Genomic DNA, 52,939 nt, shown 5'->3' with positions numbered 1-52,939 from the left:
GCAAGCGGTTCTTCCTGGACGAGTTCGGCATCGAGAACGACGAAGCCTGGCTGCCCGACACCTTCGGCTTCGCCGCCGGCCTGCCGCAGATCATCAAGGCGGCCGGCTCCAAGCGGCTGCTCACCCAGAAGATCTCGTGGAGCCGGACCAACAAGTTCCCGCACCACACCTTCCAGTGGGAGGGCATCGACGGCACCCGGATCTTCACCCACTTCCCGCCCGTCGACTCCTACAACTGCGAGATGTCCGGCCGTCAGCTGGCGCACGCGGCCCGTAACTTCAAGGAGAAGGGCGTCGCCACCCGGTCCCTCGCCCCGACCGGTTACGGCGACGGCGGCGGCGGCACCACCCGCGAGATGGTCGCCAAGGCCGCCCGGATGCGCAGTCTGGAAGGCGCTCCGGCCGTCGAGTGGGAATCCCCCGCCGCCTTCTTCGCGAAGGCAGAGGCCGAATACCCCGACCCGCCCGTGTGGGTCGGCGAGCTGTACCTCGAACTCCACCGCGCCACGCTCACCAGCCAGGCGCAGACCAAACGCGGCAACCGGTACAGCGAGTCCCTGCTGACGGAGGCCGAGCTGTGGTCCGCGACGGCCGCCGTGCGCGCCGGCACGCCCTACCCCTACGAAGAACTCGACCGGATCTGGAAGACGGTGCTGCTGCACCAGTTCCACGACATCCTGCCCGGCTCCTCCATCGCCTGGGTGCACCGCGAGGCCCGCGCGACCTATGCGCGTCTCGCCGGGGAGCTGGAAGGCATCATCGAGCGTGCGCAGCGCGCGCTCGCCGGTGACGCCTCGGGCGCCGGCCAACTGGTGTTCAACCCGGCCCCGCACGCCCGCGGCGGCGTCCCGGCCGGCGGCGCCGCCGCGCCGACCGCCCCGGGCGCCGTGGTCCCCGTACCGCGTGAAGGAGGCGGTTACGTCCTCGACAACGGCCTGCTGCGGGTCGAGATCGACGGACGCGGGCTGGTGGTCTCCGCCTACGACGTCGCCGCGGACCGGGAGGCCGTCGCTCCGGGGCAGGCGGCCAACCTGCTCCAGCTCCACCCCGACTTCCCCAACCAGTGGGACGCGTGGGACGTCGACCGCTTCTACCGGAACGTCGGCACCGACCTCACGGACGTGAGCGAACTGAGCGCCGACGGCGCCGCGGTGCGGATCGAGCGGGCCTTCGGCGACTCGCGCGTCACCCAGCTCCTGTCGGTACCGGCGGACGCCAAGCGGCTCGACATCGCCACCGAAGTGGACTGGCACGAGCGGGAGAAGTTCCTGAAGCTGGCCTTCCCGCTGGACGTGAAGGCCGACCGGTACGCCTCCGAGACCCAGTTCGGCCATGTGCACCGGCCCACGCACCAGAACACGAGCTGGGAGTGGGCCAAGTTCGAGGCGTGCAACCACCGCTTCGTCCACGTCGACGAACCCGGCTGGGGCGTCGCGGTCGTCAACGACGCGACCTACGGCCACGACGTGACCCGGGAGGTACGCACCGGAACCGACGCGGTCACCACGACCACCGTACGGGCGTCGCTGCTGCGCGCACCCCGCTACCCGGACCCGGAGACGGACCAGGGCGTGCACCGGTTCCGGCACGCCCTGGTGCCGGGCGCGACGATCGGTGACGCGGTCCGCGAGGGCTACCGAGCCAACCTGCCCGAGCGCCGGGTCACCGGAACCGCCGAAGCGGTCGCCCCGCTGGTGACCGTGGACGACGACGCCGTCGTGGTGAGCGCGGTGAAGCTGGCCGACGACCGCAGCGGTGACCTGGTGGTGCGGCTCTACGAGGCGAACGGCGGCCGGGCCCGGGCCACCGTCTCCGTCGACGGTTTCGCCGCCGGCGGAGCCGTCCTCACCGACCTGCTGGAACGCCCGCTCCCGGACACCGGGCGGCCCGGCACGGCGGACGGCACGGTCGTCCTGGCTCTGCGGCCGTTCCAGATGGTGACCCTGCGCCTGCCGCGCGCCTGACGAACCGTCGTACCGGCACGACCGGTACCTACCGAAAGGAAGCCCGCCATGACAGTCCGAGCGACCCGGTCCGCCCCTCCCCGGGCGGTCTGCGTGATGGACCCGGCCGTCGCCGATCACGTGCTCCCGCCGGAGTTGCGTGCGCGGCTCGCGACGCTGGTCCGGCTCGCCCCGGACCCGGTGGGCTCCGGTGCCGGTGCCGCGTTCCCGGACGCGCTCGCCGACGCGGAGGTCCTGATCAGCGGCTGGGGGTGTCCGCGCCTGACCCCCGAGGTACTCGCCCGGGCCCCCCGCCTGCGGGCCGTCGTGCACGCGGCGGGCACGGTCAAGTCACTGGTGAGCGACGCGGTGTGGGAACGCGGCATCGCCGTCTCCTCGGCGGCCGACGCCAACGCGGGCCCCGTCGTCTCCTACACCCTCGCCCTCGTCACGCTCGCCGCCCGGCGCACGCTGACCATGGCGGCCGGCTACTCCGCCGAGTGGCCGGCCTTCGGCAGCCGAACGGGCGCCGACGGTCTCACCGTGGGCATCGTCGGCGCCTCGCGCATCGGCCGCCGGGTCATCGCCGGACTCGTCCGGTCCGACGCGGGTCACCAGATCCTGCTGAGCGACCCGTACGTGACCGACGAGGAGGCCCGCCGGCTCGGCGCACAGCGCGTGGAGCTGGCCGAGCTGTGCCGCCGGTCCCGGGTGGTGAGCGTCCACGCGCCGCTCCTGCCCGAGACGACCGGCCTGCTGGACGCCGAGATACTCGCACTCGTCCCCGACGGCGGTGTTCTGATCAACACCGCCCGGGGCGCCGTCGTCGACACTCAGGCCCTGACCAGGGAGTGTTCCTCCGGCCGTCTCGAAGCGTATCTCGATGTGACGGATCCCGAACCGCTGCCGCCCGGCCACCCCTTGCTGTCCCTGCCCAATGTGCTGGTCACCCCGCACATCGCCGGCGCTCAGGGCAGCGAGGTGGCACGGCTCGGACAGTACGCGGTCGCGGAGGTCGCACGGTGGGTGGCGGGGGAGCCGTTGCTGGGTGAGGTCACCCGCGACGCACTCCCACGCCTGGCCTGACACCCACAACCGTCTGGCCCGACACCCACAACCGGGAAAGCCGTATCAACCCGATGGACGCTGGATCATCGATCGCATGTAGATAAACAGTGCCAACCCGAGGACGGCCGAAGCCGTCCGTCCCCGGTGAAAGGGCGTCACGTCATGACAACGCTTGAACAACCGGCCGCCGCCTCGGCCCACGAGGACAGGCGGCCGGGCAAGGGCCGTTTCCGGTTCCCGCGGCCACGCCGCCGCCGCGACACGGCGCTGTTCTGGTTCCTGATACCCGGCGTAGTGGTCCTGCTGCTGTTCCACTACATCCCGCTGCTCGGCAACGTCATCGCCTTTCAGGACTACCGACCCTACATCGGCATCATGCACAGCCGGTGGACAGGATTCGACAACTTCTCCGTCATCTTCAACGGTGACCAGCAGTTCGTCCACGCGCTGATCAACACTCTGGAACTGACCCTGATCCAGGTCGTGTTCGTCTTCCCCGCGCCCATCCTGCTGGCGCTCGCACTGAACAGCCTGGTGAGCGAACGGGTCAAGAAGTGGGTGCAGAACGTCCTGTACCTGCCGCACTTCCTGTCCTGGGTGGTCGTCGTCTCCCTCTTCCAGCAGATGCTGGGCAACGACGGCATGCTCAACCTGTTCTTCCAGGCCCACGACATGGGGACCTGGAACATCATCGGCAACCCAGAGCTGTTCAAGTCCCTGCTCACCTCCCAGGTCATCTGGAAGGACACCGGCTGGGGCACGATCCTCTTCCTCGCCGCGCTCTCCCGCGTGGACCAGAACCTGTACGAGGCCTCCGCCATGGACGGCGCGAGCCGTCTGCGCCAGACCTGGCACGTCACCCTGCCCGCCCTGCGCGGCCTGGTGATCCTGCTGCTGATCCTCCGCCTCGGCGACGCCCTGTCCGTCGGCTTCGAGCAGATCCTGCTCCAGCAGCAGGGCATCGGCCTCGACAACAGCGAGGTCATGGACACCTATGTCTACAACCATGGCCTGATCGGCGGGGACTGGGGCGTGAGCGCCGCCGTCGGTCTCGTCAAGGGAGTCGTCGGAGTCGTCCTCGTCCTGGGCGCCAACAAGATCGCCCACTTCTTCGGCGAGGAAGGCGTGTACCGCTCATGACCACGTTGTCACCCGTACACCCGGTACGTCGCAAGCCGCGCAAGTCCTACAGCGCGATTCCCGGGGAGACCTCCGGCGCCCTGCCGTGGCGTACTTTCAAGTCGCTGATCCTGCTGATCTGCGTCGTCCTGGTCCTGCTGCCCTTCCTGGCGATCATCTCGACGTCGCTCGCCGACCCCGTCCAGGTCACCCAGGCCGACGGCTACGTCCTGTGGCCCGAACACGTCACGTTCGACTCCTACAGCGCGCTGCTCTCGGGCGGCCTGGTGTCCAAGGCGATACTCGTCAGCGTCGGCGTGACCGTCGTCGGCACCGCCCTCAGCCTCGTCTGCTCCATCACGCTGGCGTACGGGCTCAGCCGCCCCGGCTCCTTCGGGCACAAGCCCGTGCTCATGCTGCTGCTGATGTCGATGCTCTTCGCGCCGGGCGTCATCCCCAGCTATCTGATGGTCAAGCAGCTCCATCTGATCAACAGCTACTGGTCGTTGATCCTGCCGACCGTGATCAACGCGTTCAACGTGATCGTGCTGCGCTCCTTCTTCATGAATCTGCCCCAGGAGCTCATCGACGCGGCCCGTATGGACGGCGCTCCCGAACGGAAGATCCTTACGAGGATCATCCTGCCGCTGTCCAAGGCGTCCGTCGCCGTCATCGGACTCTTCTACGCGGTGGCGTACTGGAACGCGTTCTTCAACGCCCTGCTGTACATCAACGACGCGTCGAAGTGGCCCATGCAGATGGTCCTGCGTACCTACGTCGTCAACAACGCGCAGCTCAGTGGCGGCCAGCTGAACGTCGCGGCCGGTGCGGTTGCGCCTTTGGCCCAGTCGCTCCAGGCCGCGATCCTGGTGTTGTCGATCGTGCCCATCGTGATCGTCTACCCCTTCCTGCAGCGGCACATGAACAAGGGCGTGATGGTCGGGGCGGTGAAGGGATGAACACCAGCATGAACCCACCTCTGAGTCGCCGGGGTTTTCTCGCCTCTGCCGTCGGCATCGCGGCCGGTCTGACGCTCGCGGGCTGCGGAGACTACCGTGCGCCCTCGGCCGGCAAGGCCAACGCGACGGCTCAACTGCCCACGTACATCCCGTACAAGAGTGTTCAGACCTCGATGCCGGCGACTGCCGACGGTGTCGCGCCCGGCTATATGAAATACCCGGCGAACCCGGTCGAGGCATTCCCTGATGGCCCCCCTGCCAAGGGGCCCGCCATCGACATCATGACCCTGATCTTCAACCCGGTGCCGCCGTCGGTGAACCGCAACGTCATGTGGCAGGCCCTCAACAAGAGCATCGGCTGCGACCTCAACTTCCAGATCACGCCCGTCGGCGACTACCCGGCCAAGTTCGCCGTGACCATCGCGGGCGGCGATCTGCCCGACGCGATGCTGATGCTGCCGCCGAAGAGCAACACCGCGGCCACACCGGACATGCTGGACACCCTGTGCGAAGACCTCACTGAACATCTGACGGGCGACAACATCCGGGACTACCCGTACCTCGCCAACATTCCCAGCGCTTCGTGGGCTCCCTGTGTGCGCAACGGGGGGATCTACGCGATCCCGATGCCCCGGCCGCTCGCCGGCGGCCCCAACTACACCCGCCTCGACCTGATCGGCGAGCGGGGACTCGACCCGAATCCGAAGTCCTGGGACGAGTTCGCCAAGCTGTGCAAGGACGTGACGGACCCCAAGAAACAGCAGTACGCCCTCGGCGACAGCGTCACCGCCTGGAACTTCGTGATGCAGATGCTCAGGGGGCCCAACAACTGGGCTGCGGAGAACGGCAAGTTCACCTGGTACTTCGAGACCGAAGAGGCCAAGCAGGCCCTCGACGCCGTCCGCCGGCTCACCAAGGCCGGCGTCATGCATCCCGACACGTACAACGTCCTCGGCAAGGCCAAGGACTGGTTCGGCACCGGACGGACCGTCATGAATCCTGATGCGCCCGCGGCGTGGAACGACTACTACACCACGTACGCCCCGGCCACGAAGGGGTTCGACGTGGGCTACATGCTGGCGCCGGGCTACGACGGCGGCAGGGGCGGCCAGTGGGCCGGCTCGGCCAACTACGCCACACTCATCCTCAAGAAGGCACCCAAGGCGCGCATCAAGCAGATCCTGCGCGCGCTGAACGCCCTGGCAGCTCCCTTCGGCACGGATGCGTACCTGCTGCGCAAATACGGCGTCGAGGGCCCGGACCACACGGTCAAGGGAACCGACCCGATCCTCACCCCGAAGGGCGTGGCCGAGGTCGCACTGCCCACCATCTTCGCCACGGACGCGCCGTTCACCCTCTATTACCCGCAGAAGCCGGAGATCGTGCCCACGCAGTACGCCTTCCAGACGAAAGCCGTCAAGGAGCTGATCCCCAACCCGGCCGAGGCCCTGTACTCGCCGACGGACTCCCAGAAGTCCCTCCTTCTGCAGACGACGCTGGACGACACCCGCAAGGGCATCATGCAGGGCCGCCTGCCGCTCAGTGAGTGGGACGACGCCATGAAGAACTGGCGCAAGGAGGCCGGCGACCAGATCCGCGCGGAGTACGAACAGGCTTGGGAGGCCCGCCACTCATGAACCGAACCCCTGCCGAGGACCGTGCCCATTGGGAACGGACCGCGGACCGCCTGCTGCTCGCCGTCCGGCCGCACGCCACGGACCGGCACGCCCTGATCCGGCTGCCGGGTGTGCCGAGCAGCAGCGGTGAGCACAGTGACGGACTGGAGGGTTTCGCCCGCACGTTTCTGCTGGCCGGTTTCCGGCTGGCCGGTGCGGGCGGCAGCGATCCGTACGACCTGGCCGGCTGGTACGCGGCCGGCCTGGCCGCCGGCACCGACCCGGACGGCCCGGAGCGCTGGCCGACCTTCGCCGAGCGCAACCAGGCCAAGGTCGAGGCCGCGTCCATCGCGCTCGCGCTGCACGAGACACGGCCCTGGATCTGGGACCGCCTCGACGACCGGGTGCGGCAGCGGGTCCTGGACTGGCTCGCCCCGATGGTCGGCGACCCCATGCCCGGGAACAACTGGATCTGGTTCCAGGGCGTCACCGAGGCATTCGCCCGCACCGTCGGCGGCGCCTTCCGCCAGCAGGACCTGGACCGGGTCATCGGGCTGACCGACGGCTGGTACGCGGGCGACGGCTGGTACTCCGACGGGCTCACCGGCGGCGAGCGGCGCAACTTTGACCACTACAACGGCTGGGCCATGCACCTGTACCCGCTGTGGTTCTGCCGGATCCTCGGCGACGCCGCGCCCAGCGGGCTCCTCGACCGCTACCGGGACCGGCTGCGCCGCTTCCTTGCGGACCAGCGGATCCTGATCGGCGCCAACGGCTCGCCGCTGATCCAGGGCCGCTCGCTCACCTACCGGCACGCCGCGCTCGCCCCGCTGTGGACCGGCGCCCTGTTCGACGCCACCCCGCTCGCACCGGGCGAGACCCGGGCCATCGCCAGCCGGATGCTCGACCACTTCACCCACCACGGCGCCACCGACGCCGACGGACTGCTCACCCTCGGCTGGCACCGGCCCTTCCGCGGCGTCCTCCAGGTGTACTCGGGGCCGGCCTCGCCGTACTGGGCGAGCAAGGGCTTCATCGGCCTGGCCCTGCCGCCCGACCACCCGGTGTGGACCGAGGAGCGGACCCCGCTCCCCGTCGAGCGGGGCGACTTCCACCGCACCCTGACCGCACCCGGCTGGCTCGTCTCCGGCACCGCCGCGGACGGCGTCGTACGCGTCGTGAACCACGGCGGGGACCACGCCGACCCGGCCCGGCCGCACGCGGACGACCCCTGCTACGCGCGGTTCGCCTACTCCACGCACACCGCGCCCGAGACCCCCGGCGACCCCACCGCGAGCCCCGGACCGTGCGCCGGCACCGACCCGCTCGACAACGCGGTGGTCCTGCTGGACGCGGCGGGCCGTGCCTCCCACCGGCGTCCGGCGACCCGGATCTCGGTGGACGGCGCCACGGCCGTCTCGCGCTCCCGCGCCCACTGGCCCGAGGACGCCACCTGGGACCCGTTCGGCGGACCCGCCACCCGGTACGCGCTCGGCCCCTGGATCACCGTCGGATCCGCGTTGCGCGGCTCGGTCGAGGTGCGGGCCGTACGCGTCGATCCCGCGCCCGGCGACGGTGCGGCCGGAGCCGGACATGTGCTGCGCGTCGGCGGCTGGGCCCTGGCGGTCGAACCGGGGTCCGCTCACCCGACCGGAAGGGCTGAGGGCGCCACCGCCCGGGTCGCGGGCGCCGACGGGCTGGTCTCCGTCGTCGTCGGCGCACAGGGGCTGCCCGGCGCCGCCGTGGTGGCCGGCGCCGGCAGCAACGCCCTCGGTGCCGCGTCCGCCACCCCGGTCGTGGCGACCGACGGCCCCGTGACCCACGGCGCCGCCCACGTCGCCCTCGTCCACCTGGGCGGCACCGGCCCCGCCGCCCTGCCCGAGGTCACCAGCCGTGCTCAGGGCAGCACCCTGTTCGTGGACGTGGCCTGGCCGGACGGCGCACGGGACACCGTCCGGCTGCCGGCCCCCGATCCCTCGTACGACCCCTGGAAGGACCAGCCCCGTGCATGACGACCGCCGCATCATCGAGGCCCGGATCCGCAAGCTGCTGGACCGGATCGTCCGCCCCGCCCTCTACAGCGCCGCGCGTCCCTTCGAGCTGAGCGCCTGGTTCGTCGACGGCGAGCCGGTTCCCGTGGCCGACGCGCTGGGAGCCCGCTACGAGCCCTTCACCCTGGGCGCGACCTGGGGCGGCCCCTGGGCGACGACCTGGCTGCGGGCGAGCGCGGAGGTTCCCGAGGAGTGGGCGGGACGGCGCGTCGAGGCCGTCTTCGACCTGGACTTCGACCTCACCAAGGGACCGGGCGGTCAGGCGGAGGGCCTGGTCCACGACGCCCAGGGCGTGCCGCTCCAGGGACTGCACCCCTACAACCGGAGTGTGCTGCTGGCCGGCTCCGCCACCGGCGGCGACCGGGTCGACCTGCTGATCGAGCTGGCCGCCAACCCGCCCATCGTCGGCAGCGCCGGGCTGCACCTGCACCACGGCTCGCTGGAGACCGCGGGCACCGAGCACATCTACCGGCTGGAGCAGGCCGAGATCGCGGTGCGCGAGGACGACGTGTGGCACCTCGTCCACGACATCGAGGTGCTCGACGAGCTGATGCACGAGCTGCCCGTCGGCTCCTCCCGGCGCCACGAGATCCTTCACGCCCTGCGCCGTGCCGCCGACGCCGTCGATGCGACCGACGTGGCGGGCACCGCCGCGGCGGCCCGGCAGCGGCTGGCCGATGTGCTGTCCCGGCCCGCGCACGCCTCCGCGCACACCGTCTCCGCAGTCGGTCACGCCCACATCGACTCGGCGTGGCTGTGGCCGGTCCGGGAGACCGTGCGCAAGTGCGCGCGTACCTTCACCAACATGACCACGCTGGCCCAGGAGTACCCCGAGCTGGTCTTCGCCTGCTCCTCGGCCCAGCAGTACGCCTGGATGAAGGAACAGCGGCCGGAGATCTTCGCCCGCATGAAGAAGGCGGCGGCCGAGGGGAACTGGGCGCCGGTCGGCGGCATGTGGGTGGAGGCCGACGGCAACCTGCCCGGCGGTGAGGCACTGGCCCGCCAGCTGGTCCACGGGCGGCGCTTCTTCGCCGAGGAGTTCGGCGTGGAACAGCACGGTGTGTGGCTGCCCGACTCGTTCGGGTACACCGCCGCCTACCCGCAGCTCGCCAAGCTGGCCGGTGCCCGCTGGTTCCTCACCCAGAAGCTCTCCTGGAACGAGACGAACAAGCTGCCGCACCACACCTTCGCCTGGGAAGGCATCGACGGAACGCGGATCTTCACCCACTTCCCGCCCGTCGACACCTACAACGCGTCCCTCACCGCGGGCGAACTCGCCCACGCCGAGAGCAACTTCGCAGACAAGGGAGTGGCCACCCGCTCGCTGGCGCCGTTCGGCTACGGCGACGGCGGCGGCGGCCCCACCCGGACCATGCTGGAGAAGGCCCGCCGCCTGCGCGATCTCGAAGGATCGCCCAAGGTCGTCGTCGAGGCACCCGACGCCTTCTTCGCGGCGGCCCGTGCGGAACGCGACGAACTCCCCGTGTGGCGAGGTGAGCTGTACCTGGAGAACCACCGCGGCACCTACACCAGCCAGGCCCGCACCAAGCGCGGCAACCGGCGCAGCGAGGCGCTGCTGCGCGAGGCCGAACTGTGGGCCGCCACCGCCGCCGTCCAGGCCGGCGCACCGTACCCGTACGAGCACCTGGAAGCGATCTGGCGGCGCGTCCTGCTCAACCAGTTCCACGACATCCTGCCGGGCTCGTCCATCGCCTGGGTGCACCAGCAGGCCGAACGCGAGTACACGGAGATCCACACCGAACTCGGCACGGTGATCGCCGACGCGGTCGGCCGGCTGCCCTCGGGGCCCGCGCTCCTCAACGCCGGGCCGTACGCCCGCCGTGAGGTCGCCGTGCTGCCCGCGGACGGAGGATCCCCGGGGTTCCCAGACGCCCAGTCCTTGTCGGACGGGCGCACCGCCGTCCTCGCCGAGGTCGGTGCGCTCGCCTCGGGCGGCACGGTGGACACGCCCCGGGCAGCCGTCACCGCCACGGCCCGGGACGGCGGCTTCGTCCTGGAGAACGGCGTGCTGAGTGTCGTCGTGGACCGGCGCGGCCTGATCACCTCGGTGTACGACCACACCGCACGCCGGGAGGCGATCGCCCCCGGCGCCGTGGGCAACCTCCTCCAGCTCCACCCCGACGACCCCAACCTGTGGTCGGCGTGGAACATCGACTCGTACTACCGCGACACCGTGCGCGATCTCGACGAGGCCGAGTCGGTGACACTCGTGGACGCGGGGCCGCTGCTGGCGGCCGTGCGGGTCGAGCGCACAAGCGGATCCTCCCGGTTCGTACAGACCGTCGAGGTCACCGCGGAGAGCCGCCAGGTCACCGTCCGCAACGACATCGACTGGCAGGAACGCGACACCGTCCTGAAGGCGGCCTGGCCGCTCGATGTGCACGCGGACCGGGAGAGCGCCGAGATCCAGTTCGGCCATGTGCAGCGGCCCACGCACGAGAACACCAGCTGGGAGGCGGCACGCTTCGAGCTGTGGGCGCACCGCTGGGTGCACGTGGGGGAGCGGCACTGGGGCGCCGCCCTGCTGAACGACTCCACCTACGGACATGACGTGCGCCGCGACACACGGGAGGACGGCGGCACCACCACCACCGTCCGGCTCTCCCTGCTGAGGGCCCCGCACAGCCCCGACCCGCAGGCCGACCGCGGACGGCACAGCTTCAGCTACGCGCTGCTCGCCGGCGCCGGGATCGAGGAGGCCATCGCCGGGGGCTACGCGCTGAACCTGCCCCTGCGACCCGCCCCGGCCGCGGCCCGGGCGCTGGTGGCCCTGGACACCACCGATGTCGTGGTGGAGTCGGTGAAACTCGCGGACGACCGCAGCGGCGACGTCGTGATCCGCCTGTACGAGGCGTGCGGCGGCGCGGTCCCGGCCCGGCTGACCACGACCTTCCCGCTCGCCGCCGCCCTCGACTGCGACCTGCTGGAGCAACCGGACCGGGAACTGGAACGCGCGGCGGACGGCGCGTCGGTCGATCTCGCGTTCCGGCCCTTCCAGATCCGCACCCTGCGACTGCGTCCTGCTATGGCAGAGGCGAAGTCACCGGCCCCGGCGGGCAGTTGAGCCGGGCGGGCACGATCCGCCCGGCACACCCCTGACCCGTCGTACCATTCCATCGATCTGTTGCCGCCGGAGCGGGCGACGCCGCACCACTGCCGCCGCCCGCCCGAGGCTGGGAGAGGCACGTTGACGAGCAAGACGGTGAGAACCGGAAAGAGCGCGATCCGGCGCGGCACCAACCTGCCACGCATGGGGGACTTCAACGAGTCCGTGATCCTGGACGCCATTCGCAGGCACCCGGCGGGCCTGAGCAGGGTGGAGCTGGCTCAGGCCACCGGCCTGTCCGCGCAGACCGTCTCGAACATCACGCGTCGGCTCCTCGACCAGGGTGTGGCCCGTGAGTCCGGGAAGCAGAACACCGGCAGCGGAAAGCCCCGGACCCTCCTTGAGATCGTCCCCACCTCCCGCTACGCCGTCGGGGTCCACCTCGACCCCGCCGTGATCACCTGTGTCCTGGTCGACCTCCTCGGCACGGTCGTCGCCCAGCACAGTCACCGGACCCCGAGCGGCGGCGACACCGACGGGATCGCCGCGGACATGGCCGCCTCGGTGTCCGCGCTCGTGACCGAGTCGGGAGTCGACGACGACCGGGTGCTGGGCCTGGGCATCGCCGCCCCGGGCCCCATCGACGCCGCCGCCGGCTGGGTCGTGGACCCTCCGGAGCTGCAGGGCTGGGGCCGCTATCCGCTCCGGGACCGGCTCAGCGAGGCGACCGGGTTCCCCGCCCTGCTGGACAAGGACGTCACCGCCGCCGTCGTCGCCGAACGCTGGGCCGGCGCCGCCACCGACAGCCGCAACCTGCTGTTCTTCTATCTCGGCACCGGTTCGGGCATGGGGCTGGTGGTCGAGGACACCGTGCTGCGCGGTGTCTCCGGCAACGCGGGCGAGGTCGGCGGCCTCGGCGCGGCCTGCTCCACGCGGACCCTCGTCGACGAGGCCATCGCCCTGGGTGTGCTCGACCCCGAGTACACGGCGCTGGACCCGGCCGATGCGCAGCGCGGTCTGGAGCGGCTCGCGGAACTCGCCGCGGAGGGGCAGGACCAGGCGGACGGCATCATCGAGCGCCTCGCCATCCGCATCGGCAGGGGAGTCTGCGCGGCGGCGACGCTGCTGGACGTCGACACCATCGTCTTCGGCGGCCCGACCTGGCAGGTCCTCGCCGACCGGCTGCTCACCACCATCGAGCCGATGGTCGCCCGGTCCCCGTTCGTCAGGGCGACCCATCCGACGACGGTCGTCTCCACCACGCTGGGCGAGAACGTGGCCGCGGTGGGGGCGGCGTCCCTGGTCCTGGACCGGGCGCTGTCCGCTCAGCCCAGGTCCCTGCTGCTGGGATGAACCCGCCGTCCCGTCCCGGTGGCGCCGGGGCGGGACGGTCAGGGACGGGGCGCCCGACCGTGGCCGGCCGCCGCGCGTCCCATGGCGGCCAGTGCCTGGCGCAGGACGGCCGGCGAGGTCGCGAAGTTGAGCCGTACGCATCCTGCGCCGCCGCTGCCGAACACATGCCCGGAGCTGAGGGCGACACGGGCTTCGTCGAGAAACATCTTCGCCGGTCCGGCGAGGTCGCTCACGGTGCCGGGGCCGTCCGGCGTGCGGTCGTGGTGCAGTCCCAGCCGGGTGCAGTCCAGCCAGGCGAGACACGTGCCCTCGGGCGGGAGGTACCGCACGGCCGGAAGGTGCTCCGCCACCAGGTGTCCCAGCAGGCTGCGGTTCGCGTCGAGGCCGGCCAGCAGCCCGTCCAGCCACTGCGTGGCGTCACGGAAGGCCGCCGTGTGCGCGATGACGCCCAGGTGGCTGGGGCCGTGGCCGACCTCCTCGGGCATCCGCCGCAGGTCGTCCGCGGCCTCGGCACCGGCGACGGCGAGGGCGGCCTTGGCGCCGGCGAGGTTCCATGCCTTGGACGCGGAGGTCACCGCGAAACCGTCCGCCGAGCCGGGCACACCGAGGAAAGGTGTGAAGACGGCCCCGGGCAGCACCAGCGGGGCGTGTATCTCGTCGGAGACCACCCGCACACCGTGCCTGCGGGCGAGCGCCGCGACGGCTTCCAGTTCGGCTCGGGTGTGGACGACGCCGGTCGGATTGTGCGGGTTGCTCAGCAGGAACGCCGCGTGGCGGCCGTGGCGGCGTGCGCGGACGAACGCCTCCTCAAGGGCGCCGAGGTCGATCCGCAGGCCGGTGCCGAGGGGCGCCTCGACGACCTGCCGGCCGGCGTGGGAGACGAACGCGTAGAACGGCGGGTAGACCGGGCAGCAGACGACGACGGCGTCGCCCGGGCCCGTGATCAGGCGGAGGACTTCGACGATGCCCGTCATCACGTCGGGCACGATCGCGGTGTTCTCGATGCGCACGCCGTCCCACCGCCACCGTTCCGCGGCGAACGCGGCGAAGGCCTCGGCGTACGCGGTGCCATGGGGGTATCCGGTGTCGCCGAGGTCGACGGCGCGGTGCAGGGCCTCGGCGACGGCGGGCGCCAGCGGGACGTCCATCTCGGCCACCCACAGGGGCAGGACGTCCTCGGGATGCACGCGCCACTTCATGCTGGTGCGCCGGCGCAGCTGCTCGACGGACAGCTGGACGAGAGGATCTGTCCGGTTGCGGTCCGCGGACTCGGAGTGCGGGTGGTCGCCGGATACGTTCACGCGGTGCTCCCCCCTGGCCCGGTGGGACGGACCGGGCCTGCGGTGGCGGTGTGGCGGGTGGACCGGCTGCTGCGGACACTGCCGGGAGGTGTCACGGACAGGAGTGCGCCGGGACGGTCCCGCCCTCGGCATGATTCCGGGGAGACGGCGCGGAAGGAAGGCGCGGGCGCCCGTAGATGCTTCCTGTCCGCGTCGCCCCTGGACGCCGGGACCGCACCCACCGATGTGTGTTTATACCTATATTTCCCTTTATGAGGGTGCATGGCGGGCGTAGCGCACGGTGGTCGGCCAGAGTGCGTCGGGATCCGATGCTGCTCTCGCCGGCGCTCCTGACGGCGCTGCTCGCCCTGCTCGCGGTGCTGACCCCGCCCGAAGTGCCCATGACCCGGTTGCTGCCCGCGGCGCCCGCGCTCGCGGCGGCGCTGTGGCCGGTCGGCCCCACCCTGGTCCTCGGCCTTGCATGCACGCTCGGCGTCTCGGTCTACGCCGTGCTGTCGTCGGACCACTCCATCCTGTTCACCGCGGCAGCCATCGGGCTGGTCACCGTGGCCGCGGCGTACGCCAGCCATCTGCGTCTGCAGCGGGAGGACACGATCACCGAGGTCCGTACCGTGGCGGACGCCACGCAGAAGGTGCTGCTGCGGCCCATCCCGCGCCGTGTCGGACCCCTGGAGATCGGCAGCCTCTACCTGACCGCCACCCCGCACGCACGGGTCGGCGGCGACTTCTACGCCCTGGCCGACACCCCCGACGTGATCCGCCTGATCATCGGCGACGTCCGCGGCAAGGGACTGCCCGCTCTCGCCATGGCCTCGGCGGTGCTCGGCTCGTTCCGGGAGGCGGCCTACGCGGCCACCGGCCTCGCGCAGATCGCCGACTGCCTGGAGACGACCCTGTGCCGTGACGCCGCCGCCGCGCTCGCCCAGGGCGACGCCGCCGAACTCTTCGCCACCGCCGTCCTCGCCGAGATTCCCCGCGACGCCGCCCACGCCACCATCCTCAGCTGCGGCCACCCCCCACCTCTGCTCGGCCGCCGCGGCAGCGTCCACGTCCTCGACACCGACGACCCGGGCCCGCCCCTCAACCTGGGCGGCCTGCTCACCCCCGCCTTCCACCCCCACCGCTTCGCCTTCGGCGCCGGCGACCAACTCCTGCTCTACACCGACGGCGTCACCGAGACCCGCGACGCCGACGGAACCTTCTTCCCCCTCGCCACCTGGGCCCGCGACCAACTGGACAAACCACCTCGGCAAGTCCTGAAAGGACTGCACCACGCCCTGCTGGAACACAGCGGGGACAATCTGAACGACGACATCGCCGCCATCGCGATCCGGAAGACCGCCTGAGCCCGACCGCCTGGCCGCCTGCCGGGCTCCGGTTCACGCCGTACGGCGTGAACCGGGAGGGACACAGGCGCACGGGCGGGGCGCTCGCCGGTACGCGCCGCTCACGCCTTCCGGGCGAGTCCGCCGTGCTCGGCGACGGTCCCCGGGGCGGCCGCACCGGGCTCCGGCCGCCACTGCGTCACCGGGACGACACCGGGATCGATGAGTTCCAGACCGTCGAAGAACGTGGTGATCTCATCGACGGTGCGCAGCGTGTACGGGACGGCTCCACTGTCGTTGTAGGCGTTCTGGGCCCGCTCGAAGACCGGGTCGATGCCGCGCGACCCGTCGTTCACGGAGAGGTGGCTGCCCGCAGGCAGGGCGTCCATCAGCCGGGTGACGACCGAGCGGGCCTGCTCGCGGTCGGGGATGTGCCCCAGGATGTTGCTGAGGATGAGCGCGGTGGGCCGGCCGAGGTCCAGCGTCTTGGCGGCGGCCGCGAGGATACGGTCCGGGTCCGTCACATCGGCGTCGACATAGGCGGTGGCGCCCTCGCGGGAGGAGTAGAGCAGGGCGCGGGCGTGGCCGAGGACCATCGGGTCGTTGTCGACGTAGACGATCCGCGACTCGGGGGCGAGTCGCTGGGCGACCTCATGGGTGTTCTGGGCGGTCGGCAGGCCGGTGCCGACGTCCAGGAACTGCCGGATACCCGCCTCATCGACCAGATACGTGATGGTGCGGTGAAGAAAAGCGCGGCTGCTGCGGGCGATGGTGACGATGCCGGGGAAGACGGCGGTGTACGCGTCACCGGCTTCCTCGTCGACGGGGTAGTTGTCCTTGCCGCCGAGCCAGTAGTTCCAGATGCGGGCCGAGTGCGGCACCGACGTGTCGATCTTCTGGAGCGCGGTCGGGTCGGGCGTCGTCGTGGGATCGGTCATGAGTCGTGTCCGTCTTTCAGCCGGGGCGGGCATCGTCCGGGCCAAACCTATGTCCCAACACCCTTGTCCCACCAGCAAGTTCGGGAATGCACGGCCGGTGGAGGCGGTGGGGGCCGTTTCGGCCGCAGCGAGACCCCTGTCCGGGCGCGGGCCGTGCCGGTGGGCGGTCCGGGGCGCGTGGCGGGTACGGCCTGGTGGCCGGATACGGCAAGAGTTGTGAAGGCTGTGGACTTCTACTTCTACTTCGCCCTCCTCGCGGTCGTGGCCGCCCTGCCCTACCCGACGCGGTTGATCAGCGAGTACGGCGAGACCACCACGGCGACCGCCGTCCATGCGGGGGCGATTACCCTGGCCATCTCCCTCAACTGCGCGATGTACCTGCGTCTGCTGGTCGCCCCCGCGCTGGCCGCACCGCACGTGACGACCACGGAGCTGAAGGGACTGTTCCGCCACGGCGTCGCGCTCGTCCTGGTCTTCGCCACGTCGATCCCGGTGTTTCGACTCTCCGAGCCTCGCCAAGTACTGGTGGCTGCTGGCATTCGCGGCCCGGTTGCTGTTCCGCCTGCCGGCCGGCGAGGACGAACCGTAGTACCAGTTCTGGTCGCGCAGGCCGGCGTCCGCACAGCGGCCTGCCGAGGGGGCGCCGTCCCTGGAGGAACCGGCCTGATCTCGGCCGTACACCGTCAGCAGACGGCTGACCGGTCGCAGCGCTGTGCCCCGGGGCCGGGCCGAGCGGACACTGTTGCCGGCTGAGTGTCCGAGCGGCCCGGCCCCGGGGCACAGTCATCGTGCGGGCGTCCGGGGCCGGTCCGTCACCCCCGCGGACGCGGGCCGCTGATGCGGAGCCGGATCGTGCGGGATTCCGGGCGCAGCGCGAACTCGGGCCACACATCCGGTCCGCAGGCCCGTGATCCGAGCCCGTGCTGGGCGGCGTCGATGAAGAGGTGACTCTTCCCGGACTCCGGCAGGTCGAACGGGTGCCGGGCCTGTGCGATCTGTTGGGGAGTGTGACGGCTGAGCGTGAATCCGGGGCGACGCCCGTGCATGTCCGGGAGGGTCGCGACGCGGAGCACTTCGCTGCTGCCGCTCGTCAGCACGAGCTGTCGCACCTGGGAGCGGTGCCCGGTCTCCTGGGGCCGCGCGTAGTCCACCGAGAGATCGTGGACGGTGGCGGAGAAACGCCCGACGCGAGCCGCGCGCAGACTGTCCGGGTAGGACTCGAACGGGCCCAGCCCGAACCACTCGGCGCCGTCCACCGCAGCCGTGCCGTCCGGCAGGTCGAAACGTATCCCGAGCCGCGGCCACACCGTCCGCCAGCCGCTCGACGGCTCGATCTCCACCCGCAGTTCCAGTTCGTCGCCTTCGACCGACCAGACGGACTCGACCAGCACCGACAAGGCGGAGTTCGCCGCGGAGACCTTGTCGACGGTCCGCAGCGCCTGCGCCGTGCACTCCACCGACAGACGCCGTGTGGTCAGCCGGTCGAGACCGTCGCGGCGCCACAGGTCGGCGTTGGAGACACCGGCGATGCTGGCGTCGCTCCCCTCGACCTCCTCCGAGGCGCCCTCGTCGTTGTCGGTCGGCGCACGGAACAGTTCCAGCCGCGGTCCCTCGACCGTCCGGCCGCCGAGGCGGGTGAGGGACCCGCCGACGAACTCGGCGATGCCGAGCGTCAGGGTCCCGTCGCTTCGCCGCCACGGGTGCCGGGACCGGACACCCGGTACCGGACGGTGCGCCGAACGGTCCGACTGCGCGGTCGCGATCACGTGTCCGGCGTCCGCCCACACAGTGCCGGCCGCCAGCACCGCGTCGACGGTGAGCCACGTCTCCGCATCCGCCGACACCGGGACCGCGGGCAGGGGCACCCGCAGCGACCCGCCCGCCGCGACGGCCGGGACGTCCAGTTCCCCGTCGGCCACCTGCGCGCCGTCGTGTTCGACGCGCCAGTGGAAACGCAGATCGGACGTGTCGGCCGAGTGCCGCAGGTTCGTCACCGTGACGTGGCCGGCCTCGAAGGCGAGGCGGACGGGCTGCACCACGGCCTTGAACTCGTGGAGGCTGGGAGTCGGGATGTCATTGCTCAGCAGCATTCCGTCCATCACGAAGTTGCTGTCGTGGACGACCTCCCCGAAGTCACCGCCGTACGCGTAGTACGGCCTGCCGTCGGGGGTCTTCGTCAGGATGCCGTGGTCGCGCCACTCCCAGACGAACCCGCCGTGCAGCCGCGGATAGCGGTGCACCAGCTCCTCGTACTGGTCGAACGCCCCCGGTCCGTTGCCCATCGCGTGGGCGTACTCGCACAGCAGGAACGGCTTGGCGCGCTGCCGGGCGCTCTGGGCCGGGGTGCAGTTCAGCAGCGTCGACCCCGAGCCGTCCGTGCCGATCTCCTCGGTCTCCCGCACCGACGCGTACATGCGGGAGTAGACGTCGGTGTACTCGCCGGTGTGGTCGCCCTCGTAGTGCACCGGGCGCTCGGCGTCGCGGGCATGGACCCAGGCGGACATCGCGGCGAGGTTGCTGCCCGTGCCGGCCTCGTTGCCGATCGACCACATCACGATGCTGGGATGGTTCTTGTCGCGTTCGACGGTGCGCTCGATCCGGTCGAGGTACGCCGCACGCCACGCCGGGTCGTCGCTCGGGTTGCCGGCCCAGTCGACCGCGTCGAAGCCGTGCGTCTCCAGATCGCATTCGAGGACGACCCAGAAGCCGAGTTCGTCGGCGAGGTCGAGCAGCCGCGGATGCGGGGGGTAGTGACTGGTGCGGATCGCGTTCACGTTGAACCGCTTCATGCGGGCCAGGTCCGCCCGGGCGTGCTCCTCGTCGAAGACCCGGCCGCGCTCGGGATGCGCCTCGTGGCGGTTGACCCCGTGGAAGACGACACGGCGGCCGTTGACCAGGAACTGGTCACCGCGGATCTCGACCGTACGGAAACCGATGCGCAGGGCGATGGTCTCGGCGGCCGTCGACACGGTGGCGTCGTAGAGCCGCGGCAGTTCCGCGGACCAGGGATGTACACCGGTGACGTCGAGCGGTGCCACGTCGGCCGGGGTGGCCCACATCTGTTCGACGCCTAGTTCGGGGATGCGCAGGGTGACCGGGAACGCCGCCTCGTCGGCGACGACCTCGGGGTCCACCCGCCCGCGCCCGTCCTCGAAACCGGTCCGCAGCCAGACGTCCTCGATGCCCCCGGCCGGGCGGGCGGTCAGGGTGACGTCCCGGAAGATGCCCGGCAGCCACCACTGGTCCTGGTCCTCGACGTAGCTGGCCGCCGACCACTGGTGCACCCGCACACTGACGACGTTGTCCCCGGGGCGTACCGCCGACGTCACATCGAACTCATGGGTGAGGCGGCTGCCACTGGCACTGCCGATCTCGACGCCGTTCACCCACACCTTGAAGAGGGACTCGACACCGTCGAACCGCAGCAGGACGCGCTCGGCATCCGACCAGTCGGCGGGGATGTCGACGTGCCGGCGGTAGTCGCCGGTGGGGTTCTCGTCCGGGACGTGCGGCGGGTCGATCGGGAACGGGAACTGCCTGTTCGTGTAGATCGGCCGGCCGTAGGCCCCGTCGCCGTGCAGCACCCAGTGTGCGGGCACCGGAATGCTGTCCCAGCCGTCGTCGTCGAAGTCGTCGGCCGCGAAATCCTCCGCCACCGACGCCGTGGGCGACAGACGAAAGCGCCAGGGGCCGTTGAGCGAGCACGAGGGTGCGTCCGAGCGCAGCCACGAGCGGGCCGGGCGCAGTGCGCCGCGTCCCGGCGCGGTGTCCGAAACATACGCGGAGAATTCGGAGGACAAGGAGTCACAACGCTTTCTTGGTAGCGGGTGGGGGTCCGAGCGTCGAACGCGGCCGGTCAGCGGACCACCACGGTGCGGATCTCCCAGGGGCCGAGGACGAGTTCCAGCCCATCGTCGGCCGGCGTCTCGGAAAGGGGCCGGCCGAGCAGGTCGACCGTGGTGGCCGTGGTGAACGCGCCCGTCACACGGACGGTCGAGCCGGTGTCGCTCATCGCGGTCAGCCGCACCTCGGTACCGGCCCCGCGCTCGGCGTCGGTGACGCGGCGGACGCTGGACACGTAGACGTCTTCGCCGTCGACCTGCACGCCCGTGGCGTCCGGCGGCAGAGTGCCGCCGGCGGGGGCGGTTCCGCGGGCGACGAGCACGTCGTTGCGGAACTCCTCGGAGAGCGCGACCGCGTGCGCACCCTGCCAGCCGGTGGCCGAGGGAACGACGGCGAACCGGTTCTCGATGCGCATCCCGAGATCCTGCGCGCCGGGCGTGGGGATCTCGCTGGCGGCGGGCTCGTCGCGGAGGGGATGGATGTTGACGCTGATCGAGCCGATCGCGCGCAGCAGCGTGATGGCGAGTTCCGAGCCGTCGTCGACGAGCTCGTACTCGGCGGAGTGGTCGAGCAGGACGTTGGCGGCTCCGGCCGACACGAACGAACTCGCCGGGAAGGTCGGGATCGGGTACTCGCCCCAGCCGCCCTCGGCGGTGAGTCCGCGCTCGGTGACGGCGAACTGGCCGGCGGAGGCGGAGGCGGCCGCCGGCTCGGGCAGCGGCACATGGAAGCGCAGCCGGTGGTCGGCGGACTGGTTCAGGAACGAGGTGGAGACGCGGACGAAGGGCTCACCCGCGCGCACCTCCACGAGCGTCTCCACCGGTGTCGGCACGGTCCGGCCGCTGCGCACGTCGCGGTCCTGGGAGAGCTCGGCGGGCCACGCGTAGACGCGGGTGACGCGCAGCCGCCCGCGCAGCGGGCCGCTGTCCAGGAGCTCGACGGAGACGTCCGTCGGCTCCGACACGAGCACGTCCTGCGCCGGAGGAGCGTAGTTGTAGCTGTCGCCGCGGTCACCGCCGTCGACGAGGCGGCCGACGCCGGACAGCACGGTGCCGTCGGCCCCGGTCACGGTCAGCGTGCCGTCGTCGGCGACCGCGACCTCGACCAGGCCGTTGGCGAGCGTGCGTGCCGTCGCCGTCGCGGGTGCGGCCGTCGTCGCGGCGGCCGACGCCTCGCCGGGGCCGACCCGGAAACTCGCGAGCCCGGAGGCCGGCACCTGCACCGGCACCAGCGCGGTGGCTCGCGCCTCCTCCAGCGTCAGCACCCGCCACTCACCCGGGTGCGCGGCGGCCGCGGCGGCCACCTCGCGGCGCAGGATCAGCAGGTCGAACGGGCCGCTGGTGGGCACCTCGGCGAGGTGGAAGACGAGCGAGCCCGCGGTGAGCTCGTAGTGGTCGATCAGCCGGCCGAAGAGTTCACGGCGGTGGATGCGGCGCAGGACGCGTTCCAGCTGCGACGCGTCCATGCGCTCGTCGCTGAGCACCGTCGGGGCCTCGGAGATCAGCTGCACCGGCTGCACCGAGCCGTCGGCGCCGGTCGCGACCAGCGCCGAACCCTCGGGCGGAGCCACGACGTCCACCTCGACCAGGGCCGTACGGGAGAACGGCAGCGGGTTGGCCACCAGGTGACCGTCGCTCGGCACCCGGGCGGCGGGCTCGGCGAGCGCCGCGTCCCGGACGGCACGCGCGGCCTGCGCGGCTTCGGCGAGCCGGGCCTCGACCTGGTCAGAGGTCTCGTCGGTCCCGGAGCCCACCACCGAGTCGTGCGCGGTCGATTCGATGATCTTGTGCCAGGCGAGCGAGAGGAACGGCGTGTCGTCCCGCTCGGACCACAGGGCGTTCACCCGCTCGGCGTGGTCGATGGTGCGCTCGGCGACGGCCATCCGCTGCTTGAGCCCGAGCCGTACGGAGAGCACGCCCGGGAGGATGTTGCCGCGCACATGGCTGCGGAGTTCACCGGTGACGACCGCGGACACCTCGTCGCGCACATGCTCACGGATGTACTCGTCGAGCGTCGCGATGGTGATGGCGCGCTCCTCGCTGGACGCCCGCCGCAGCCAGGCCGCCAGTTGCGGGTCGGGCGCGTTGTGGTCGGTGCCGGCCATCGCCAGCACCGGGTCGTTGCCCCAGCGGTCGGCCGTCATCTGCGCGTACTCGCCGAGCGCGCGGCCGATCTGGTCCGGCACCAGCAGGACGTCGAGGCCGTTGTCGTAGCCGTCGAAGAGGAACTCGGTGCGCACCTGCGAACCGTCGGGAGCCCGCCAGTGGAAGGCATGACCGTCGACGGTGCCGGGCACCCCGCGCCACAGTGCCGCGTGCTCGATGCCGGCCCGGGCCAGGATCTGCGGCATCTGCGCGATGTGGCCGAACATGTCCGGCAGGTAGCCGGTGGACATCGAGCCGCCGAGTTCCGCCGCTGCCGCCCAGCCCATCTGGAGGTTGCGCACGATGGTCTCGCCGGAGCAGAGGAACTCGTCGAGCAGGATGAGCCACGGGCCGATGGCGAGTCGGCCCTCCTCGACCAGGGCCACCACACGGTCGCGGTTTTCCGGCCGCATCTCCAGGTAGTCCTCGACCGCGGCCATCTGCCCGTCGACGGTGAACCGGAAATCAGGATTCGCCTCGGCCGTCTCCAGCACGGTGTCGAGGGCGGTGACCAGCCGATGCCGGAACACCTGGAACGGCTCGTACCACTCGCGGTCCCAGTGGAAATGGGGCACGAAGACGGCGGAATTGGGCATGGCGAGAGGAACCTTCTGGGCTGAGCGGGCAGGAGAGCGGGTGGGGCGGGTGGTGACGTCGGCGGTGCCGCAGCGTCACTTGAGGGAGCCGGCGGCTATTCCGGTGCGCCAGAATCGCTGCAGCAGGATGAAGACGAGGATCACGGGCACGATCGACACGAGCGAGCCGGTGATCACGGTCTCCTGGAGCAGCGGGACACGGGCGGTCTGACCGTTCCACTCGTACAGGCCGAGGGTGATCGGGAACAGGGACTCCTTCTGCAGCATCACCATCGGCAGGAAGAAGTTGTTCCAGATCGTGACGAACTGGAACAGGAAGATCGTCACCAGCGCCGGCGACATCATTTTGAGCGCCACCGAGAAGAAGGTGCGGAACTCACCGGCGCCGTCCAGCCGCGCCGCCTCCATGAGCTCCTGCGGGACGGAGGCGTTGGCGAAGATGCGCGCCAGGTAGACACCGAACGGGTTGACGATGCTCGGCAGGAACACCGCCAGGTAGGTGTTGACGATCCCGGTGGCCGAGAACAGCAGGAACAGGGGGAGTGCGAGGGCCGTGGTGGGCACGAGCACGCCGCCGAGGATGACGGAGAACAGGAACTCGCGGCCCCGGAAGCTGAACTTGGCCAGGGCGTATCCGCACAGCGCGGACACCAGCGTGCCGACGGCCGCGCCCAGCACCGCGTAGATCACGGTGTTGAGGGCCCAGCGCCCGAAGATGCCGTCGCTGCGCGCGAACAAGGTGTGCAGGTTGTGGAACAGGTTGAAGTGCGAGAACGCCAGCCCGTTGGTGGAGGCGAGTTCGCCCTGCGGTTTCGTCGCCGCGACGATCAGGAAGTAGATCGGCAGCAGGAAGTAGATCACCAGCAGGAGCATCAGGGCCATCGCGGCGGTACGGCTGATGCGGCTTTCCCGTATCGGGGATTGGTTCTTCACAGTCCGGCCTTCTTCGAGGTCAGTCGCATGAACCCGAAGCTCAAGACGAAGGTGATGACGGCGATGACCACGGAGATCGCCGCGGCCTGCTGGTAGTTGTTCCCGGAGGCCACCGCGTAGGCCAGCATGTTGGGCGTGAACGTGCTGGAGATGTTCGACGAGATCTGGCGCAGCACGGCCGGCTCGGCGTAGAGCTGCAAGGTGCCGATGATCGAGAAGACGGTGGTGAGCACGATCGACGGGGCGATGATCGGGACCTTGATCCGCCACGCGATCTTCCAGTTGCTCGCCCCGTCGAGCTTCGCGGCCTCGTAGATCTCCTGCGGGATCCCCTGCAGCGCCGAGAACATGATCAGCATGTTGTAGCCGGTCCAGAGCCAGGTGGAGACGTTCGCCGCCGACCACAGCACCGCGCCCGGGCCCAGGAAGTCGGGATGCAGGCCGACGCCCTGAAGGATGTCCACGACCGGGCTGAGCTGCGGCGAGTAGAGGAACGACCACATGATCGCGGCGATGACACCGGGCACCGCGTACGGCATGAACGCCGTGACGCGGAAGAACGCCTTGATCTTCAGCAGGGGGCTGTCGAGCAGCAGCGCCATGATCAGCGCGATGAACAGCATGACCGGCACCTGCACGATGCCGAACAGTCCGATACGGCCGATGCTGGACCAGAACTGCGAGTTCTGGAACACCTGCGCGTACTGCTCAAAACCGCCGAAGGTCGTGTACGACGTGCCGTACTGTCCGCCGGTGCGGCGCACCACGCGGAAGCTCTGCCAGAGGGCGTAGCCGATCGGCACGAGGTAGAACAGCACGAACGGGAGGAAGAACGGGGTCAGGAACGCGGCGATGGTGCCCGCCCGGGGGCCGCCGCCGTTGAGACGACGGCGGCCCCTCGGCGACGCCACGCGGGTTGTGCGATGGGTGATGTCAGTCATGCTGCGGTCACTTGCCCGCCGCAGCCGGGATCGCCTGGTCCTTCATCGACTTCAGCGCGGCGTTCTGCGCGGCGGTGAGCGCGTCGCTCACCGTGCCGTCGCCGGCCGCCGCCTTGGCCAGCGAGTCCTGCAGCGCGAGGTTCACCGTCTTCTGCGTGGGACCCCAGGCGAAGTTGGTGTCGATCTTCTTGGACGACTCGGCGAAGACGTCGAAGATCTTCTGGTTGTTGTAGTAGGGAACGCCCTTCGACAGCGCGGGAAGCTCCAGGCCGTCGGTGGCCGCCGGGTAGAGGCCGCCCAGCTTGTTCTCCAGCGCGAGGGCTTCCGGGTCGGAGTTCAGCCAGGTGTTGAACTTGACCGACTCGTACAGGTGCTTGTTGCCCTTCATGAACGCGACGGTGGACCCGCCCCAGTTACCGGACGCACCGTTCGTGCCCCACGTCGGCATCGGGACGATGGACCACTTGCCGGCCTGGCTGGGCAGGTTGTCGCGCAGCATGCTGTAGCCCCAGGCGGCGCCGACGTACGTGGCGATCTGGTTCTTCTGGTAGGCCGCGTACATCTGGGTCGACGTGTTCGCCAGGTCCGTGCGGACCAGCTTGTCCGAGATCATCTTCTGCCAGTAGTCGGCGACCTGCTTGCTCCGGTCCGACACGACCGAGACCTGCCACTTGTCACCGGCGTACTTGTACATCTCGGCGTTGTTCTGCCAGAGGAGCCCGTTGAACCACTCGGCGTTGTTCGGGTCGAAGAACGTGATGGTCAGGTTCGGGTCGGCCTTGTGCAGCGTCCGCGCCGCCGCCTGGTACTCGTCCCACGTCTTGGGGACCGCCACGCCGTACTTCTTGAAGATGTCGGAGCGCACGAACAGGGCCATCGGGCCGGTGTCCTGCGGCATGGCGAACACGCCGGTGTCGCCGAAGCTGGTCTGCGACCAGGTCCAGGGGACGAACTTCGACTTGGCGGCGGTCGCGTCCTTGCACGCCGAGGCGTCGACGAAGGCACCCTGGGTGCGCAGGCTGGGCAGCTCGTCATAGCCGACCTGGGCCAGTTCCGGCGCCTTGTCCGCCTTGAGGGCGTTGCTGATGGTGCCGTACTGGTCGTTCGAGATGTTCTTCATCTCGACCTGGATGTTCGGGTTCTTCTTGTTCCACAGGTCGACGACCTTGTCCATGCCCGGAACGGTGTTCCAGTACTGCAGGGTGACCTTGCCCTTCGAGGGCTCGCAGGAGGCCGCGGAATCCTTACCCGATCCCGACGAATCGGTGGACGACGAGCATCCGGCGAGGACGGCAATACTGGCTGCCGCGGCGACGGCGAAGCGGACACGCGTGACTGTGCTGCTCATATCTTCCGTTCCAGAGAACGACTAGCGATGGCGCTAGACGGGTCGACGTTGACACCTCGGGCGATATGCCTTCTGGTTGGAATGGACGGGACGCAACGAGCACCGGCCCGGCGGTCGGTCGCCGTGGCGCTTCGTTGGTCATGTCATGTATTTTACGGTCCGTGAACGTTCACGGGAACGCTCACGGGAGCGCTCACGAACTGTGTTGAAGTGTTCGGAAGTGTGCGCTCCGGTGCGCCCGAGTGTCAAGACTTTCGGGTCAAACAGGATTCCGGCAGGTTACGCGGACCCGCCGGGCCGCAGTTCGGTCCGGACCCCGGGACTGCTGCCGGTGAGCGGCCCCGCAGCGGTTCAGCGGGTGCGTGACCGGCCCGGTGGGGAGCTCGCCGGGCCGGTCGCGCACCCGGGGGAGACATGCCTCACTCCAGGGCTGAGGCATACTCGGACCGCCGCGACGCAGCTGTGTCGTCCGATGTGTGGAGGTGAGCGATAGTGCCGTCCGGGACCGAGTCCCGCAGGGTGACGATCCATGACGTCGCCCGTGCTGCCGGTGTGTCCCGGCAGACCGTGTCACGTGCGCTGAACGACAAGGGGGAGATCGAACGTTCCACCAAGCAGCGCGTGCTCGACGCGGCCCTGGCCCTCGGATACCGGCCGAGCCGGTTCGCCCGGGGCCTGGTGCGCCAGGACACGATCACCGTCGGTCTGGTGATCCCCGATCTGCTCAACCCGTTCTTCACCGAGGTCGCCCACGCGGCCCTGGAAGCAGCGCGGTCCCGCGGCTGGCACGTCGTCGTCTACGACACCGCGGACAGCGCGCAGGAGGAGTTCGGCACACTCCAGGTGATCGCCTCGCAGGTGGACGCCGTGGTCGGCTACTTCAGCCGGTCCGAGGGCGAGATCGAACAGCTCGCCCGGGGACTTCCCGTCGTACTCATCGACCGTGAGGGCGACACCGAACGGTTCAGCTCCATCCGGATCGACGGGCGCGACGGCGTCAAGGCGGCGATCTCGTACCTCGTCGAGGCGGGCCATCGGCATATCGGCATGCTCGACCACGCCGCCCGGGCCCAGCCGAGCGGCCGCCACGCCTGGTTCGCCGACGCGATGGCCGCCTGCGGTCTCGGTGACGGCCCGGTGTGCCGCGCCGACCAGAGTGTGGAGGGCGGCGACGCCGCGCTGGAACGCCTGCTCGCCGAGCACCCCGAGGTCACCGCCGTCTTCACCTTCAACGACGTCATTGCCATCGGTGCGCTGCGAGGCGCGCGCCGGATCGGACGCAGCGTTCCCCGGGACCTGGCCGTGATCGGCTTCGACGGGGTGGGCCTCGGCGCGCTCGTCGAGCCGCAGCTGTCCAGTGTGGCGCTCGACACCCGCAGGCTCGGGGTGCTCGCCGTCGAACAGGCCGCCCGCCTGCTCACCGGCAGTGACCCGCTCAGTCCCGAGGACCTGGTGACACGGGCGGAACTGCGACTGCGCGAGTCCGCGTAGCGTCACGCGGCGGGTTCGGCCGGCCCGCCGCGGTCCCCGGCGGTGCTGTGCCCTTCCCTCCCGTACGAGCGGTACGGGAGGGCAAGCCGCAGCAGCCGCCGTCCGTCACGGTCGTAGAGCACGACGTATTCCGCGATCACACCGGAGTCCACGACCGCGGACGGATCGTCCGGTATTCGGGGAACTGCATGTCCTCGTCAATGGTCGTCGTCCCTCGCTCGCTCTCGATCACCTGTCGGCACCGCGCCCGGCCGGCCGGTGCGCGGCTCACCGTAGGAGCGGGCGCCCGGGAGGGGTCCCGGCCGGCGTCGCCGGCACTGGCGTGGAGCAGTCGGCGTGCGAGACGGAGAATCACCCCGCGAGGGATGCCGAGTTCACCAACCGCAATTTCATCATTTCATCGCTTTGTCGCGTTTCCGATTGTCATGGCGCCGCGTCCCGGCCGGTGAACTGCCGCTGTCGAACGGCGAATGCAGGACCGTGTCATGCACCGGATGGTCGTGCCCTGCCGTCATGACGTCGAGGGGTCCGTGCATTGCGAAGGGGGCTGCTGACATCCCCTTAGGTTCTTCACTCTTGAGCGTGAAATTCTTCCCTATTTCGAGGGATGGATATCGGCATTCTGCGGCTTCTTGGGGATTACCTGGATGCGAAGGTCTGGGGGTCCCCATGAGGCAGTGGGCTGCTGCCGTCCGCAAGACGGCGATCAACGGTACGTGCGCCATCGCGTGCCTGGTGATGCTCGTTCTCGTCCATGGCGCCCTCAGTGCCGGACCCGCTCGCCTGGACGTCACCTCCGTCGGCCGGACGGTCCTCGCAACACCGACGGCCGTGCCCGCGGCGGAACACGTCGAACTGCGCTCCAGCGGCTCGGAGCGGGGCGCTCAGACACCGTCGCATCCGCAGCACTGGGTCGTCCGTACGTCGGGGCACAGCCCGAGCGCCCCGGTCGTCACCGACACCCCGGCCACCCTCGCCACTCTCCTGCCGCCTGAGAACGCCCCGCCGGGGCTTGCCTCGGCGGATGTTCCCGAACCGTTCCAGCGGAGTGCCCTCCTGCGCTGCTGACCGGGCCCGGCCCGCGCCCCTGAATCCCCCGACGCTCCCGGGGCATGCGGCCTGCCGCTCACAGCGACTCCCCACCCAGGAAGGGCACTCCATGCCGTACGACAGCTATGCCGTCATCCGTGCGCTGGTGCGCGCCGAAGCCGCCCGCACCGCGCGCGTCTCCGCCAAGAAACCGCCCGAGCCCACGCCGGCTCCTAAGAAGGAGCCGTCCGTTTCCTGCGCGTCCCCCGACGCCGACGACACACCGGTGACCTTTCTCGGCAGGGCGGCGTCCTGACGGACCGGGTGTGATCCGCTGTGCCGACACCGGCGAGCGGAGAAGCGGTCGGGCGCGGCGTCGATCGCGCAGGTGAACTGTCGAAGGCCGTTTGGGCCGCGCTGTGTGTACGGCACACTCCCGCCCCGGCCTTCGGCGGTTCACGCCGTGGAACCGGCTGCAATGATCGCTGAATTCCCTGTGTCGCGGACATTCCGTGATCTCGCGGTTTTCCTCACCGGTCCGGCCACCGGATTTGTATGACTGGCCTTTGCGGCGGGTGGTGGTGGGCGACACCGTGGGCTGCGGGCGCGGGCGCGGGCGCGGGCGAGCCGCGGCGGACGGCGCCACCGCCGGTACGGCACGACGGGCTTTCGGGGCCGCCGTATGTGACCATGGCGCGCGACCGCGCACTGAAGGGCAACTCAAGATCATGCGTATGACGACGTTGGGCAGGAGCGGACTGCAGGTGTCGAGGATCGCCTTCGGCACCTGGCAGTTGGGCGGCGACTGGGGCTCCTTCGACGAGGAGACGGCGACCCGCGCCATCCGGCAGGCCCGGGAACTGGGCGTGAACCTCTTCGACACCGCTCAGGCGTACGGCTTCGGCCGCTCCGAGGCGCTGCTCGGACGAGCGCTGCGGGAAGAACTCAAACGAGACCGGGAATCGGTGCTGATCGCCACCAAGGGCGGGGTCACCCCCGGCGGCGACCGGCCGCGCGACACCGGCCGGGTCTTTCTGCGGCAAGGTGTGGAGGACAGCCTGCGCCATCTGGGCGTGGAGTACATCGACCTCTACCAGGTGCACTGGCCGGACGCCGACACGCCGGCCGAAGAGACCGCGAGCGCGCTCCAGGAGCTGGTGGACGAGGGCAAGATCCGACATGCGGGCGTCTCCAACTACGACACCGGGCAGTTGACGGCCTTCGACGCCGTCCGGCCGGCGGAGACCCTGCAGCCGCCGTACCACCTTTTCCGGCGGCGCATCGAGGCCGACCCGATGCCGTACTGCCAGGCGCACGACATCGGCGTACTGGTCTACAGCCCCATGGGCAGCGGCCTGCTCACCGGTGCCCTCACCCCGGACTCCGTCTTCGCCCCGGACGACTGGCGGTCGCGGTCGGCCGCCTTCACCGGTGAGAACCTGCGGCACAACCTGCGGATCGTCGACCGGCTGAAGACGTTCGCCGCGGAACGGGGCGTAACGGTCGGTCAACTGGCCATCGCCTGGACCCTGGCCAAGCCCGGTGTGCACGTGGCCATCGTCGGTGCCCGCAGCCCGCAGCACATCGAGGACAGCCTGGCGGCCGCCGACGTGGAGCTGACCGAGGGCGACGTCGCCGAGATCGAGCGGATCACCGCGGACGCCGTCCAGGTCGCCGGTGCCGCTCCCGAGGGCGTGGAGTAGCGGAACGACACCGGCACGGTGAGCGCCGTCGTCGTACCCGCCCGTGAGGGGAGGCGGACGACGGCGGCGGACTCACGGTGTGGCGCTCAGTGCGCGTGTCCGGACTGCGTCTCCTGCGGTGCGGTGGCATCCGTTGCGGAGGCGTCCGGCTGCTTCGCCGCCGCATCCGTCCGCACGGTGAACGCGGCGGTGCGGACTTTGCCGTCGTGCTTGAAGTCCAGGAACAGCCGGTAGGTGCCGGCGCTGGGTGCCGTGGCGGTGAAGGAGACGCCGGGGCCCGGCTGGGTCTTTCCGTCGCCGGGCTCGCCGTTCGGGTGTACGTGCAGGTAGGCGAGGTCACCGGAGCGCAGTGCCACCAGGTGGCCGTAGGCGCCGAGGTAGGGCTGCAGGTCGCGGACCGGCTTGCCCTGCCTCGTCACGGTCAGGGTCAACTCGCTCGCCCGAGCCGGTGTCAGCTCGCCCTGGAAGCGCACCTCGTACCCGTCGACGGTGGCCGTCGTGCTCGGCGCGGGGAGCGGAGCGGGGGTGTAAGCGCCCGTCGCGACGAGGTCCGCACCGAGGGTCAGTCCGTCGCCACCGCGGGGGGCGAAGTCGGCGAAGACCCGGTACGCGCCGGCCGCGGGCAGGGCCACGGGCGTGGACCAGGTCCCGTCGGCGGCGCGGGAGGGGTGCAGGTGCCGGAAGGACGTCAGGTCCCGCGAGGCGATGATCAGGTGCAGTTCCTTGGTGTGCTCCAGCTGGTAGTCGGTCAGCGCCTGTCCGCTCGCGTCCTTCCGGACCGCGAACCGCAGCTGGGTCGTCCTCCCTGCCTCGACGACCGGCGTCCCCAGGTCCAGGGTGTAGCCCGCGTCGGATATCTGCAGTCCTCCGGGAGGCGCCGCCGGTTCCTGGGCCGCGCCGCCGTGTTCACCGTGCGAGGTGTCCGCGTGCTGGTCGTGTGCCGCGCTGTCGGTCTTGGGAGAGATCTCGCCGACGCTGCTGCCCACGCCGTAGGCGGTGCCGAACGTGGCGGCGAGTGCGGCGGCGAAGACGGTGATCCGCAGCCCGGTGTTCATGGTCACTCCTGGTCTCCTGACGTGCCGCAGTGGGCGGTTCGACGCTCCTCAACATACCCCCGGGGGGTAGAAAGTCAAGTCGGTGAGCCGTCGCTGAAGGTCGCCTGGGCTTTCCCGTCGCAGCCGTCCGCCGCGCTGCTCGATGCCGGCGCCGACCGGCCCGCCAGGTGGGCGGCGCGTGCCGGGTGCCGAGGGCCGCGCCGCTCCCGGCCCGGTGCTCCCGTGTCCCATTCCGTGGCAGGGAGTGATCCTCCGTGGGCTATGGACCGGAGCGACCTGTTCATTTACTGTCTAGACATGCCTGGACAGGTACACAAGCATCACCGCATCGCCCGCGTCCTCGCCGACGAGATCCGAGCCGGGGTTCACACCGACGGCAGCAGACTCCCGGGGGAGTACGCGCTGACCCAGCGGTTCGGTGTCAGCCGCACCACTCTGCGGCAGGCACTTCAGGTCCTCGGCGAGGAAGGGCTCATCTCCACCCACGCCGGGATCGGCTCCTTCGTCACCTTCGAGGGAACGCCGCTCGACAACCGCCTCGGCTGGACCCGGGCCCTGGCCGAACAGGGCACCGAACTGACGACCGAGATCCTCCGTTTCGAGGAGGTGACCGACCCCGGGCTCGCCGCCGAGCTGGGACTCGCGTCGAGTGGGTTCATCGCCCTGGACCGGGTCAGGCGGCTGGCCGACGGGCCGGGCGTATCGCTCGAACACAGCAGGGTCCCGGCCACCGGGGGCCTGTCCGGACTGCCTGAACGCGGCCTCGACGGCGGTTCGCTCAGCCGGGCGCTCATCGCCGCGGGCCGGATCGCCGACTCGGGCGAGGGCGTGGTGTCGGTGCGCGGGCTCGACGCGGCCGAGGCCGCCGTACTGCACCGCTCGCCCGGGGAGTCCTTCCTGCGGCTCGTCCAGGTGTACCGGGCCGCCGACGGGTCCGTTGTCGAACACGTCACCAGTCTGCTCGACCCCACCAGATTTGAACTGCACGTACGCTCGGGCCGAGGAGGCCGACTGTGACCGACCGACTCGACCGCGCCCTGGGCGCCTACTACGGACTCGCCCTCGGCGACGCCCTGGGCATGCCCACCCAGGTGATGTCCCGGGAGGAGGTGGTCCGGGTCTACGGCACCCTCACCGGCTTCGAACCCGCCCGCCCCGACAACCCGGTCAGCGCGGGCATGCCGGCCGGATCCGTCACCGACGACACCGAGCAGGCGCTCATCGTCGGCCGGCTGATCGACGAGGGCCGCGGCCGGATCGACCCGCTGCGCCTCGCCCACGAGCTGCTCGACTGGGAGAAGGAGATGAAGGCGAAAGGTTCCTTCGATCTCCTCGGCCCGTCCACCAAGGCCGCCCTGGAGGCGGTGGCCCGCGGTGTCCCGATCCAGGAGGCGGGCAGGCAGGGCACGACGAACGGTGCCGCCATGCGCGTCACCCCGGTCGGGATCGCCTTCGCCGCCGAGCCGCTGGACGCCTTCCTCGACCATGTCGTGGAGTCCTGCCAGGTCACCCATGACACCGGCATCGGGATCGCGGGCGCGGCCGCCGTCGCCGCCGCGGTCAGCACGGGCGTCGCGGGCGGCTCGCTGGACGAGGCCGTGACCGCCGCGGTGGCCGCGGCCCGGGCCGGTGCGCGGCGCGGGCACTGGATCGCCGGCGCCGATATCGCGTCCCGACTCGAATGGGCCCGTGGCCTGGTGCGGGATCTCCCGGAGGCGGCCGCCCTGGACCGGATCGTCGCGCTCGTCGGTACCAGCGTCGCGAGCCAGGAGTCGGTGCCTGCCGCGTTCGCCGTGCTCGCCGTGGCCGACGGCGACCCCTGGCGGGCCGCCCTGCTCGCCGCCAACCTCGGCGGTGACAGCGACACCATCGGGGCGATCGCCGGTGCGGTCGCCGGGTCGGTCACCGGGCTCTCGGGACTGCCCGCCGAAGCCGTCCGGACCCTGCGCGCCGTCAACTCCCTCGACCTGGAACCACTGACCGCCCGGCTGCTCGCACTCCGCTGAGCCGCCCGAACCCGAAGCCGGGCGGGGCCGAGCGGGACCCCGAGTCCCCGCCGCTTCGCCGAACACCTCTCCCCACGCCCACCACCCGCACGTCCGCATCCTGCAAGGAGGTTCCGCCATGGCCGTTTCGAAGACGAACGATCGCGTCGGTGCCATTGAGACACGAGGGATCGAACCGGTCCCCGACCACGAGCGACACGGTCATGCCGGTCAGATGTTCTGGACCTGGTTCGCCGCCAACATCAGCATCCTCGGGCTCCCGCTCGGTGCCACCCTCGTCGCCTTCCGCGGCCTCAACATCTGGCAGGCGGTACTCGTCGCCGCCCTCGGTTCCTTCGGTTCGTTCGCCTTGGTGGGAGTCCTGAGCCTGGCCGGCAAGAAGGGCGGTGCGCCCGCGCTCACCCTCTCCCGCGCGGTCTTCGGCCAGCGGGGCAACGCCGGTCCGACACTGATCGCCTGGATGAGCCGGGTGGGCTGGGAGACCATCTCCACCACCACCGCCGCGTACGCACTGCTCGCGCTGCTGCACACCGCGTTCGGGGTCGGCCAGAACACCCCGCTCACCCTTGTCTGCCTGCTGGTCTTCATCGGCTGCACCCTGCTGATCAGCGGACTCGGCCATGCCACCATCATGTGGATCAACAAGTGGGCCACGGTCGTCTTCGGCATCCTGAACCTGGTCGTGATGGGCTTCCTCGTCGCCACCGTCGACTGGTCCAAGGTCCTCCATGTTCCGGCGGGCCCGACCAGCGGCGTGATCGCGGGGATCGGCTTCATCGCCGCGGGCACCGGCATCGGCTGGGCCAACGCGGGTGCTGACTACGCCCGCTACCTGCCCCGTGCGATCCCGGGCCGCCGGCTGATCGGCGCGTCCGCGTTCGGCGCGGGCATTCCCCTGCTCCTGCTGATCTCGCTCGGCTCCCTGCTCGCCGCGGGCGACCGTTCGCTCGCCACCGCCTCCGATCCGGTCGCCGCCATCAACGCGATGCTGCCCTCCTGGATGGCGATCCCCTACCTCATCGCGGCCTTCGGCGGGCTGCTGATGTCGAACCACCTCTCCACCTACTCCGCCGGGCTGACGATGATCACCCTGGGGCTGCGAGTACCGCGCGCCGCCGCCGTCGCCCTGGACGTGGTGGTGATGTTCGCCGGCGGCATCTACTTCATGCTGATCGCCGACGACTTCTACGGCCCCTTCTCCACCTTCCTGTCCCTGCTGGCCGTACCCATCTCCGCCTGGACCGGAGTGATCATCGTGGACTCGCTGCGCGGGCGTACGTACGACCCGGAGGCGCTGATGGACACCACCCGCTCCAGCCGGTACTGGTTCTCCGGCGGATTCCGGCTGCCCTCCGTGCTCGGCTGGGTCGTCGCCATCGTCGCCGGTCTCCTCTTCACCAAGGCGTCGACGAGCGCGACCGACGTATGGTTCGCGGGCCCGCTCGCCGGCACCTGGTTCGGGGTGAACGGACTCGGCTGGGCGATCTCCATGGTCGTCGCCGGCGCGGTGTACGCGCTGTTCGGCCGCCGTCCCGCCGCCGCGGGCAGCGCCGACGAACCGGCCCCTGCCGCACGTGAGGAGGCCGGACGGTGAACGGGCGTCTGGTCCTCGCCGGGAACGTCATCGCCGATCTCGTGATCGAGGTCCCCGCGCTGCCCGAACGCGGCGGTGACGTCATCGGCACCCGTACCGAGACGACCGCGGGCGGCGGTTTCAACACCCTGGTCGCTGCCCGACGCCTCGGCACGGAGGCGGTCTTCGCCGGGCTGCACGGCACCGGACCGTACGGCGACCTGGTCCGCGCGGCGCTCGCCGCCGAGCGCATCGGGACGCTGCTGCCCGTCCGGGCGGAGGGCGACACCGGGTTCACGGTCGCCCTGATCGACGGCGGCGGCGAACGTACCTTCGTCACCAGCTTCGGGGTCGAGGCCACGCTGACGCAGTCGGACGTCGAGGCGGTCGCCTCCCGGCTGCGCCCCGGTGATCTGGTGCAGCTTTCCGGCTACGGACTGGTGATGCCGGCCAACGGCCCGCTGCTGTCCCGCTTCACGGCCGCGCTCCCGGCGGACGTCACCGTCTGCTTCGACCCGGCGCCCCTGGTGGCCGACATCCCCGAGGCCGCTCTCGCGCCGGTCCTCGCCCGTGCGGACTGGCTCAGCGCCAACGCCCGCGAGGCCTGCCTGCTGTCCGGGCACGAGGACCCGCGGGCCGCGGCCACCGCACTGCGGGACCGGCTGGGTCCGGGCGCGGGCGTGATCGTACGGGCCGACAAGGACGGCTGCTGGCTGGCGGCGCCCGGCCGGGAACCGGCACACGTGCCCGGCTTCCCGGTCGACGCGGTAGACAGCAACGGAGCGGGAGATGCGCACGTCGGCTCGTTCCTGGCCCTGCTCAGCCAGGGGCACGATCCTCTGACGGCCGCCCGCGGCGCCAATGCGGCGGCGGCCTACGCGGTCGGGCGCCGTGGCCCCGCCACCGCGCCGGACCGGGCCGCACTGGCGGCGTTCCTGGGCGAGGACCCGCTCGCGCAGCGGTTGTCCGACGTCCCCGGCAGCCGCTGAGGGCGACCAGGGCGGCATACGTCGCCTGCGCCGGCGACGCGCGGACCATGCTGCTGCTCGCAGGCCGCCACGCCACACGCCGGCTGCTCGCCGACCGAACCGCATTGCCTGAACCACACCGCCGCGAGCCACACAGTCCCGAACCACATGGCCCCACACGGGCCCTCGCCCACGGGACGGGGACCGGCCAGGGGGCAACAGTCATGCCGGGCCCGGAGGCCGGCGGCCCTCTTGCAGGACCGCGAAAAACATGACGGGCCCGGCCGAGGCCCCGTTCGCAACCCACGCGACGCCTGCCGGGCTAGCCGCGGCCCTACCGGCGGTGCGGTCGTACGGAGCCGCCGTCCTGGAGGCGGACCGGCCCGGGGCCCTGTGGGCCGAGGGCGTCGTCGGGGTTGAGGAGCAGGCACGCCTTCATCGACAGACAGCCGCACCCGATACAGCCGGTCAGTTCGTGCTCCGGGTTCTCGATGGCCCGGCGGCGCTCCTCCAACTGGCGTTTCCAGGCGAGGGAGACGCGCTGCCAGTCCTGCTGGGCCGGGGCGCGGTCGCCGGGGAGCGTGATGAACACCGCCGCGACGTCGGACAGCGGGATCCCGAGACGTCTGGCCACGACGATCAGTGAGATGCGCCGGAGCATATGGCGCGGATACAGGCGCTGGTTGCTGCCGTTGCGCATCGACATGGCCACCAGCACCACTCCGGCCAGGACCACCGGAAGTGTCAGCCCCCGGGGGTGACTGCCGTTGCCCGTCACGGATCAGGCCATGGACGGGCTTCCTCGATCCGCCTGCGCTCACCGGCTGCCTGATCGCCGGGACCGCGCACCGCACCGAACCGCGGATCGCCTTCCGGATCGGGGCCACGCCCTCCGGTGTGTCCATACCTGATCCTGGGCCCGTTCTACTTCAGTCCGCTGAGCATGACGCCGCGGATGTAGTGCTTCTGCAGCAGAAGGAAGAAGACCAGGACCGGAAGGACGCTCAGGACCAGTCCGGCCATGACGATGGGCAGCGTGCGGGTCGGGTCGACGTAGTCCTGCAAGAGCTGGATGCCGACCGGCAGGGTCATCACATCCGGGTCGGCGGTCGAGACGAGCAGCGCCCAGATGTACTCGTTCCAGGCGTCGACGAAGGTCAGCAGCCCGAGCGTCACCACCACCGGCCGGGTCTGCGGCACCACGATCCGCCACCACACGGCGAACTCGCCGGCCCCGTCGAGCCGCGCGGCCTCGATGACCTCGTCCGGGATCGACACCATGAACTGGCGCATCAGGAAAATCCCGAAGCCGTTGACGAGGAACGGCATGGCGAGTGCCGCGATGCTGACGGTCAGGCCCGCCCCGCCGCGCCCGAACAGGTCGTTGCCGCCCGCCAGCGGCCAGTGCACCAGGATCAGGAAGTGCGGGACGAAGAACAGGAACGGCGGGAACATCATCGTCGACAGCACCAGACGGAAGATCAGGTCCCGGCCGGGGAAGCGGAGTTTGGCGAGCGCGTAGCCGGCGAGCGACGACGTGAGCAGCACCGATCCGGTGACCACGGCAGTGGCGACGACGCTGTTGCGAAAGAGCACCGGCAGGTCGAGCTGGTCGATCGCCGCCCGGTAGTTGGACAGGTCGAACGCCTCGGGCAGGAACCGGTAGGGCAGCGTGCCGGCTTCCCCGGGCCCCTTGAAGGACGTCATCAGCATGTCGAGGAACGGCACCACCGTGAGGACGGCACCGGCCGCGACGACCAGGTACGACAGCCACGGGAAACGGCGGCGGTTCACGCGTCCTCCCCCTTGCGCCGGAAGAACCACAACTGCGCCAGGGTGACCACGAGGACCACCAGGAACAGCACGAAGGCGGCGGCGCTAGCGGTGCCCCAGTCGCCGTACGAGAAGGCCTGCCGGTACATCTCCAGCGCCGCCACGTTCGTCGCGTCACCCGGTCCGCCCTTGGTCATCACGATGATCAGCGCGAAGGACTGCAGACCGGTGAGGAACTGGGTGACGCACACGAACAGCAGGGACGGCCGCAGCAGCGGCAGCGTGATCTTCCAGAAGACGGTGACGGGCCCGGCGCCGTCGAGCGCGGCGGCCTCGTAGTACGACTCGGGAATGGACTTCAGCCCGGCGGTCAGGACGAGGATCGCCGAGCCGACCGAGGCCCAGGCCTGGACGACCACCACTGAGGGCAGTGCGGTGTCCGGGTCCTGAAGGAACGCCACCGAGCCGAGTCCGAGGGCGTTGAGCACGCCGTTGACCAGGCCGCCGGGCTCGTACATGTACTTCCACACGTTGCCGACGGCGACGACGGTCGTCACGATCGGCAGGAAGTAGAGGGTGCGCCATAGCCCCTGGAACCGCAGTCTGTCGATGCAGACGGCGACGAGCACGGAGCCGGCGAGGGTGAGGGCCACGGTGCCCAGGGCGAACAGCAGCGTGTTGGTGAGGATGGGCGTCAGGAACGTCGATCCGTCCGCGAAGAGACCCGCGAAGTTGTCCAGACCGGCCGGATCGATGTCGCCGAGGTCGAAACCCGTCCAGTGGGACAGGGACAGCAGCAGCGCGAAGCCGAGCGGCAGGAACAGGAAGACCGCGAAGAACAGCAGGGTCGGCGCCAGGAAAAGATAGGCGACGACGGCCTGGCGGCGGCGCCGGGCCGGGCCGCGGTCGTCGTCGGCGGCGGCACCGGTGGAGTGCGGGCCGTGCTCCCGCTCGGTCGTCACCGACGTCAGCGTGTTCACCATGCGCGGGACATCTCCTGATCGACCTGGCGGCGGGTGGTGCGCAGGGCCTCGTCTACCGACTGCTGACCGGTCCACAACGCCTCGATGTTCTTGCGCAGCAGCGACTTGGCCTGTTGCGCACCCGGCCCGTTCGGCTCCGGCACCGCGTACTGCAGGGCGTCCAGGAACGGGCGCAGATTGGGGTCGCCGCTCTTGCTCAGGAGCGTGCGCATGTCGTCGGCACGGCCGGTCATGGAACCGGCCGACACCTGGAGCGAACCCATCCGGGTCGCCGCCGCGCCCTTCCCGGCGCTCCGCACCTCCACCTTCTCGGTGTTGAGCCAGCGCAGGAACTCCCAGGCCTCGACCGGGTGTTCGCTGGCCGTGTTGACCCCCAGCATGAAGCCGGTGGCGAGTGTGGCCCGCGGGTCGGCCAGGTCGGGGAGGGGCAGCGCTGCGACGCCGACGTCCCGGTATTCCTTGCCCATCAGGGCCTTCAGGCTGCCCGTCCACCAGCCTGCGCTGACCACCATGGCCACCTGCCCGGACGGGAACGCCTTGTAGACGTTGACGCCGGGGGCGCTCGCGCCGTTGACGACGAGCCGGTGCCACAGGCCGAACACGGCCCGGCCGGCCGCCGAGTCGATGGCGGTGCTCCTGCCGTCCGCGGAGACGAACGTCCCGCCGGCTGCGCCCAGCAGCGCCAGGGTCTGGCCGACGGTGGTGGAGTCGTCGATGGCCGACAGCCCGAAGCCCTGGACCAGCGTGTTGCCGTACCGGTCCCGTTCGGTGGTGCGGTAGGCCGTCTCCTCCAGCTCCCGCCAGGTGCGCGGAGGCCCGTCGACGCCGGCCGCACGCAGCAGCCGTTTGTTGTAGTACAGGGCGTACGTCTGCACCTCTGTGGGGTAGCCGTAGACCGTGCCGCGCACCGACGAGGAGCGGGCCGCGGCCCCGCCGTAGCGGCGCGTGATCTCCTCGGCGTGCTCGGCCGGAGCGGGCCGCAGGACACCGGCCCGGACGAGCTGGCCGTTCCACAGGCAGTACGGGTGGAGGATGTCGGTGCCCTGGCCCGCAGCCTGCCGGACCATGAACGTGGTCAGCAGGTCGGTGAACTCGACGGCCTTCGTGGCCACCTTGACCCGGTCGTGGGTGGCGTTCCACTCGTCGACCGGGCCCTGCAGCGCCGCCTTGAGCGTTCCGCTCGCATAGTGGGACAGCAGGGTGAGGACGATCGGGTCACCGGGCCGCCCGGTGCCCCGGTGGGGAGCGGCGCATCCGGATGCGAGCAGCGCCGAGGGCAGCGCGAGCGCGAAGTGACGGCGGCTCAGGCCGCCGGTGTGGCGGGACGACGTCATCGGGCGGTCTCCCGGCGCAGCACCCGGAACACCCGGGTCGTGGTGAAACCGGCCGCGCGGTACAGCCGGCCCGCCGGGGACCGCTCACCGGTCCACAGGAACCACGCGGAGTGCGCCCCGTGCGCCCGCATCCGCTCCAGCACCAGGTGGAGCAGGACCTTGCCGAGCCCGGTGCCGCGCATCTCGGCCAGCACGCCGAACGGGCCGAACCGCTCGTCCGCGGACCCGTAAGCGCCGTGCATCGCCCAGCCGGCCAGGCGGCCCGCGGGGTCCCGAGCGACGACGATCCGGTCGAGCGGTGTGCCCGCGGCCAGGCACTCCCGGATCGCGCGCGCCCAGTCCGCGCTGAAGTGCTGCCCGGCGAGCGCCAGCAGTTCCACCAGGTCGTCGTCGGACGGGGTGGCGAACCGGTGGCCCTGCGCCGTCAGTTCGCCGAGGCGGCGTGTGACGTCGTCGGGGAGGCGGTAGCCGACCAGGCACCGGTCCATCGCCGCCGCCTCGTACAGCGTGCGAAAGCCCAGGGACTCCAGGAGCCCGGCCGCCTCCGGGTACGCCTCGGCGTCCAGGCCGGGCAGGACGTAGTTCGGGGTGTACGAGGAGAAATCGACCCGGGTACGGCCGTGGCCGTGCAGCCAGTGGAGGGCGTCGGTCAGCAGCGCGCGGCCGAGGCCACGCCCGCGGGCGGCCGGGTCGACGAAGAAGAACGGGATCCATCCCTGCTCCGGCTCCAGGTCGGTGCCGGTCATCGGCGTCAGCCGGCGCACCGCGTAGGCGGCGCCGACGACACGGTCGCCGTCGGCCGCGACTCGCAGCCCCTCCGGATCGAAGTTGGCGTCGAGCAGCACCGTCGAGCGGAAGCGGTCGGGGGTGACCGGGTCGGCGGGCGCGGCGCGGCGCCACGCCGCCACCAACTGCGGGCCGTCGCCCGCACGGAAGCCACGAATCCCGGCCCGGGTCTTTGTCGTGCGATCGGTCATCGACGGGTCTGTCCTTCCCTGCGCGGGTCGTGGAGTGCGCCGGACACCGCGGGCAGGCGCTGCCGAGGGCCGGCGCCGGTGTCCGGGCAGCCCGGTCGTGGTCGCGGGCGGCGGTGGGGCGGGAGGTCTCAGGGGCGAAGCGGCAGCAGGCGGGCGCCGGGGCGGACGGTGGCCGTGGCGGGCGCCGGGATGTCCGGCGCCGGCGCGACCCCCGGGCCTGCCGGTAGTCTCCGCGTCCGGGGCGGGCCACCGCCGACGGCCTCGGTCACCGTCAGGTCAGTGCCGCGACACCCCTTTTGGAATACGGCCCAGGCAGTGAGCCTCGGTTCAGTTCGCCGCTGGTCAGACCGCACCGTACGGGTATCGGCGGGCGCCGGGGGATGCGGCGTCCGGTCCCGTCGCCGGTCCGGCCGGTTCCGTGTGCCCCGGTCTCGGGGCCGAGCAGCCTACCGGTCGTCACCGCGACGCGGGTGTCCGTGCTCATCCCTTGCCCCCGTCTCCCGGTGACATCTCGACGCAGTAGGGGCAAATTTAGTTGTATGTCCGGTAATTACGCAATGATCTGCCGGTGTCAGATGCCTGGGAACACAGGGAGGCGAGGCGGGCACCGCCCAACTGGAGACGCAGCTGTTCTCCACCGGGCCGGCGGGCAACACCTTCCCGCAGGTGGACCTGGCGACGGTCGCCACCGGCGGTACCCCGGTGGCGCGAACCGCCGTTCCGTCCCGCTTCGGGCCTCTCGACGACCTCACCCACGCCCGGACCGCCGACCGCAAGTCGATAGTCATGGTGTACACGGAGCAGGACAACCCTGAGAAGTACTTCATCAACGGCAAGTACTACGACCCGAACCGCATCGACTTCGTCTCCCGGCCCGACACCGTCGCGGAGTGGACCGTCACCAACGACACGGAGGAGTCCACTCCTTCCACGTCCACACCAACCAGTTCCAGGTGATGTCCCTGAACGGACAACCCGTGGATCCCGCCCACGCCTGGCACGAGATGGTCAACGTCCTGCGGGGACAGAGGCTCGTCCTGGCATCAGGTTCGGGGATTTCACCGGGCGGACCGTGCTGCACTGCCACCTCCTCAACCACGAGGACAGGGGGGATGATGTCGGTCCTGGACATCGTCGACGGCGGCACGGGTCCTGGAAAGGGCGACGAGAAGTGACCGCGGGTCCGGGCCGGGGCCGGCCGGCGCCGTCAGGGGCCGTGGGCCGGGTCCATGAACTCGTTCCGTCGACGGGCACCGGCCCGGGGGCCCTCGTCCGGAGGGGGAGCCGGGGACGCGCCGGGACGGGGACGACGTGGCCGCGGACGGACGGCGCCGTCCGGCCCGGCACCGCCTGTGCGCTGCCCGCCTGACCGCCGGCGCACCAGGGCGTTGCGGAACGCGGTTGCCACGAAGGCGCCGACCAGGGGCGCCAGCAGGTAGACCCAGAGGAAGTCCGGCCGTCCGGCGACGATGGCCGGTCCGAACTGGCGGGCGGGGTTGACCGAACCACCGGTCGTGGTCCCCAGCAGGGCGATCGCCGCGCCGATCAGGAGTCCGACGAGCCAGGGGACCAGCGGCACCAGTCCGGGCACCGCCAGGAACACCCCGACGAGCAGCACGATGATCCCCATCGAGGCGGCCTCGCCGGCGAACAGCGCCCCGGAGGACCAGCCGGGCCCGGGCTGCAACGCGGCGTCGCTGACCGGTGGTCTGCTCAGGGCCGGGCCCCACACGGCGCGGCCCGCCAGCGTGCCGAGCAGGGATCCGGCGAGCTGCGCCACGCCGTACGGGACGACCGCGGCGCCGGGAAAGAGGCCGAAGCGCCACATGGCCAACGAGATGGCCGGGTTGATGTGCCCCCCTGATGCCTTCCCGGCCGGGCTGAGGATCAGCACGGCGAGCAGTACCCCGACACCCGCCGCGATGACGAGCAGTTCCTGGTGGATCCGGGGGATCGCCGCCGACACGGGCGACGGGCCCGCGACCCAGCGCACGATCGTGGTCACGCCGAACAGGAGCACCGTCGCCAGCACGCACTCCAAGGCGCTGCCCCGGGCCACCGTTCGCCAGGCGAGCGCGGCGGCGGGGGCAGTGCCGGCCGGGGAACCGTTCGGTCCGGGTATCAGGCTCATGCGCGCGGGTTCTGGTGGCGGGTTCCGCCAGGGCGGATGCACGGGAGCCGGCCTCAGGGGCAGATGACGACGCGCCCGCGGATCCCGTTCTCCACCGCGAGATAGGCGTCCTGCCCGAGGTCCAGTCCGTAGCGGCCGGCGATGGGCGGCGGGCGGAACTGCCCGGAGTCGAAGAACGGGGCGAGCCGCTGGAGCCGTGCGCCCGACTCGACGACGTCGTAGCGCGCGCTGTTGCAGCCGAGGACCCGGCTCTCGTTGCGGTACAGGGCGACCAGGTCGGTCTCCACGGTCCGCGTGCTCACGGAGCTGATCACCACGAGCCGGCCGCGGGGGGCCAGGGAGGCCAGTGCGGCGGGTGTGGTGACACCGCCGACGGCGTCGTACACCACGTCCGCGCCCCTGCCGCCGGTGAGCTGCCTGATCCGGCCGGCGATGTCCTGCGCGGCGCCGTTCAGGGCGACGAACTCGTCGATGACCGATGCGGCCGGGCTTCCCTCGCCGGGACGGGCCCGGGCCAGACCGATCACGCGCGCGCCGAGGGCGTGGGCGATCTGGGCCACGGCGCGGCCGACGCCGCCGGAGACACCGAACACGGCGATGATCTCGCCCTTGGCCAGTTGGGCCGTCTCGACGGCACCGAGCCAGCCGGTGACGAAGCTGACGCCCACGGTCGCGGCCTCCTCGAAACTCAGCCGCTCGGGCTTGCGGGCCAGTGCCGCCGCCGGAACGGTGATCGTCTGCGCGTGCGAGCCGTCGCGGGTGAAGCCGACGTCGCCTCCGGTGCCCCAGACCTCGACGCCGGCCCAGTCGCGGGGTCCGTCTACGACGACGCCGGCGAAGTCGCGGCCGGGAATGCGGGGAAGCGTCGTCGCCTCGAACTGGCCGGCGATGTTCTTCAGGTCCGACGGGTTCACCGAGGCGGCCCGGACGGCCACCACGGCCTCGCCGTCCCCTGCCACGGGGTCGGGCAACTCGGCGAGCGACAGGACTCGGGGATCGCCGAAGCGGTCGAAACGCAGAGCACGCATGACGGGGCCTTTCTGAGGTGGGGCAGGCAATGTCGTCCGCCGTGTGGTGCCCCCCACCTCAGCAAGCATGACGCGCCCCTTTCATCGCGTCCAACGAAGGAATTCGATTAAAGCTATCTTGATTCAAGATAATGAGGGCGTAGGGCCGCGACGGCTTGAATTCCCGCGCTCCGGCCGGTCCGGGGGCGGAACCCGGGGTGCCTTCCGGCAACCTCAGGTTCCGCCCCCCGCCCGCGGAGGGGCCGTGCGCCGGTCACGGGAATCGGGCCTCAGACAAAGGCCGGGTCGTAGAGGCCGTATCGCCGTCTCTCCGGGTCGAAGGCGAACCCGAAGTAGTTCTTGTAGAAGGTGAAGTGCCTGCTGAAGCCGCTGTTGATGTGCATCAGGGGACGGGGACCGGTATCGGGTTCGGCATAGGTGCCGACCAGCCCGCCGAAGGTCTTCCGCCGGGAGGCGACCGCGAGGGCGTGGCTGTAGGAGGACAGGAGGTACTTGCGGAAGAACCGCTTCAACTCACCGAAGGTCACGTCGACCTCCCGATGGTCGGGAAAAGTGGTGCCCAGACCCTTTTCGAGCACGTAGATCTGGCCCTGAGTGAGATTGCGGAACGCCAGGACCTTGTCGTCCGGAAGGCCGGCGGACCGGTACTCGGGGTGGAACTCCAGCTTGGTCAGGATCTGGTGGACGGTCTCGTCGAACGCGCACCCCCAGGTCCAGTTGATGCCGTCGGGGTGATAGGCCGCCTGGAAGGCGGCGAGTTCCGCGGGCTCCATGTTCGCCGCGTGGAAGTCCTTCGCCCGGGGATCCTTGTCGTCGGGGTCACGGGCCATGCTGCCCATCTGGACCAGGACGGGCCGGCCCCCGGGGACCGTGGACGGTCTCTCTGCGATGCCGTCGTCGTAGCTGTTGACCAGGACCGGGCCGCCGTAGAAGCCGTGGGAGACGAAGCTGAGTTCCATCAGCGTGCCGGGTGCGCGCACACCGATGGTCCGTACCGCCGCGTAGACGTCCGTGACCGACATGACGCCGTCCTGGCCGTCCTTGAAGGCGTGGCCGTCGTACCGGGCCCGGGTGACCGGCAGGAAGGAGCGGACCGCGGCGACCGACTCGGTCCGTGTGCCTCCCGGGTAGGTGAAGGTCCGGGCGACGACCTCCCCGCTTCCGACGTCGAAGATCTGGAAGACCAGGTCCTCACCGGCCTTGTCGGCCGCGACCAGCCGTCTGATCCGGTTCTCGTAGTAGGCCCGGAACGGAAGGTTCTTGGGTGGCATTTCATACCCCGCGACCAGGACGAAGTGTTTCATCCGCTCAGTCCTCGACCCACTCGCCCTGGGCGTTCTTCACCCAGCGGGGCAACCGGTCGTCCGCGCGGAGCCGCACGAGGCTGGTGGGGATGCGCACGGTCCAGTGCTCGCCCTGGGGGAGCTCGTCACCGGGCCGGTCGAGCCGTTCGGCGATCTCGTCGGCGATCGGCAGGTACAGGGGGCTCGACACGGTCGGCAGGGGGCCGCCGCCCCACAGTTCGCCGAAGTTCATGAAGTGGTCGATGGTGCCTTCGAAGCCGAGGCGGGCGGGGACCGTGACCCGGCAGTACCCGGCCTTGAGGAACTGGTTGTACAGCGGGTCGGGGTCGTCGTAGGCGAGACGCTCGTCCCACTGGCTCTTGCGGCCCCAGAAGTACGGGTACGTCACCCACGTCATGTGCTCCCACTCGAAGACCTGCTCGAAGAAGCGGACATAGGCACCCTCCGCCGCGGCCTCGTCGACGTCGATCTGCGGGATGTCGTCGGCCCCGATGTCCAGCGCGTCGAAGAGATCGAAGTGCTGCGCCGTCAGGATGCTCACGCAGTTCTTGCGCAGTTCGTGGGCGATCAGCTCCTGGTTGGCCTGCGGGTTGCGGCCCTCGATGGCGACACCGGCCTCCAGCGTCAGGGCGGCGAGCTTCTCCTCGTACTCCGCGAGGCGGGCGCGGTAGGCGGTGGTCAGCTTGGCATGGGTCTCCGCCCGCCACTTCTCCATCGCCCGCTCGGTACGCCTGCACTTGACCTCGACAGCCACCGCCACCTGGGAGAGCCGGAAGGTGTCGACGGCGACCGGAAGGGAGCCCTGCTCCTCGTCCAGCATGGTGATCCACACCCAGCTGTCCCCCGGACCGAACCGGTGCGTCCTGCGGCCCACCGCGACGTCCAGGGAGTGCTGGCTCTCCCAGATGTTGCACAGGTAGGCCACGGATCCCTGGAACGCCTGATAACCCTCGTCGATCGTGATCTGGCCGGAGTGGTTGTAGTTGGTCTTGCTGTCCCCGCCGCCCGCCTTGAAGTCGAAGGACTTGGTCACGTACATCTCCGGCGGCGGGGCGACGTCCGTCGCCTGGTACGCCTGCACCCAGTAGTGGCAGTTGGTCTCGTCGACCTGGTTCGCCTGGAGGGTGAAGGACGGCGGCTTGTCCAACTGGACGGCCCCCGCATGGGCGGACTGGAGGGTGTGGATGAGGAACGCGGCGGGTTCCGGGATCATGAAGTCGAACATGGTCCGTAGCCCGTAGTTGAACATCTGCGCCTGGTACACCTTGTTCACCCACTGGTAGACCCCGGAGATGTGTTCGATGCCGGGGTTGTTGTCCAGGGTGTGGGTGTTCTTCTCGGTGACCTCGGTGGTGACCCGCAACGAGGTGCGCTCCAGCACCCGTTCGGCGATCTTGTTGGCGCTGCGCTGGGTGACGTCCTGGGAGAAGTCGGAGGCCGACTTGGTCGCCTCCTCCTTCGACCGGGAGACGGAGCCTTCGGCGGAGGCCGAGAACTCCACCGTCGGGCCGTACTTTCCGGAGACCGTCAATCCGGCTTTCAGCGCCGCATCCTCCTTGATGACGGCACTGGACTCCCGGCTCATCTCGAAGCGGTCGGTCGACTCCAGCTCGCGCTCCTCGGTGGTGGTCGTCTCCGTCTCCCGCACGGTGATCTGCTCGGTCTCCTCCCGCCGGGTGTGCTCGCGCAGTTTGGTCTCGCCCTTGAGCACGTTCTCGATGTGGGCGATGTCGGCACCCTCGTAGCCGATCAACTGCTGCCGGACCACGAGGAGATCGGCGACACCGGACGGCTTCACACTGCCCTTGGTGGCCGGAACGCGCTCTCCCTCCAGCGGGATCTGCTCGATCGGGTCCAGATCTCCTACGGTGATCGCGTTCCACACCGACGGCAGCGGTGTGGAGGTGGTGACCAACGTGCCGCCGATGCGCCGTACGCTGCGCCGGGCCGGCTTCCCGAACAGCTTCTCCAGCTCGGCGGCCGTCTGGTCGACCTCGCTCTGGAGCAGGGCGACGATCCGGTCCAGCGGCTGGGCGGTCACGTCGATGCCGCGTGCCGTCAGCAGGGTCCGGGTGGTATCCGACAACTGCTGCGCCGCGTTCGGCCCGAGCCGGAAGCTCAGCTCCTTCAGGACCGCCGGGATGAACCCGGGGCTGCCGGCGAGCAGGTCCGGCTTGGCGCCGAAGACCTCTCCGGCGAGCTGCGCGGCTCCGGCCACGACCGTGGGCTGCGCGGGGTCCGGCGGGGGCTCCTCGGCCGCGGTACCGGCGCTGGTGCCGCCGGAATCGCCGACAGTGGCGCCGCCTGTTCCCGTGCCCGCGCCCAGGGCCCGCAGGTTGGCCTCCGCGAGACGGCTGTGGAAGCTGATCTGGCGGGCCAGTTCGGCGGGCGGGGTGTAGTCGGCGGGCGGCAGCACCTCCGCCGACTCGCTCTGCGCGGAGATACTGAAGTGCTCGCCGCCCAGACCGGTGAGTTCGCCGATCGCCGTACGCAACTGCCGGTAGACATCGAACAGTTGCTCCGCGCGCCGACGCCGCACCCCGGCCGCCTCGGCCTCCTTCTCCCGCTGCTTGCGCTCGGCCTGGAGGGTGGACAGTACGGGTTCGAGGCCCGTCGCACCCGGCAGCCGCAGCGGACGCCTGCGTGCGCGCCGCAATTCCTGCGGGTTGGCCGGGAACGCGGTGCGTGCCACGAGCCGCGAGACGATCTCCAGGTGGCGCAGCTGACGGACGAGTTCTTCCAGCGGTCTGGTGTGCTCGGCGGGCAGATACTTGATGGCCAGCACACTGTCCCGGAGCCGGGCCACGGCATCCTTGTACGGCGCGCTCTGCACGACGTCCGCCGGGGCCGCGCCGAACGCGTCCCGGACGGCGGCGATCACCGTGTCCCGCAGCGAGGGCGGAACCGGCGCGTCCGGGCCCGGACGCGCCTCGACCGCTGCCGCTGCCGCTGCCGCTGCCGCCCTCGCTGAGGCCAGGGCGGGCAGCCGGTCGAGCGCTGCCGCGAACCTGGCCGTCTCCCTGGCGAGGGGGGCCTGTTCGGGCTTGCCGACGAACAGCGGGCCGACGACGTATTCGCCGACCACCCGGCGTAGCTCGGGGCGGGGATCCGGCGTGCTCGACGCGACGGACAGCGCCTGCTGGAAGTCGGTCTGCTGGGACAGTTCGACGCTCGGGTTCTCGGGGTCCTGCGCAACGGCGGGGCGTAACAGGGCCAGACGGAAGAGAGGTTCCACGGCGACTCCTGCGAGGGGTGGCTAGGCGCGGTTGGCTGCCCGATCCGGCGCCTCCTGGCGTACTCACTATGCGGTGGGCCGACGGGCCCAGGGCTGAAGTTCACTCTCGTGAGTGTTCCTCGGTGCCGAAGAACCGTTCTGGCTTGACAGGGGCATCTCAGTCGCATGGGAGGTCACAGGTCCTGTCCGGTACGCGCCGGCCGGTCCCGCACTCCGAAGGCCGAAATGTTGTCCGGGACGGCTGATCCGGCGATACAGTCCGGCCAGGGCCGGGATCGGGGACCAGGAGGGGCCGACGTGCTGGAGGTCGTGGCGCTCAGCGCGCTCACCGCGTTTCTCACCTCAGTGGGCAACGGCGCCGCGGGGGAGATGGGCAGACAACTCCTCCTGTCGACAGGAGGGTTGCTGAGAAGGACGACCGGACAGCAGACACCGCTGCCGGTCGATCCGGAGGAGCAGGCGGCACTGGCCGGCCTGGTGCACGCGCGGCTGGGTGACGACGCCCGGCTGGCCGCGGAATGGGCACTCCTCCTGCGGATGCACACACAGCAGGCGGCGACCTTCACCCGTACCGCCGGACTGCCGCCCGCCCCACACCACTTCACCAACCGTCAGAAAGTCCTCAAGCAACTGGCACGGGAAGCGACCCGGCCCGCCGCGGGCCGCCCCCGCGTCGCACTGCTCCACGGACCGCCCGGCATCGGCACGACCGCTGTCGCCCTGCACCTGGGCGCCGCGCACCACGCCCGGTTCCCCGACGGACAGTTCTATGTCGACCTGCGTGATACCGCGTCGGACAGCGGACTGGAACCGGCCGCGGTCCTGGCCCGGCTGCTGCAGCAGATGGGCGTCCAACCCAAGGACATTCCTGCCACCGGAGCGGACCGGGAACGGCTCTACCGGCAACTCACCGCGGGCCGCCGGGCATTGGTGGTCACCGACCACGCGACCTCACTCGCCCAGGTCCGTGGCCTGACGCCCGCCACACCCGAGGTGCTCCTGCTCGTGGTCGTCTCCGGACGGCCCTTCGCCCTGGAGGCGGAACGAGTCGAAGTCCAGCCGCTGAGTGACCGTTACGCAGTGCGGATGATGCGGAACCTGGCAGGACGGGAGAAGATCGCCCGGGCCAAGGCCCGGATGCCGTACCTGCTCGACCAGTGCGCGGGCAACGCGTTCGCCGTGAAGACCGCGGCGATGCACTTGGCGGCCGAAACCGATCACCCCACCACCCCGCGGCCGACCGTGGGACCCGACCTACACGATCCGGTGCACGAGGCGGTGCACCGGGCCGTCGGCCGGCTGCCGTCGTCGACCGCGCGCATGTGCCGGCTCGCGGCGCAGGGCGGATGGCCGAGCCTCGACCGCTGCCTGGCCGCGGCCGCCGCGGACAGCCGGCCGGAGCACGCCACCCGGATGCTCGCCGAAGCGGCGGACGCCCAACTGCTGGAGCCCCTGGCCGACGAAAGGTACCGATTCCGTCCCGAGGTGCGCCGGTACCTGTTGGCCACCGCGGGATCGGAGCACGGCATCGCCGAGTGCTCCGCCGCCGTGACCCGCATGCTGGACGCCGTACTGACCCGGGCCCTGCACGCCGCGCACGCCGCCCTCCCGCAGAGCTGGCGAACCGAGCCGCAACCGCAGAACGGGACCGTCTGCCAGGACGAGGCGGAAGGACTGGCCGTCCTTGCGGCCGAAGTGGGCAACGTGGTCGGGGCGGTGTCACTGGCCGAGGAACACCAGCACATCACCACGGCCCTCCGCCTGGCCCGCACGCTGTGGCCGCTGCAACTGAAGGCCGGTCACAAGGACGAGGTGCTGCCCGCACTGCGCGTGGCGGCCCGCTGCGCCGACACGCACCAGCCTCGTACTCGCATGGCCGGGGCGCTCCACTTCCAACTGGCTTTCTGCCTCGACCAACTGGGCCGCGAGGAGGAAGCGAACCGCGAGGCGGGCGCCGCCGCGGCCTGCGAGCAGGCGGCAGGGCACCTGCGGGGAGAGGCGTCGGCCGTCGAACTGCAAGGTCTGCTCGGTCTGTACCGGTTTCGGTTTTCGGAGGCGTACGAGCGTTTCGCGGCGGCCAAAAGCCTCTATCAGCAGATCACTTCCGGCCAGGAAGGCGCCGCCGACCTGCCCCGCGCACTCGCGCTGATCGAGCGCCACCAAGGGCGTGCGCTGCGCGGCATGGGGCGCCTTGAGGAGTCCCGGCGTCTCCTGCGCTCGGCCGCCGACTTCTTCGAGGGACAGGGGGAGGCGTACGACACGGCACGGGTACTCACGGACCTTGCCGAAACCCTGCACGACGCGGGCGAGAACAGGGAGGCGCTGACGATGATCGCCCGGGCGGAACGCCTGCTCACCCCGGCCGCGGTCCCGCACCTTCAGTACCTCACCGGTCTGCGGCTGCGCTGCGAGGCCGCGGGGTGAAGGGTTCCACGGCCACCGGATGCACCTGTCCGGCAGTGTGCACCCGGAGTGTGCAGCCGTCGCGCGGAACACGGTTGCCTGCCGACAGCCACGCGTGGAGCGACGAGGCGCAGGCCGCCGGATCGGCGTCGGCTTCCGGGCCGGCGGACAGCCGGAACACATCGCCGTCCCGTGCCCGTACGAAGCATTCGTCCGGGCCGCACACGAACGCCGCCATGGCGCACTGCGGGTACCGGCGCAGCACTTCCGCCGTCCACAGCTGCCAGCCACCGAGGCGGGGATCGTCCGGGTGTCCGTCGCGCACGATCACATCGGCCACCTCCAGACCGCCGGGATCCCGGGTGTCCTCGTGCACGGCGACATGCAGGTCGCCCCGCGCGTGGTACGGGGCCACCGCGGACCGCTCGATCCGCACCGCGGGCCCGTCGACGTGCGTCCGGACCCGCAGCGGGGCCGTTCGGCGCGGAGGATCGTACGCGGGCAACGGCAGCGGTTCCAACAGCGCCGGAGTCGACGGTTCGGGCAGGTCCAGCAGCCGGTAGAAGTGCCGCCGCAGCAGTGTCGCCGAAGCGCCTGGAGCCGACGTGACGAACTCCGCCGTGCCGGCCGCCGGGGGCCCCTCGGCCTCCAGCCTCTCCACCTGGGCACGCAAAGGGCCGTGCGGATCCAGCCGCGGGGCCTGCCGGACGAACGCCGCAAGGGGTGCCTCGGGGTCCAGCCGGTCCCGGCCGTCGGCCGCCAGCAGCACGGGTACGCCCAGAGCCGCCGCGTAGTAGGGGACCGAACCGAAATCGCCGATGAGGGCATCCGCCGCGAGAACGGCCTGCCGCCAGGCGTGCACGGGATCGACCAGGGCCAGCCCGTTGCGGCAGGCTTCATCCAGCCAGGCGCGGATCTGCCCCGGCCCGTGCCCGTACCAGATGTTCGGGTGCAGCACCGCGGCCAGCCGATAGTCGTCGGCCGGCAACTCGGCCGCGAGCCGCGGAAGCAAGCCGGGCAGGACGTCCTGACCGCCGTCGCCGAAGAAGCCTTCCGGGTTCCAGGTCGAACTCAGGACAACGAGCCGCTGGCCGCGCCGTACACCCAACGCCCGCCTGAAGCGGGCCCGGTGGCGACGGGCGGCGAGCATCCGGTCGAAGCAGGGATCCCCGGCCACCACGGACGCCTCGACGGCCTCGGGGCAGACACGGCGCAGCCGTTCCAGTTGCTCCGGGTGGGACAGGACGAGGCCGTCCACAAAGGGCTTGCCGTCGGCCAGGAGCCACTCCGACGACAGACCGAAGGTCGGCTCCCGGCTCCCGGCTCCCGGCTCCCGGCTCCCGGCTCCCGGCTCCCGGCTCCCGGCTCCCGGCTCCCGGCTCCCGGCTCCCGGCTCCCGGC

The 52,939-nt window shown here is 70.8% G+C and carries 39 protein-coding genes; 20 read left to right on the top strand and 19 right to left on the bottom strand.

Annotated elements, in window-relative coordinates; translation table 11 throughout:
* The 8 genes from ACFYPJ_RS37130 to ACFYPJ_RS37095 form a co-directional block, all read left to right on the top strand.
* Positions 1-1,964 (top strand): alpha-mannosidase (locus ACFYPJ_RS37130; protein ID WP_389026230.1); only part of this gene is annotated, 1,964 nt, incomplete at its 5' end.
* A gap of 48 nt (positions 1,965-2,012) precedes the next feature.
* Positions 2,013-3,029: a hydroxyacid dehydrogenase gene (locus ACFYPJ_RS37125; protein ID WP_389026228.1), complete on the top strand. Its 1,017-nt coding sequence runs from the start codon at positions 2,013-2,015 to the stop codon at positions 3,027-3,029.
* A 144-nt stretch (positions 3,030-3,173) separates the two neighbouring features.
* A complete protein-coding gene (locus ACFYPJ_RS37120; RefSeq protein ID WP_389026226.1) occupies positions 3,174-4,151 on the top strand; it encodes an ABC transporter permease in 978 nt (325 codons plus the stop codon).
* On the top strand, positions 4,148-5,089 hold the full coding sequence (locus tag ACFYPJ_RS37115) for a carbohydrate ABC transporter permease (RefSeq protein ID WP_389026224.1): 942 nt from the start codon (positions 4,148-4,150) through the stop codon (positions 5,087-5,089). Before ACFYPJ_RS37120 ends, ACFYPJ_RS37115 begins: the two co-directional genes overlap by 4 nt.
* A gap of 8 nt (positions 5,090-5,097) precedes the next feature.
* Positions 5,098-6,726, top strand: coding sequence for an ABC transporter substrate-binding protein (locus ACFYPJ_RS37110; RefSeq protein ID WP_389026222.1), 1,629 nt, complete (start codon positions 5,098-5,100; stop codon positions 6,724-6,726).
* Positions 6,723-8,717 (top strand): DUF2264 domain-containing protein, encoded by a 1,995-nt coding sequence (locus tag ACFYPJ_RS37105; protein WP_389026220.1) that lies wholly within the window; start codon positions 6,723-6,725, stop codon positions 8,715-8,717. Before ACFYPJ_RS37110 ends, ACFYPJ_RS37105 begins: the two co-directional genes overlap by 4 nt.
* The gene (locus ACFYPJ_RS37100) at positions 8,710-11,841 is read left to right on the top strand and encodes an alpha-mannosidase (protein ID WP_389026218.1); all 3,132 of its coding nucleotides are present in this window, start codon (positions 8,710-8,712) and stop codon (positions 11,839-11,841) included. The genes ACFYPJ_RS37105 and ACFYPJ_RS37100 overlap by 8 nt, the downstream gene beginning before the upstream one ends.
* Before the next feature lie 186 nt (positions 11,842-12,027).
* Positions 12,028-13,176 carry an ROK family transcriptional regulator gene (locus ACFYPJ_RS37095; RefSeq protein WP_389026234.1) on the top strand — a complete coding sequence of 383 codons (1,149 nt, stop codon included), beginning with the start codon at positions 12,028-12,030 and terminating at the stop codon, positions 13,174-13,176.
* Between the two features lie 38 nt (positions 13,177-13,214).
* On the opposite strand, the gene ACFYPJ_RS37090 is transcribed toward ACFYPJ_RS37095, so the two are convergent.
* Complete coding sequence (locus tag ACFYPJ_RS37090) at positions 13,215-14,477, bottom strand: MalY/PatB family protein (protein WP_389026216.1); 1,263 nt, start codon at positions 14,475-14,477, stop codon at positions 13,215-13,217.
* 308 nt (positions 14,478-14,785) lie between these two features.
* Between ACFYPJ_RS37090 and ACFYPJ_RS37085 the strand changes: the two genes are divergently transcribed.
* Positions 14,786-15,823 carry a PP2C family protein-serine/threonine phosphatase gene (locus tag ACFYPJ_RS37085; RefSeq protein WP_389026215.1) on the top strand — a complete coding sequence of 346 codons (1,038 nt, stop codon included), beginning with the start codon at positions 14,786-14,788 and terminating at the stop codon, positions 15,821-15,823.
* 101 nt (positions 15,824-15,924) lie between these two features.
* On the opposite strand, the gene ACFYPJ_RS37080 is transcribed toward ACFYPJ_RS37085, so the two are convergent.
* Positions 15,925-16,740, bottom strand: a complete 816-nt coding sequence (locus tag ACFYPJ_RS37080; protein ID WP_389026213.1) for an SAM-dependent methyltransferase — start codon at positions 16,738-16,740, stop codon at positions 15,925-15,927.
* 216 nt (positions 16,741-16,956) lie between these two features.
* Between ACFYPJ_RS37080 and ACFYPJ_RS37075 the strand changes: the two genes are divergently transcribed.
* On the top strand, positions 16,957-17,493 hold the full coding sequence (locus ACFYPJ_RS37075; RefSeq protein WP_389026211.1) for a hypothetical protein: 537 nt from the start codon (positions 16,957-16,959) through the stop codon (positions 17,491-17,493).
* Positions 17,494-17,552: 59 nt separating this feature from the next.
* Here the strand turns inward: ACFYPJ_RS37075 and ACFYPJ_RS37070 are convergent, their stop codons facing one another.
* From ACFYPJ_RS37070 to ACFYPJ_RS37050, 5 genes are all read right to left on the bottom strand, one after another.
* The gene (locus tag ACFYPJ_RS37070) at positions 17,553-20,540 is read right to left on the bottom strand and encodes a glycoside hydrolase family 2 TIM barrel-domain containing protein (protein ID WP_389026209.1); all 2,988 of its coding nucleotides are present in this window, start codon (positions 20,538-20,540) and stop codon (positions 17,553-17,555) included.
* Between the two features lie 56 nt (positions 20,541-20,596).
* Positions 20,597-23,323: a glycosyl hydrolase-related protein gene (locus ACFYPJ_RS37065; RefSeq protein WP_389026207.1), complete on the bottom strand. Its 2,727-nt coding sequence runs from the start codon at positions 23,321-23,323 to the stop codon at positions 20,597-20,599.
* A gap of 75 nt (positions 23,324-23,398) precedes the next feature.
* Positions 23,399-24,205 carry a carbohydrate ABC transporter permease gene (locus ACFYPJ_RS37060; protein ID WP_389026232.1) on the bottom strand — a complete coding sequence of 269 codons (807 nt, stop codon included), beginning with the start codon at positions 24,203-24,205 and terminating at the stop codon, positions 23,399-23,401.
* Positions 24,206-24,252: 47 nt separating this feature from the next.
* Positions 24,253-25,197: a carbohydrate ABC transporter permease gene (locus ACFYPJ_RS37055; RefSeq protein ID WP_389026205.1), complete on the bottom strand. Its 945-nt coding sequence runs from the start codon at positions 25,195-25,197 to the stop codon at positions 24,253-24,255.
* 7 nt (positions 25,198-25,204) lie between these two features.
* Positions 25,205-26,545: an ABC transporter substrate-binding protein gene (locus ACFYPJ_RS37050; protein ID WP_389026203.1), complete on the bottom strand. Its 1,341-nt coding sequence runs from the start codon at positions 26,543-26,545 to the stop codon at positions 25,205-25,207.
* Positions 26,546-27,037: 492 nt separating this feature from the next.
* On the opposite strand from ACFYPJ_RS37050, the gene ACFYPJ_RS37045 reads away from it, so the two are divergent.
* A complete protein-coding gene (locus tag ACFYPJ_RS37045; protein WP_389026201.1) occupies positions 27,038-28,036 on the top strand; it encodes a LacI family DNA-binding transcriptional regulator in 999 nt (332 codons plus the stop codon).
* Positions 28,037-28,038: 2 nt separating this feature from the next.
* On the opposite strand, the gene ACFYPJ_RS37040 is transcribed toward ACFYPJ_RS37045, so the two are convergent.
* Positions 28,039-28,176, bottom strand: a complete 138-nt coding sequence (locus ACFYPJ_RS37040; RefSeq protein WP_389026199.1) for a hypothetical protein — start codon at positions 28,174-28,176, stop codon at positions 28,039-28,041.
* A gap of 529 nt (positions 28,177-28,705) precedes the next feature.
* Between ACFYPJ_RS37040 and ACFYPJ_RS37035 the strand changes: the two genes are divergently transcribed.
* From ACFYPJ_RS37035 to ACFYPJ_RS37025, 3 genes are all read left to right on the top strand, one after another.
* Positions 28,706-29,104, top strand: coding sequence for a hypothetical protein (locus tag ACFYPJ_RS37035; RefSeq protein ID WP_389026198.1), 399 nt, complete (start codon positions 28,706-28,708; stop codon positions 29,102-29,104).
* Between the two features lie 91 nt (positions 29,105-29,195).
* The gene (locus ACFYPJ_RS37030) at positions 29,196-29,381 is read left to right on the top strand and encodes a hypothetical protein (RefSeq protein ID WP_389026196.1); all 186 of its coding nucleotides are present in this window, start codon (positions 29,196-29,198) and stop codon (positions 29,379-29,381) included.
* 418 nt (positions 29,382-29,799) lie between these two features.
* A complete protein-coding gene (locus tag ACFYPJ_RS37025; RefSeq protein WP_389026194.1) occupies positions 29,800-30,768 on the top strand; it encodes an aldo/keto reductase in 969 nt (322 codons plus the stop codon).
* A gap of 86 nt (positions 30,769-30,854) precedes the next feature.
* Here the strand turns inward: ACFYPJ_RS37025 and ACFYPJ_RS37020 are convergent, their stop codons facing one another.
* On the bottom strand, positions 30,855-31,823 hold the full coding sequence (locus ACFYPJ_RS37020; protein WP_389026192.1) for a hypothetical protein: 969 nt from the start codon (positions 31,821-31,823) through the stop codon (positions 30,855-30,857).
* 297 nt (positions 31,824-32,120) lie between these two features.
* Between ACFYPJ_RS37020 and ACFYPJ_RS37015 the strand changes: the two genes are divergently transcribed.
* From ACFYPJ_RS37015 to ACFYPJ_RS37000, 4 genes are all read left to right on the top strand, one after another.
* Positions 32,121-32,840, top strand: a complete 720-nt coding sequence (locus ACFYPJ_RS37015; RefSeq protein WP_389026190.1) for a GntR family transcriptional regulator — start codon at positions 32,121-32,123, stop codon at positions 32,838-32,840.
* Positions 32,837-33,829 (top strand): ADP-ribosylglycohydrolase family protein, encoded by a 993-nt coding sequence (locus tag ACFYPJ_RS37010; RefSeq protein ID WP_389026188.1) that lies wholly within the window; start codon positions 32,837-32,839, stop codon positions 33,827-33,829. The genes ACFYPJ_RS37015 and ACFYPJ_RS37010 overlap by 4 nt, the downstream gene beginning before the upstream one ends.
* A 118-nt stretch (positions 33,830-33,947) precedes the next feature.
* Entirely contained in the window at positions 33,948-35,423 is a 1,476-nt protein-coding gene (locus ACFYPJ_RS37005) for a purine-cytosine permease family protein (protein ID WP_389026186.1), read from the top strand.
* Positions 35,420-36,391 carry a PfkB family carbohydrate kinase gene (locus tag ACFYPJ_RS37000; protein WP_389026184.1) on the top strand — a complete coding sequence of 324 codons (972 nt, stop codon included), beginning with the start codon at positions 35,420-35,422 and terminating at the stop codon, positions 36,389-36,391. Before ACFYPJ_RS37005 ends, ACFYPJ_RS37000 begins: the two co-directional genes overlap by 4 nt.
* A gap of 313 nt (positions 36,392-36,704) precedes the next feature.
* Here the strand turns inward: ACFYPJ_RS37000 and soxR are convergent, their stop codons facing one another.
* The 5 genes from soxR to ACFYPJ_RS36975 form a co-directional block, all read right to left on the bottom strand.
* Positions 36,705-37,148 carry a redox-sensitive transcriptional activator SoxR gene (gene soxR / locus ACFYPJ_RS36995; protein WP_389026182.1) on the bottom strand — a complete coding sequence of 148 codons (444 nt, stop codon included), beginning with the start codon at positions 37,146-37,148 and terminating at the stop codon, positions 36,705-36,707.
* 146 nt (positions 37,149-37,294) lie between these two features.
* Positions 37,295-38,164: a carbohydrate ABC transporter permease gene (locus tag ACFYPJ_RS36990; protein ID WP_389026180.1), complete on the bottom strand. Its 870-nt coding sequence runs from the start codon at positions 38,162-38,164 to the stop codon at positions 37,295-37,297.
* Complete coding sequence (locus ACFYPJ_RS36985) at positions 38,161-39,126, bottom strand: carbohydrate ABC transporter permease (RefSeq protein ID WP_389026178.1); 966 nt, start codon at positions 39,124-39,126, stop codon at positions 38,161-38,163. The genes ACFYPJ_RS36990 and ACFYPJ_RS36985 overlap by 4 nt, the downstream gene beginning before the upstream one ends.
* Positions 39,120-40,460, bottom strand: coding sequence for an ABC transporter substrate-binding protein (locus ACFYPJ_RS36980; protein ID WP_389026176.1), 1,341 nt, complete (start codon positions 40,458-40,460; stop codon positions 39,120-39,122). The genes ACFYPJ_RS36985 and ACFYPJ_RS36980 overlap by 7 nt, the downstream gene beginning before the upstream one ends.
* Complete coding sequence (locus ACFYPJ_RS36975) at positions 40,457-41,437, bottom strand: GNAT family N-acetyltransferase (RefSeq protein WP_389026174.1); 981 nt, start codon at positions 41,435-41,437, stop codon at positions 40,457-40,459. The genes ACFYPJ_RS36980 and ACFYPJ_RS36975 overlap by 4 nt, the downstream gene beginning before the upstream one ends.
* A gap of 666 nt (positions 41,438-42,103) precedes the next feature.
* On the opposite strand from ACFYPJ_RS36975, the gene ACFYPJ_RS36970 reads away from it, so the two are divergent.
* A complete protein-coding gene (locus ACFYPJ_RS36970; protein WP_389026172.1) occupies positions 42,104-42,394 on the top strand; it encodes a hypothetical protein in 291 nt (96 codons plus the stop codon).
* Between the two features lie 250 nt (positions 42,395-42,644).
* Here the strand turns inward: ACFYPJ_RS36970 and ACFYPJ_RS36965 are convergent, their stop codons facing one another.
* The 4 genes from ACFYPJ_RS36965 to ACFYPJ_RS36950 all read right to left on the bottom strand — a co-directional run bounded on the left by ACFYPJ_RS36965 (position 42,645) and on the right by ACFYPJ_RS36950 (position 49,135).
* On the bottom strand, positions 42,645-43,568 hold the full coding sequence (locus ACFYPJ_RS36965; protein WP_389026170.1) for an MIP/aquaporin family protein: 924 nt from the start codon (positions 43,566-43,568) through the stop codon (positions 42,645-42,647).
* A gap of 53 nt (positions 43,569-43,621) precedes the next feature.
* Positions 43,622-44,596 (bottom strand): zinc-binding alcohol dehydrogenase family protein, encoded by a 975-nt coding sequence (locus ACFYPJ_RS36960; protein ID WP_389026168.1) that lies wholly within the window; start codon positions 44,594-44,596, stop codon positions 43,622-43,624.
* Between the two features lie 269 nt (positions 44,597-44,865).
* Positions 44,866-45,900, bottom strand: coding sequence for a hypothetical protein (locus ACFYPJ_RS36955; protein ID WP_389026166.1), 1,035 nt, complete (start codon positions 45,898-45,900; stop codon positions 44,866-44,868).
* Between the two features lie 4 nt (positions 45,901-45,904).
* Positions 45,905-49,135 carry a hypothetical protein gene (locus ACFYPJ_RS36950; protein WP_389026164.1) on the bottom strand — a complete coding sequence of 1,077 codons (3,231 nt, stop codon included), beginning with the start codon at positions 49,133-49,135 and terminating at the stop codon, positions 45,905-45,907.
* A gap of 297 nt (positions 49,136-49,432) precedes the next feature.
* Between ACFYPJ_RS36950 and ACFYPJ_RS36945 the strand changes: the two genes are divergently transcribed.
* Positions 49,433-51,559, top strand: coding sequence for an ATP-binding protein (locus tag ACFYPJ_RS36945; RefSeq protein WP_389026162.1), 2,127 nt, complete (start codon positions 49,433-49,435; stop codon positions 51,557-51,559).
* Here ACFYPJ_RS36945 and ACFYPJ_RS36940 read toward each other — a convergent pair.
* A partial coding sequence (locus ACFYPJ_RS36940) for a hypothetical protein (RefSeq protein ID WP_389026160.1) occupies positions 51,522-52,939 on the bottom strand: 1,418 nt, incomplete at its 5' end. The two genes, ACFYPJ_RS36945 and ACFYPJ_RS36940, sit on opposite strands and share 38 nt — an antisense overlap.

Origin of the sequence: Streptomyces sp. NPDC006012 (genome assembly GCF_042871185.1) — a bacterium.
Taxonomy (GTDB): Bacteria; Actinomycetota; Actinomycetes; order Streptomycetales; family Streptomycetaceae; genus Streptomyces.
This window is presented reverse-complemented; position numbering and strand designations above follow the sequence as displayed.

Excerpts from the sequence above, each read along its gene's own strand:
- ACFYPJ_RS37035 (WP_389026198.1), top strand. The coding sequence starts at position 28,706 with ATGAGGCAGTGGGCTGCTGCCGTCCGCAAGACGGCGATCAACGGTACG.
- ACFYPJ_RS37110 (WP_389026222.1), top strand. The coding sequence starts at position 5,098 with ATGAACCCACCTCTGAGTCGCCGGGGTTTTCTCGCCTCTGCCGTCGGC.
- ACFYPJ_RS37125 (WP_389026228.1), top strand. The coding sequence starts at position 2,013 with ATGACAGTCCGAGCGACCCGGTCCGCCCCTCCCCGGGCGGTCTGCGTG.
- ACFYPJ_RS37030 (WP_389026196.1), top strand. The coding sequence starts at position 29,196 with ATGCCGTACGACAGCTATGCCGTCATCCGTGCGCTGGTGCGCGCCGAA.
- ACFYPJ_RS37065 (WP_389026207.1), bottom strand. The coding sequence starts at position 23,323 with ATGCCCAATTCCGCCGTCTTCGTGCCCCATTTCCACTGGGACCGCGAG.
- ACFYPJ_RS37005 (WP_389026186.1), top strand. The coding sequence starts at position 33,948 with ATGGCCGTTTCGAAGACGAACGATCGCGTCGGTGCCATTGAGACACGA.
- ACFYPJ_RS36955 (WP_389026166.1), bottom strand. The coding sequence starts at position 45,900 with ATGAAACACTTCGTCCTGGTCGCGGGGTATGAAATGCCACCCAAGAAC.
- ACFYPJ_RS37080 (WP_389026213.1), bottom strand. The coding sequence starts at position 16,740 with ATGACCGATCCCACGACGACGCCCGACCCGACCGCGCTCCAGAAGATC.
- ACFYPJ_RS37120 (WP_389026226.1), top strand. The coding sequence starts at position 3,174 with ATGACAACGCTTGAACAACCGGCCGCCGCCTCGGCCCACGAGGACAGG.
- ACFYPJ_RS37015 (WP_389026190.1), top strand. The coding sequence starts at position 32,121 with ATGCCTGGACAGGTACACAAGCATCACCGCATCGCCCGCGTCCTCGCC.
- ACFYPJ_RS37105 (WP_389026220.1), top strand. The coding sequence starts at position 6,723 with ATGAACCGAACCCCTGCCGAGGACCGTGCCCATTGGGAACGGACCGCG.
- ACFYPJ_RS36965 (WP_389026170.1), bottom strand. The coding sequence starts at position 43,568 with ATGAGCCTGATACCCGGACCGAACGGTTCCCCGGCCGGCACTGCCCCC.
- ACFYPJ_RS36985 (WP_389026178.1), bottom strand. The coding sequence starts at position 39,126 with ATGGTGAACACGCTGACGTCGGTGACGACCGAGCGGGAGCACGGCCCG.
- ACFYPJ_RS37095 (WP_389026234.1), top strand. The coding sequence starts at position 12,028 with ATGGGGGACTTCAACGAGTCCGTGATCCTGGACGCCATTCGCAGGCAC.
- ACFYPJ_RS37020 (WP_389026192.1), bottom strand. The coding sequence starts at position 31,823 with ATGAACACCGGGCTGCGGATCACCGTCTTCGCCGCCGCACTCGCCGCC.
- ACFYPJ_RS37060 (WP_389026232.1), bottom strand. The coding sequence starts at position 24,205 with ATGGCCCTGATGCTCCTGCTGGTGATCTACTTCCTGCTGCCGATCTAC.
- ACFYPJ_RS36980 (WP_389026176.1), bottom strand. The coding sequence starts at position 40,460 with ATGACGTCGTCCCGCCACACCGGCGGCCTGAGCCGCCGTCACTTCGCG.
- ACFYPJ_RS37050 (WP_389026203.1), bottom strand. The coding sequence starts at position 26,545 with ATGAGCAGCACAGTCACGCGTGTCCGCTTCGCCGTCGCCGCGGCAGCC.
- ACFYPJ_RS37115 (WP_389026224.1), top strand. The coding sequence starts at position 4,148 with ATGACCACGTTGTCACCCGTACACCCGGTACGTCGCAAGCCGCGCAAG.
- ACFYPJ_RS37055 (WP_389026205.1), bottom strand. The coding sequence starts at position 25,197 with ATGACTGACATCACCCATCGCACAACCCGCGTGGCGTCGCCGAGGGGC.
- ACFYPJ_RS37025 (WP_389026194.1), top strand. The coding sequence starts at position 29,800 with ATGACGACGTTGGGCAGGAGCGGACTGCAGGTGTCGAGGATCGCCTTC.
- ACFYPJ_RS37085 (WP_389026215.1), top strand. The coding sequence starts at position 14,786 with ATGCTGCTCTCGCCGGCGCTCCTGACGGCGCTGCTCGCCCTGCTCGCG.
- ACFYPJ_RS36960 (WP_389026168.1), bottom strand. The coding sequence starts at position 44,596 with ATGCGTGCTCTGCGTTTCGACCGCTTCGGCGATCCCCGAGTCCTGTCG.
- ACFYPJ_RS36975 (WP_389026174.1), bottom strand. The coding sequence starts at position 41,437 with ATGACCGATCGCACGACAAAGACCCGGGCCGGGATTCGTGGCTTCCGT.